Below are 57,671 nucleotides of genomic sequence, written 5' to 3' on the forward strand. Positions count from 1 at the left end.
GAACGGATTGTCTCTCCGTTTTCGTTGGTTTCTCGAGCAAAGACATCATAGCGGACTCCTTTGTGCTCTGCATCGTAGCTTAAAACCGCTTCTGGAATAGGCGTTTCCAGGTGGTCGATTTTGATGTCTAGCAGATGTTCAATGAATGGCTGGGCGATGTCCTTGTTGCTGAAGACAAGACCGAACATGATCGGGTCGGTAATGTCGAGCTCGTCGAAAGGTTTTATGTTCATTTGTATTCTCCTATAATAGATTCAGGAGCCTTAATATACTTGGTAAAACTTTTGAAAAGTAAAACTTCGACAATTTTGCAAACAACCGTTATCAAAAGTCGTCATTTTGCAAACTATTGAATTACATGTATTGGTATTGCTGTAAAAAGGGGGAGCTTACTCACAGAGTTTGGCAAAACTCATAGAAATCATCGTTTTCTACATAAGCTCTGATAAGACTATGAATAGAATCACTATGGATTTCTGTTCGAACCATAACATAATATCGTTTGAAACTATCAGGATTATTCCTAATGTTTTCGAAAATTTGAAGCCACACAGAGTTCATCAGATAAAGAGATTTATTTTGAAGTTCAAGAAATCGACATTTATTCTCATATTTCCACAGGGGTATTTCCTTAAACTGAGGCTGTTCTAAAAGTGACTTGAAAAAAATTACACACTTTTTAAGATAGTCCAAAAGATTCGGCTCAATTGTATTTCCTTTTTTATAAAAGATTAGATGCTCGATATCGCTTATGTCATAATTTTTTCGACTTTCTTCAATCTGCTTATTCAATTCATCATGAACATCATTCAGTTGTGCACAGGAATCTAATTCCTGTTTCTCCAGTTTTTCCTTTTTTTCTGCAATATAGTTGTCAACAATTCCACCGACATCGCATCTGTCACCAATGGCCGCTATGAACTGTTCCTTTAATTTATCCAAGGGAATATAGCGTGCAACACGACGGTCTCGAGCCGAGAAAAACATAAAACTAGCGAACTGTTTTTCCACACTCATAGTCTCGGCTGTATTTTCATCCACATCCAAGCAATTACGCAAATCTTTTTTAGGCAAATAAATGTCGGTATCGAGAATGTGATTTATGAATACTTTGTAAGGATCTTTATCATTGCTAAGTTTTTTATTTTCAGAGTCCATCTCTAAAAACGCAGAACATACACTAGCGATAGGTACATTATACGAAAGAATTTCCTGTATGCTGTCATCAAAGCCATAGGAACCTAACAATTGGTTGTTTATCCTTTTCTTGATAAAAAGATGTTGTTCTTCATCGGAAAAGTGTTCGTCGACAAATTTATAATAATGTTCATCCTTCACGCCCAAATATGTTGCAGCAAAAGCTTCTAACATTTGGTCTTTTTCAATAGGCAACTTGCGAACCCTTTTATACAAATCTTCGATTCGGCAGCGAAGAGGCATGCCAATCTTTTTCTTCAAAATTTTATTCGCCACATCCACTGCATACTTACACTGCCCATAAGTAATATCATCACTGCACAAAACCTCTCCATTCAAGCGATCATCTAAAAGGCAACCGATGGCAAGGAGTGCATTATGGTATGGTTTTCCTTGAGTTTTACCACCCCAAAAAGAACGCAAACCCCTCACATAAGGATTTTCAAAATTAATGCTTCCATTTTGTGCATAAATATACATCAATGGGTCACAATATTCATCCTTTTCTTTAGGCGGACTAATTTTGCGAGGTAAAAAGAAATCTTCCGCAGTCATCATAAAGTTACCATCTCCTTCAGTAAGCCAACCGACCCCACAATGATGCTTGCGTTCTTCGCTTTTTACGGCCGCAAAATATTTAAAGTCAAATTTTTCGAATTCACGTACTTCAATAAAATTAAAAGCATCTACAAGAACGAGTGTTTCCTCGTAGGCTTTTTCCCATTGAGCTGGATCAACTTTGTTGGATGCGTGAAGAGATATAAATATGCCCATATTGGCTCCTATGTTGTTATGTTTGTTTTGCTGTTAAAAATTACCTCCATCACATTCTCATGCACAAGGGGCCTATGTTTTTGAGTTAAAGCTTCGCCTAAGGCTTGTCGTTGTTGAGATTAGATGCAATTCGCTCTTCTAGAAGGGTCATTTTTGAGCAAAAAAAACACATTGTAAAATTTTCGTTGTGTAGAAAATTCTTTGTTCCTGTCCCAATCTAGTTTCTGCTGTATATGGCTCTTTCATCAACGTATTCATCGCAAAACAGCAACCATTTTTTTCTACATTCACATACATGGATATTAATGAATGGCGCATTCGCATTGATGAACTGAACGATGAACTGATGGCGATCCTCAACAAGAGGGCGACATACGCTGCCGAGATTGGTAAAATCAAAAAGCAGAAGGGTTTGCCCGTGTTTGACGAAGGTCGCGAAACGGCTGTTTTGAACGAAGTTGCCGAAAAGGCGAAAAAGGCGGGTGGGCCGCTTTCTCCGGAATCGTTCCAGAATATTTTCCGTGTCATCATGGAAGAAACTCGCAAGGTGGAAGAATAATGGTTGGCCGCATTACTATGGTGGGTTTTGGCCTCTTGGCAAGCTCGATTGCGGCGGCCATCAAGCAGGCTAAACTCCCGACGAAGATTCGTGCGGTGAGTTCGCCTGCAACGCTCAAGCGTGCTCGCGAGCTTGAACTTGCCGATGAATTTTACCAGTACGACCAAACGGAAGAATGGGCAAAAGACAGTGACTTGATTTTGCTCTGTGCGCCGATTATCCACATTCTTAAAATGATTGATGCGCTGGGGCGCGTTTCGTGGGCGGGTTCTGCTGGCCGTGAAATTTTGGTGAGCGATATCGGCTCGACGAAGGTTGAAATTTGCAAGGCGGGCATGCGTTTGCCGGCTCCGTTCCGTTTTGTCGGTAGCCACCCGATGGCGGGTTCCGAAAAGCGTACTTGCGAGTACAATGACCCTGCGATTTTTGAAAATGCGTACTGGTTTGTCTGCCCGCCCGAAGGTACGGAAGAATCGGTTTATGCGCCGCTTTTGGAATTGATTCATTTTGTGGGCGCAAATGCTGTGGTGTTCCCGCCGGAACATCACGACCGCACGATGGCGTGGGTGAGTCACATGCCGCAGATGCTGAGTTCGACGCTGGCTGGCAACTTGCCGGAGCGTTTGCTTGCTCACAATTACCAGCATTTTGCGGGGCGCGCTTTCCGTGACATGACGCGTATTGCTGCCTCGGGTTGGGGGATGTGGCACGATATTGCGGTGACCAATCGTGACGAGACGACGCGTGCACTTTGCGAAGTTCGTGATGGCCTCGACAAGACGATTGCTGCGATGAACGGCTTGAATGTTGTTAAAGATGGCAAGCCTGCATCGGGCAATTTTGAAAATGACGAACAGAGTGTGGTGGCGGATAATTCCCAGGCGCTTGCCGATATTTTCAAGGCGGGTAACGATGGCCGTGCGAGTTTGTTTGCTCCGGGTCGCAACAATACCGCTTCGTTCTACGAAATTACGGTACAGCTCAAGGATAAGCCGGGCGCTCTGTTGAGCGTGATGCAGCCGCTTGCCGAAGAAGGCATCAACATTCGCGATATTGAACTTATGAAGGTTCGCGAAAATGTGGCGGGCACGCTTTTGCTTGCGTTCAAGACCGAAGAAGAAGCTGCTCGTGCAGTAAAGACTTTACGTTATTTGGATTACGAAGTTAAAGAAAGACGTTAATTTGATAGAAAGGAATTTAAGGAAAAGACGATGGAATTCTTGATGAACCCCGACCGAGAACGGATGAATTTGACACTGGTGATGGCGCTCCTTGTGAATGGCCGCACCGTGTTAGAAGATTTCGCATGGGCGAGTGGCAGTGAACGTTATGCCGAGGCTCTTAAAGAATTTGGGTTGTCTTACGAATTGCAAGGGCACCAGTTGGTGCTTAACGGCAAGGGGTTCCAGTACCCAGTTCCGACGATGCTTCCGATAAAGTTCAATGAGGCCGAGAATGTGCTTTTGTGGACGCTGGCGAGCAAGGACGAAGAACAACTTTATACGTTTGCCGCCGAAGTGGACGATGCGGGAATTGCCCGCGTGAACACGGCCAAGGAAACTTTGCAAAAGTATTTCAAGATTAAGGTCCAGAAAGATGAACCTGCAAAGTTTGTCTTTAATTTTTTGCGCGACGAATTGAATGTAAAGAAGGATTCGCTCGGGAACGTTTCGTATGTGATGCGTAACAGGCTTTTGCTCCGTGCGCTTATCCGTAATGAATATTTGAATTTTGAAGAAAAGTCTACGGTGCATGACCAGTGGACCAAAATGCTCATTTACTTTGGTGCGGCTGTGAAGTACGAAGGCCGTGGCATGGAGCAGTTGAGCGAATTCGAACGCCGCTTGATGATTGCGCAGGGCAAGAAGATTGAACGTACGCAGTTCACGGAACTTTCGGAGACGAAGGTGATTACGGCGCGTGAATATTATGTGCCGGGCGATACCACGGAAGCGACTGCTTTTGCGGTGCTTGCGACTGTCGGGAATATGCCGAAAGACAACGTCATCAAACTTTTGAACGTGGACTTGAACAGTAGCCGTGCAGGGGCGCTCACATGCCTCAAGCGCATGGGCGCCAACGTGGAAACGGTGAGCCGTCGTGAAAAGTACGGTGACGTTTTTGGCGATGTGGAAATCAAGCCGTTCGCTTCGGGCAAGCGTTTGCAGGGCCGCCGCTTTAGTGAAGACGTGATTGCAACGGCGCTTGAAGAATACCCGCTGTTGGCGGTGGCGGCTTGCTACGCCGAAGGCGAGACGATTTTGCGAGTGCCTAAAGAAGTGCGTGTTGAAATGCGCCCCAAGAATGAAGTCTTGGCGGTGAACTTGCGCAAGACGGGTGCCGAAGTCGGCGTGTACGATGACGGTCTTGTGATTCGCGGGCTCGAGACGATTGTGAACGGTAGCGATTTTGATGCGGGTGAATCGGCGCAGATGGGGCTTGCCTTGAACGTGCTTTCGCTTGCGCTGCAGAACGATGAACCGGTCGAGAATATGGACAAGGTCGAGGCGGTGTTCCCAGGCGTTTATGAAAAAATGAAGAACGTGCTTGTGGCCGAAAACGCCGAGAAGAAGGAATAGAATGTTGTTGCCCGATTTGTCATTCCGACCAGAGCCTGTCCTGAGCAACAGTCGAAGGATGCCGGAATCGCCTTCTTGTCTAGCAAAGAAAACTAAGGATTCATAAATGAACAAGTCTTTTTGCAATATTGGAATTGTCGGATTCAAGGACAAAAGTGCCGATTTGGCATGTGCCTTGAAGCAAATTTCGGCATGGGCGCTCGAACATCCGCAAATCAAGTTTTGCGCGCTGGATTCCTTGAAGGAACTTGTAAAAAAGCCGATTCGCGTGGTGAAGGAATCCGCATTGCAGAAGACGGATTTGCTGATTGCTGTTGGCGGCGATGGCACTGTGCTTACTGCCGCGCATATTGCGCTTGGTCATAACATCCCGATTCTTGGCGTGAATGCCGGTCGCGTGGGATTCTTGGCGGAATCGCGCGTGGAAGGCTTGACCAAGACGCTTGACAGCTTGATTGCTGGCGATTTTTCGACTCGTGAACGCATGATGATCGAGGCTGCGGTTTATCATGGCAGAAAGTGCATTGCAAAGCAGACCGTGCTGAACGAAGTCCACGTGCGCGCGCACGCTCCGGAACGCATGGTAAACGTGAACGTGGCTTATAACGATACCTGCCTGACGGAATACTGGGCGGATTCAATTCTCGTTTCGACGCCGACGGGCTCGACTGCATACAACCTTGCTGCTGGTGGCCCGATTATCCATCCTTCGACGCCTGCGGTGGTGCTCACGCCTGTGGCGCCGAGCAGCCTCTCGGTGCGTCCGCTTGTGCTTTCGCTGACGGACAAAAAGTTGCGAATGGCTTCGGCGGTGAATTGCTCGCTTGATCTCGTTTTTGACGGGCGTATAGATTTTGAAATGAAACCGGATGAATATGTGATGTTGTCTGAAAGTAAGCTTGTGACAACGTTTATTCGTATGCGTCACACGGGATTTGTGGGCGCTCTTCGAGAAAAACTTGGCTGGACGGGTAAGCCGCGATCGGCTTAATGCTGCGGAGCATCTAGTTTTTTGATGCAACCCTGCTTTAAATCGCCCAACTCAAAATTGCAGAACTTGATGCGGACGAGACGCAAGACTTCGTAGCCGAGCTTCGCGAGCATGCGGCGAATTTCGCGATTCTTGCCTTCGTCTAAAGTAATTTCTAGCCAACAGTTCTTTTCGCCTGCGCTGTAGAGCTTGGCGCTGACGGCGTGCATGAATTCTTCGGGTTCACCAAAGACTCGTGGCGGAACGTTGAAACCTGCTTCCATTTGCGAAAGTTCTTCGGTGGTGGGGTGGCCGTTGACCTGAACGCGGTAGATTTTGGTATGCTGAATCCACTTTGTCATTCCGGCCGGAGCCTGTCCCGAGCGAAGTCGAGGGATGCCGGAATCTCGCGGGTTCAGCAATGCGTCTGCCCATTGAGTATCGTTTGTAAATAGCAGTAGCCCTTCGCTAGCGGCATCGAGCCTGCCAACGGGCGATATATGCGGCACAGCCTTGCCGGGGAACATCTTGGCGTATTGCTCGCGGAAAAGGTCCATCACGGTTGCACGCCCTTTCTCGTCGCTTGCCGTGGTCACGAAACCGCGAGGCTTGTTCATCATAAAGTAAACGAACTCGCTTGCTTTTACATGCTTTCCGTCAACGCAAATTTCATCATTTTCGCGGGCGGGAGTGTCCGGATCGCGGACGATTTTACCACGCAAAGAAACCCGGCCCTCGCGGACCAGGTTTTCTGCTTGACTTCTGCTGCAAAAACCGCGCTTAGAAATCACACGGGCAATGCCGTGAGCTTTGGCGCTAGGCGCGGGCTTCGCGCAGTCTCTTTCTCGGTTTACTTGCCGAGATATGCCTTGATGTTTTCGAGGCATTTCTTGTTCTGTGCTTCGGTACCGACGGTAATGCGGAGCACGTCACCCATAGCCGGCTGCGGACGGATGATGGTGCCCTTGGCCTGCAAGAACTTGAAGGCGTCCATCGGATCCTTGAATCCGCTGACGGCGATGAAGTTTGCGTGGCTGTCGACGTAGGCGAGGCCGAGTTCCTTGAAACCAGCCTTGAGCTGTTCGAGACCCTTCTTGTTGAGTTCGCGAACCTTGTTTACGTAATCCTGGTCGTCGATAGCGCCGATGGCAGCTGCCTGAGCGATGCTGTTCACGTTGAACGGTTCACGCACGCGGTTGATGAGGGCGACGATTTCCGGACGGGTGATGCAGTAGCCCACGCGGAGACCAGCGAGACCGTAGATCTTACTGAACGTACGGCAGCAGATGATGTTCTTGCCAGCGGCGATGCGGCTGTTGAAATCCGGGACGAGTTCCGGCGTGTCTTCGATAAATTCGGTGTAGGCTTCGTCCATCACGAGAACGCAAGTTTCCGGGAGGCTGTCGGCGAAGTCCAAAATTTCCTTGGCGGTGAGGTCAGAACCGGTCGGGTTGTTCGGGTTAGCGAGGAACACGATGCGGGTCTTTTCGTTCACGGCGTCGCGCATAGCCTTGAGGTTGTAGTTGTATCCCGGAGCAGGCATGTCAACTTCAACAATCTTGGCGTTCATGGCCATCGTGGCGAGCTTGTAAACAGCGAAGCTGTGGTTGCCCATGACGGCTTCCGTGCCGGGGCCGAGGAACACCTGGGCAATCATGTCCAAAAGTTCGTTACTGCCGTTACCCACAGCAATCTGGTCGCGGTTCACGCCGCGAAATTCAGCAATCTTTCCGATGAGGTCGTAAGAACCGCCATCTGGATAGAGGTTCACTTCTTCCAAAGCCTTGCGAGCTTCGGCCATGCCCTTCGGGCTCGGGCCAAACGGGTTTTCGTTGCTGGCGAGCTTGTCGATGTCTTTTGGGTCGAGACCGAATTCACGAGCGGTGTAGGCGATGGGTTTGCCGGTCACGTAGAGCGGCTGCTTTAAAATGTGCTGTTGAGCGAGCTGATTGATATCCATTTTTAGTTGTTGGTTTTTAGTCAATAGTTATTAGTTGATTGATGTTCTGAAAGGAATAATAGCATTTTTTTATATTCGGTTTGAAAATGAAGAACCTTTGTTGACCAAAGTTGAGTCAAGCCTTTGACAAATTGTCTAGAAAAATGCTTGGCGTAGTGGTTGCAATCTCGGCTCAAGATTATAGATTACACTAGGTGTAATTCTAAAAAGGGATTTTACATGTTTGTGGGATATTCTAAAACTCTTGCTGGGATGGCTTTTGCCCTCGGTATTTCTCTGTTCGGTACGCTCCATGCGGCTCCGGACCCCAATTTTCACATTTATATTGCCTATGGCCAGTCCAATATGGGCGGCACAGCAGATGCTCAAAGTGCAGATAAGGCGGAGCATCCGCGCTTCAAGATTTTTGCAACGCAAAAGTGCTCGGGCAAAGGTCGCAATACGTTGGGTGAGGTTTACCCGGCGGTGCCTTCGCTGTTTAACTGCGGCAATACGATTTCTATCGCGGACTGGTTTGGCCGTACGATGGCCGACAGCATGCCCGATGTGACTGTTGGCATTATTCCCGTTGCTGTGGGTGGTGCTAGCATTAAGTTGTTTGATAAAGACCAGTACGCTAGTTACCTTTCGACGGCGGAAGGGTGGCTCCAGAATTACGCTAAGGAATACGCTAGCGACGGTAACGTTTACAAGACGATTGTGGACATCGCCAAGAAAGCAAAAGAAGTCGGCGTTATTAAAGGTTTTATTTTCCACCAGGGTGAAACGGATGGAGGCTATTCGGATTGGCCGAAAATTGTGAAGAAAACTCGTGACGATATTTTGAAAGCGCTGGACATGAGTTCGGATACGGTGCCGTTTGTGGCGGGTGAACTTTTGCGCGATGGTTGCTGCTATTCTGACCGCGTTTCGAAACTCCCGAATACGATGGACAATACTTATTATGCGACTTCCGAGAATCTTGGCGGAAACGGGGTAGACCGCTACCATTTTAATCACGATGCCTATGTGACATTTGGTAAGCGCTATGCAGAACAAATGCTCAAAGCTGTTGTTCGTACTCCTGTGGAACCTGTGCCGCAACAGCCGTTCGGAAAGATTGTCGACGGAGAGGCCGTTGCTGGCGATGCTGCCGTGATACCTGGGAAAATTCAAGCCGAAAACTACGATATTACGGGAGTCGGGAACGGTAACAGTTCGTACAAGGATGACGATTCCGAAAACAAGGGCAATGCTTACCGCAACGATGGCGTAGATATCGAAGAAATCGCGGATGGCTACGCTGTGGGCTATACCATGGAAGGCGAATGGTTGGAATATTCCGTGAATGTCAAGAGAACTGAAACATACAAGATCAGGGCGCGGTACGCTTCGGGTTCTGAAACGTCGGGATTCCAGCTTTTGCTCGACGACAAGGAACTTGGTTCTGCTTTTGTTGCATCCAAGACGGGCGAGGATTGGAAAACCTACGAAACAGTCGATGTTGGGACCGTTGATTTGACCGAAGGTCCGCACGTTCTCAAGATTTTGATTACCGGAAATTATGTCAATATTGATTGGATTGAATTTGTAGGTGAATCTTTGCCTATTGCTCGTGGGCGCTTGCAAGCGAAGGCTGAACCGCGCAATTATATGGTCTTTGACCCGATGGGCGTTTGTGTTGGAACTGTTCGCGCGTTAAATGTAAACGATGCGATGCAACAAGCAAAAATGAAGGTCAAGGGAATGAAGAATTTGTATGTGAAAACGGTTGCTAGATGACAAGCATTTATACCGTCTAACCTAGCACGTCATTCTGAGCATCGCGAAGAATCCAGTGAATTTTTAGAATAGATAAAGGAGTGTGAGATGAAAAAGTGTTTTAACAAAGTCTTGGTAACGTTGTGTGCGTTTGCGGTTTGTGCATCTGCTGCGGTGGATCAGTGCAAGCCGATTGGCTGGGCAACTCGTTCGGGCCGTACTTCTACAGCGTTTGAAGTGACCGGTGGCGGAAATACCACTCCCATTATCGTAAAAACGTTCTCCGATTTGCAAAAGTACGCGAAGGATTCTTCTCCGCGTGTGATTTACATTGACGGTACGCTTGGCGATGGCTGGAGTGGAACGTCGGGCAGTCGCTTGAACATTACCGCTTCGAACAAGACGATTATCGGTCTTAAGCCGGGAACACTTTTGAAGGCTCCCATTCATATTACGAGCAAGGCATCGAACATCATTGTTCGTAATATCGTGATTCAAGGGCCGGGCAGTAATGCAGACCAGGCATGGGATAACCTCACGATTGAAGGCGAATCGAAGAATATCTGGATTGACCATTGCGAATTTTGGGATGGTCAAGATGGCAACGCTGACGTGGTGAAAGGTTCTGATAACGTAACGTTTACGTGGTGTATATTCGGTTATAAGAAAAAGAGTACGCACAACCTCTCGAACCTCATTGGAAGTTCAGATAATGAACCTGTAAGTGAAGGCAAGTTGAACGTGACTTATATGTTCAACTGGTGGAAGGCTGCAAACCAGCGCAAACCGCGTTGCCGTTACGGAAATGTGCATATGGTAAACAACCTTTTAACGGGAGATGCTAGCATTACGAACGGCACGGACGTGCTTGGTGTTTCGGCAGGTCACATGTGCAAAGTGCGCACCGAAAGGAATGTGTTCATCAACGAATCGAATCCGATTTATACGGGTAACGCCAATGGAACGGGCGTAAATGAAGTTATAGACAACATTTTCACGAATTGCTCCGGCAATACAAAGGGAACGGGAACATCTTTCACGCCGCCGTATGAATACACGAGCTTTATGCTCAAGGCAAGTGAAGTCGAGGCTGCGGTGAAAGCGAATGCGGGTGCAACGCTCAAAAGCCCGACAGAATGTGATGCGAATTATGTGGAACCGGAGCCGCCGACACCCGATAAGCAATATCAGGCCGAAAAAGGCGTGATTACAGGTGGCGTTTCGGAAAGTAGCAATGGCGGTTATCATGGTGACGGTTACGTGAATTTTGATAAGGGCGGAGATGTTGTTGTAAATGTGAAAGTCGATACCGCAGGTCAATACAAATTCGATGTCGATTTTGCAAATGGCTCGAGTGAAGCGCGTTCGTTGACGGTGAGCGCGGGTTTGGATACTGCAACAACATCTTTCAAGGCAACTGGTGGCTGGACTGTCTGGGAAACGGCTGAAGTCTTGATTAGCCTTGCTGCAGGCGAAAATGCCGTGAAATTTGCAACTGTTGTCGGTAATGACGGCCCGAACATCGATCAGTTCGATGTGACGCTTGTGAAGGCTGCGGAAAAAGATACGACGAAGGATAATCCTACATCGATTCACTTTGCAAATTTGCGTTCGACGGCTGCAAAGGTTGTGCCAAGCGCCTATCGCGTTAGCATTTTCGATACGAAGGGCTCGCTGGTGCGCCGCATGGACGTTGAATCTGCGAAAGTCGGCGATGTCGCATGGATGACCCGCGGACTGCCAGCTGGCTTGTATGTGATGCAGCTGAAGAGCGCAAATACGGAACGCCGCAAGTTTATTGCAGTGAAGTAGAAATGGGGGTGCCGCGCTGGAATGCATGACCGCTTATGCAAATACATTTGAATCAATGATTCTTTTCAAAGAATTTTTTGTTTCTTTGTATTTTGTGTTGTCAAAAATAAAAAGAACATCGAAATACGGGGTCGTTTCCGTCGAGCCATACGGTTCGCGGGTGGGCGATGGCACTCTTGCTTGCCGAAATTAACCCCGCTGCTCAAGATGCATTGCTGAAGTTCGGCTACGAGTGGGGGCAAAGCCGCGTGATAGCTGGCTTCCATTGGCAAAGCGATGTAGATGCTTCAAAGTTGATAATTTCAGGATGCTATGCACGCTTGCATGCAGATGATTCTTTCAATGCTGATATGCGCAAGGCCCGTGCGGAATTTAAGAGACTTGTTGCTAAGAAAAGATGAATGACAATTTTGTGGTTTAGAATTTCTTGATTATGTAAAATTTTATTGCACCCCTAGCCAGATATTTTAATATTAGGTACATTAATGCATGACGTGTTTCTCTGTCGAATGGAGAAATGCGTTTTTTTTATTCTGAAATTTTGGAATAAGGGAACGCCTCTAAAATCTAACAGCCGTAAAATGCGGCAAAATGGAGGCTGAAATGAAATCTAGAGAAATTAAGAAAAGAAAAACTGATAGCGAAAACTATATCGCTGATTTGCGGTCTATTGTTTCGATTGCTCGAAAAATGAGTTTTCGTGCAGCAAACTTGATGCAGGTGGCTTGTAACTGGCTACTAGGTTGGCGAATCGTGGAGCAAGAACAGCAAGGTAAAGCTAGGGCGGATTATGGGAAACGAATTATTGAAGAAGCTTCAGCTTCGTTAACCGAAAATTTTGGTAATGGTTTTTCTGAGACGCAACTTAGGAATTTTAGAAAATTTTATTGTTTGTTTAAATTTCTGCAAATTCAGCAGGCATTGCCTGCTGAATTTAAAAAAGAAATAGTAAAGATTCAGCAGGCTTTGCCTGCTAAATCCGTAAAATTAGGAAAAATGGAATCGCATGTTGCTGAATCTTCAATGATAGAACAGCCTTTGCTTCCTCAATTATCTTGGAGCCATTACGAAAGTCTGATGCGTGTGCCTGACCTTGATGCTCGTCAGTGGTATATGCAGGAAGCGGCTGCAGAACAATGGGATTATCGCACTTTAAAACGCAATATTGCCTCGCAATATTACTATCGCTTGATGCAAACACCGAAGGCTAAGAGAGTACTTGTTGTCAGGGAAATGAAGACTTTGACAGCCGATTATCAGAAAGATAGTTCTGAGTTTATTAAGAATCCATTGATTGTTGAGTTCTTGGGACTCAATCAGGATGCTGCATTGACTGAATCAACCCTGGAAAGTACAATTTTGAACCACTTACAGAAATTCCTAATGGAAATGGGGAAGGGATATGCCTTTGTTGGGCGCCAGCAGCATATCCATACAGACGAAGATGACTATTATATTGATTTGATATTCTATAACTACATTTTAAAGTGCTTTGTCTTGATTGACCTGAAAACCACAAAAATCTCGTACGAAGATGTTGGTCAAATGGATATGTATCTCAGGCTATATGACACCTATAAAAGGAATACGGGGGATAACCCGACTGTCGGTGTGATTCTTTGTTCAGAAACCAATGCTGATGTGGCAAGATTTTCAACGCTTGCAACAAATAAGCGTATGTACGCTGCCAAGTATTTGACATATTTGCCATCTAAGGAAGAACTTGCTCGTGAAATAGAAATGCAGAAGGTTCTCTATGAACACGAGCATTCAGAAAAAAAGGTAGAAACTGAAGGATAATCTCTTGATTTTACGCTTAGTTTAAATCTTCTTTAAAAACTCGACAAGTTCGCGGTTGAGCGAGTTGTTGAGCGTATCGGCTTCTTGGACGGTGTGCTGCTCGTTGCCTTCGAAGTCGTGAGCGCGTTCTCCGCAAATGTCCACGCCGAGAATTTTACGACCTGTTACAAGGGCTGTGATGCAATCTTTGAGGGCGTCAAGTGTAAGCGAGCCTTGGTCCCAGTTTGTTGCTGCATAGGAGGGCGAGAGTGCGTCCTTGTCGATGGAAATGTAGAGGCTGGACGAGAGACGAGAGATGAAAGACGAAAAATGATAGTCTTTTGGAATTGCTATGGCTGAATCACTACTTGTCATTCCCGCGGATGCGGGAATCTCCTTTAAAATGTCGCTTTCAGTGACAAATGTAACTTTGTCTAAAATACTCGCTTCTCCGGATTGCGATTGTTCTTCGCGGACCGTTTCGACGAGTTCGTCTTTGACTCCGATGATGATTGCGTTTTGAATAAACTTGTTATTGTCGATAACTTCTTTGACCCAGCCACCACAGCTTAAAATTCCGCCAAAGCGGGGCGGCTGCATGTCTGGATGGTGGTCGAATACGATGAGCGTGAATGGTTCCTGAACTCTGTCGGTCCAAATCTTGCTCATGTAGTGGTAATTGCCGTTATCAAAGAAGTGGATTGCGGGTACGTGTGCGGAATTGTCGTGGCTTTGGGCGTTGTCAATCAGGTTGTTGATTTCTTTGATGGCGTCATCGTCACAGTAGCAGTCGGTTCCTACGATTTTGGTGCAGTCGAGCCAGTGTACGTCCTTGCTTGTTTCTGCGGCGGCGCGCAGTTCTTGCATAAAGGGTTGCTCGGCATAAACGCCCGTGAAATCCTGAACTGTGATAATCATAGTTTAATAATAGTTAAAAATCTGCTACCTTGGGCAAAAAAGGCTATGCCTGCTCGGTGGCTGGCATGACAGGGCGTGGTTTGAAAAATAGCGTGTTTTGAATTTTTCTTGTTGTTGATTTTCTTTGAGTTTTTGATTATTTTAGGGAGGTAAAGGAGTTTTTATGCAAGAAGAATTGAAGAATATTACGGATGAAGACAAACGTTTTATGCAAATGGCGATTCAATTGTCTGTAGATAACGTTGACGAAGGTGGTGGCCCGTTTGGAGCCGTAATTGTCAAGGATGGTGAAGTTGTGGCTACGGGTACAAACCATGTGGTTCCGAATAACGACCCGACTGCTCATGCCGAAGTCACTGCAATTCGAAATGCTTGCGCAAAACTCGGAACGTTCAGCTTGGAAGGCTGTACGGTTTATACAAGTTGTGAACCTTGCCCGATGTGCCTGAGCGCTCTGTACTGGGCTCGTGTCAAGCGCATTTGCTACGCTAATACAAAAGCCGATGCCGCCGCAATTGAATTCGATGATTCCTTTATTTATGATCAACTCGATTTGCCGTACGAAAAACGAGCCATCAAGTGTGACCATTTTATGCGGAACGATGCGCTCGTCGCATTCAAAAAATGGGCGACAAGGACGGACAAAACCTGCTATTGATTTTGATGCCGCTTATTTAAACCGTTTGCAGAAATTGCAATTTTGACAGAAGGGATGGCGTAGTTCGTGCTGCGCAAATCCTTCGCGGATGTTGTGAGCTAGCGGACCTTCTAAAATTTCGGCAAGGCTTTGTTCACCAATGTGGCCGAGTGTAATTTGTCCGCTATGATCGAGGCAACAGGCGACAACGCGACCGTCGTGGAGAATTGCCACATGCGTATCGAGCGCGCGACATGTGCCAACAGGATGATGAGGCCCTTCGGCAGGCTTAGGGACCTTGCTTGATCTTTCGTCTGGCTTAGGCCATTCAAATCTTGTGTCTTCGTGCAGGTAGAGGCGACCGGTGATATTGAAACTTTTGTGGCGGCAGCAGAAATGCCCTGGTGTGACTTCGACACCGAATGTCTCGTGGATGCGCTTTAGCATGTAGCTGTTCCACGGCGTGACTTCGTCTGCGCCGACGTTCCACAAGCGTAAATTGATGTAGAGGTCGGGGCGCTCGACAATCGCGAGACTACAAAAATCTAGGACGTTTTGCAAATAACGCTCAGCACTTTCGCGGGGGAGCTCGGCGTAGGCGTGTGTTGAAAAGTTGACTTGGCGAACAGCGGGGCTTGTGAGAATTTGGCGGCCAGTGCGCTCAATGGTGGTTCCGTTTGTCGTGAGCGTGAGCTTTAATGGTGTTTGTTCTAGCTTTTTGAGGTAATGTGCAAAGCCGGGGTGGAGTGTGGGCTCCCCGAGAACGTGAAAGTAGACGTTGGTGGCTCCGATTTCTTGAGCGCTAGCGATGCAATCCTCGAACATCTTGGAGTTCATGAACGCGCGATTTGCGGAAATCGACGAATTGTTTGCCGCAAATCTGTTGTCTGCAGTATTCGCGTTACTTGCGGTGGTTCCGCATGGGCAAAAGCTGCAATTCAGATTGCAAACGTTCGTGATTTCGATGTAGACGCTGTTCACAATCATCCCCTCATCTCGATAATTGCTTGTTGATATTCGCTGAGTTTGCCTGCTTTTTTGATTTTCTTGAATATCTTCTTGGAAATGCTGGGCTCGAGATATTCCCAGAAACTTTGGACGTGCGAGAGAATTTGGCTATCGCCTTGATACGTTTTGCAAGCGTTGTCGAAAATCGCTTGATGCATTTGAAAAAGTTTGTTTGTGAAATCTGTTTCACTTATGGCACAATTTTTGCGAACATCTTGAACATCCTGAACATCGGCATTTTCGCGTTGTACTTTGTATTCAGCAGCTAGGCTAGGGCGGGCGAGCAACCCGCGGCCAATCATCACACCGGCGAGTTTCGGGTAGCGTCGTTCCATTTCGCAAATTTGCGAAACTGTTGTAATGTCGCCGTTGTAAACGAGCGGATGGCGGCTTTCCTCATAAAATTTTTCAAATGATTTAAAATCAATTGCGCCTTTGTATTGCTGCTTGCCGAGTCGCGGGTGGAGCGTAATTTGTGTAAGCGGAGCTTCGTTTAGAATTGGGAGGAGCGCAAATGCTTCGCTAGGGGATTCTTGCCCGAGACGCATCTTCACGGAAAATTTTATCGGCGCAGTTTTTTTTGCATTTGCCTGCGCTGTTTCGTTTGTGGTGCTGGATAATTTCGCAATTTCGTCCATGATTTGTTGGACGGCTTGCACATCGCTTAAAATACCTGCACCACGATGGCGGTTGACTTGCATCGGGAAGGGGCATCCCATGTTGAAGTCGATTTCCGTGTAGCCTTTAGCGATTAGTACGTCTGCGAGAATTTTAAATTCGCTTACGCTGTTCGCGATGATTTGCGGAATCTCGCGCGCATTTAGATCTCGCAAGTCCTTTTCGCGCGGTTTCCAGTTTTCGATTCGCAAGAATGGAGCGTAATAAGCATCAACACCGCCAAAGATTTCAGCGTGGGCTTTTCGATAAATGCCCGTCGTGTAACCTTGTAGCGGTGCGAATAGAACTTTCATCATGGCTTATATCAGATTTATTGCTGAAGGCTCGTTTTGAGTGCAAAAAGTACGTCATGCGGGCGGGGCCCCAGCTCAGAGTTGCGAAGGCCGCACGGGCCCCTCCCTGCACCCTCCCCATCCTTGGCCGACGCTTCCATTTTCTCGACGAATGTCATTATATCCCTAAATTATTTAATTGATTATGTCGCTTATAACCATAAAAACATGTTTCTGAATAATTTAAGTGTAATGTTTCTGGTCGATTGTTGTTGTTCAATTTTATTTTCCGAGGGCTTTCTTCAATGCTCTAATTGCATTACCGCGATGGCTGATGACTTTCTTTTCTTCAAGTTCCATCTGCGCGAACGTTCTGGTTTCACCATCCGGGACAAAAAGCGGATCGTAGCCAAAGCCCATGTCGCCAACGGGTGCATGGTTGATTTCGCCGCGGCATTCGCCTTCGAAAATAATCGGCTTGCTGATGACAAATTCACCATTTTCGTTCTTGGTCACGGTCTGGTACGAAAGTGCGCAGAAGTAACGAGCCTTGCGGTCTTCGATGCCTTCGAGCTTTTGCATCAACTTGACGTTGTTGGCTTCGTCATCACCATGCTTGCCGCAGTAGCGGGCGCTGTAAATGCCCGGTTCGCCGTTCAGTGCGAAAACTTCAAGACCAGAGTCGTCGGCGAGAACTGTTGCTTCGATGTTGCGCTTGGCGAGCCATTGAGCCGTTGTGTTCGACTTGATGATGGCGTTTTCGGCAAAGGTATTGCCGTCTTCGATAATGTCTTCGTCGAAACCGATATCTTTTAAAGTCTTGAATTCGTAATGGTCGGTTCCCAAAATGTGGGCGAAGTCTCTAATTTTTCCGGCACTACCGGTTGCGATAACAAATAAACGTTTCATATTAATCTAATAACTACTGACTATTGACTAATAACTAATTAGTAATGTTCCGGTTTCAAAACAATCAAAATGGCATCGACAATGACTCCAACGCCAAATAGTCCTGCGGTGCAAAGCCACAAGATTCCGGTCCAAATTTTACCTTCGTAAAAACGGTGCATGCCCAGGTATCCGAGCAGAATACAGAGGGCGAGAGCAATCCACTTATTGTGTTCACCTGTAGACGGCATAAAGACTCCTTGTTTTTTTATGATATATAATTTAGAAAATATGGGGATTACAAGACCGCAAAATTTTTTTCGAAGTCAATCCATTTGCGTTGCAAAAAGATCAATTAGCCAATAGCAGAAAATCAACAAATAACTAACGACTAGTAACTAGTAACAAGTAACTATTGACTAACATCCAATAACTAATAGCTAAACATTTATTATAATTCCTTACGTGAAAATGAAAAAAATATCTACATCCGTTCTTTGCTTTGCTGGGCTTTCGGCCGGCATGCTCCTTGCGGCCTCTTGTGCTGCACCGTCTGTCAATCCTTCTGTGCAGGCTGCTGAATCTGTAGCCCCGGCAGTACACATTCCGACTTATGCGGCTCCAGTAACCGTATTCGAAATGCGTGTGCTCGACAGGGATAAACAGGTACGCGTCGTCGAAAAGCCGACACTTGCGGCTCTTGATTTCGCGGCGTATTTTTCGAACCCTATCCGCATGGCGGGTATGGATGAAAAACCTGAAAATTACACGGGCAAGAACGCGAATGCAAAACTTGCTGATTATCCGTTCCCTATGCTCGATTCAATTTCGGAATACGAGCCTGAGGCTGTCGCGGGTGTAGCTCCGATTGCATGGGAACCGTTTGCAAAGATTCTCTATGCGCAAACGGGGGATGACTCGCTTGCAAAGTCCTTGAACGAAGTCGAAGCGGTTAAATGGGATGAGCCCGATGTGTTCCGTGCATTCCAGACGGTGAGCCGTTTGTGGGGCGTGCCCGGAACGGGTGATAATCAGGGTAAGATTGAATGGTGGGTCGAAGTGATGCCTGCTGTTTGGACTGGCCGCGCTCCGTTCTACGGAAAACTCAAGTTCGTTTCGGGTGGCGAATCGGCTGAGGTCTTGAATTATTACATGACTGCCGAAATGAATAGCGAGGAAGCGATGAACTGGGCTCGCACGCTTTCATCGTATTGGTACCCGACTTTGAATACCGATTTAGAACAACATACTCCAGGCGCTATTTGGGAAAATTCCCGTGCAAATCGTCCATTTGCCGTGATGCGCGGTAACCCGATGGGTAGCCCGATGTGGGTTGCTTTTGAAGTGCCTGCATTCCGCTTGACGGATGAACAGTTGCGTGCTGCCGCTGTTGCAGATTCTTTGGCTGCTGCAGGTGAAGTTGTACCTGTAAACCGTACGCTTGATACGAGTTCCTATGCCCGATTGGAAACGCTTGCATCGCTTGAAAATAGTTGCCCTGCAACGCCTGCAACCAAGAAGTTCCGCGAAGCGTTAAAGAAAAAACTCGCAAAACTCCCGAAGGAACAGAATGCCTGGTCTGACAACGGCATGCTTTGGTTCCGCCGTAATGCAAACTACCTCGTTGCGGATAAAATTAGCGGTCAGGATAGTCTCCACAATCCGCTGCCGCGAATGATTGAACTCAAGCAGTATCTGGATTCGATGAACGTTCAGCTCTTGGTCGTGCCGATTCCGGTGAAAGAAGAAATTTATGCGGATAAACTTATTAAGGGAACTCCTGCCGACTTGTGCGTAAACGTTAATGGTCGCGAATTTATTCGTGAATTGCTCGCTGCAGGGATTGATGTGCTTGACCTTTACCCGTTATTGATGGTTGCACGCATGGGCGATGAACCGCCTCATTACAGCTACCAGCGTTACGATACGCACTGGGCATTGCCGGGTATGCTTGCCGCGATGGAGCTGCTTGCAACTCGCGTGACGCAGTACAGCTGGTATGCTGATGCGAACCCGCAACCGGGTAGCCTTGTGATGAAGGATACGGTGGTGCTCCGCGAAGGCGATTTGGTCGCTCACTTGGCTGATAAGGAAAAGTCTAAATATCCGGCTGACACTCTTGCTGGAATGAAAATCTACAAGGGCGACAAGCCGTACAAGGGCGGCAAAAATGCACCGATTCTTTTGATGGGCGATTCGTTCACGGGCGTGTTTGAATCTGTGGACCAGAAGAGCGGTGGCCCGGGTTCCTTGCTTGCGTATGCAACAGGGCTCGATGTGCAAGTGCTTACGAGCTGGGGCGGCGGCCCTGGTGTCCGTGCCCGCTTAAAGAAAATGAAGAAGGACATGCTAAGCAAGCGACTCGTGATTTACATGATGACTGCTCGCGACTTCTGGCAAAGCCCGATGGAATGGGACGGACTGTAGCGTCTTCGGCGCATTTATGCTCGCGCGTTTCTTCTGGCTTTTGTTCCTTGCGGCGTTCGTGATTGCGCTTTCGCTTCTGCTTTGGAGCGGACGTTTCGATAAAATGAGCTATCGCGAAATGGCGTGCGTTTTCGAAGAGCGTGCGCCTTCTTGCTTGGATTCCGTCAGTGATTGGAGTAAGGGCCTTGCATTTTTTGATAGCAGTGTTGCCGCTTCCCGCGATACGTTGGGTTCCCTCAAAAAATTGCTATGGGAGTTCTGGAATATCGAATTTGCAGGGGCGGGCGAGGCTGCTATTGCAAAAGAGTCTGTGCTCCCGCTTCGCGTTCTCGAAAATCGAAAATCCGGTTGCATGGGGCTTTCGTGGCTTGCGCTCATGGTGGCGGAATCGCGCGGCTTGCGTCTCGACGCCATTCTCCTCCCGGGGCATGTTTTTTTACGCTATCGTTTTGCGGATAGTTCGGTGAATTTGGAACCGAATCGCCGAGGGTATTCGTACACAGATGCGGAATACCGCGAAAAATACAAAGATGGGCGATGGACCGGTCTTGAATTTAAACCGCTCGAAGCGCGACAGTTCGTAGGTCTTGCTGCTTTTGATATCGGCAATCTGTACCTCGAAACAGACATTCCGCGTGCGCTTACGTGGTACCGCATGGCAGAAGAATTTTTCCCCGAATATCCTGGAATTGATGCAAATCAAACTATAGCGAAAAATAGATTGCCAAATCCATTTTGATTACTTATTTTAATTGATGAAAGGCTGTTTTTAAGGGGAAAACGGCTAGAGAACGAGTGGTTTGGGTTAGCCTAAAAAGCTATTTTTAAGGAGAAAATGTCTAAGTATTTTGCACATCCTTTTTTCCTTGAAAAGGTACTTTTTTTAGTACCGTTTTTGCTCGTTCTTGCTGGTTGTGACACTTTTTATGGTGATCACGTTTGGCTCAATGCTCCTGTAGAAAATGATAATGTCCATGACGGATTGATTGTTATCAAAGCCTCGAAGGTCAGAAATTCGAGCGGCGGAACGCTTTCGTATTTGGGCACGTATGCTTCGGCTGCAAAGGCGAGTGAACGCCCGCAGTTGCGTGCTGCTTTGAATTATGATTTTTCCATGGGCATGCACGAGGTTACTTGTGCCGAGTTTAAGTCTATTATGGGGACTACTTTTGATGAACGTTGCAATGGCGAGAATTCAGATTTGTTGCCTGTGACAAAAGTGACCTATTACGATGCTGTGCTGTTTTCGAACGAACGTAGCAAGCGCGAAGGCTACGATACCGCTTACACTTACTCCTCGACTGCTTTTGATGCCAACGGAAATTGTATCTCAATGGAAGGGCTTGTTTTTCATCCCGAAGTGGATGCTTATCGTTTGCCGACCGAAGCGGAATGGTTGATGGCTGCCGATCGTGACTGGAACCCCTCCGGTGAATGGAATGCCCAGAATTCTGGGTTTGAACCGCAAAAAGTATGCTCGTACCCACGCCTTCGTGGAGATTTCTGCGATATGGGCGGAAACGTAAAGGAATGGGTTTCTGATTGGCTTGGCTATTTCAAGGATACGACGATTACGAATTACGTGGGTGGCCCTGATGGCGGCGTTCTTGGCGAACGTGTTATTAAGGGCGGGAGCTACCGCAATGAACCGTCGGCAATAAAACTCTACAATCGCGGTGATGTTTATATCGTGACGTCGGCTGCAAAGTCGGAGTACTTGGGTTTCCGTATTGCGTTTGGAAAAATTGCGAATGCGGTGTGGATGGGGCGCGACGGCAAGGCACGTGATAGCCGAATCATCCCGATGGCAAGTGCAACACTTATCAAGGATAATCTGGGAACGTATCGCTCAAAGCTCGTGTTTCGTAATGATGTGACTGGAAACTTGGCTTTTGTTGATTACGTTAACGGCACGCTTTCGGTTACTGAAATTTCTGATACGATTGATTCTTACCATCCCGATATTTCTCCGGATGGAAGGCTTGTCGTGTTCTGCACGGGAATGGAAGGCGTTTCGGGAAAATCGGAGGCTTATATCCGTGCGCTTTCGACAGTTTATGCAAAGCCTTTGAAAGTCAATGTGAAAGGGAATGTTTCTATCCCGCGTTGGCGAGTGCTTGAAAATGGCGATACGGTGATTGTCTATGTGTCCGATGCCGGAAACAATAAGGATGAATCATCGTTCAAGTCGAAGAGTACTTGGCAGGTGAAGTATGCCAATGGTCGTTTCGGAACTCCGCAAAAACTTTTTGATGGCGCGTACCATGGCGGGATTTCTGGCGATAATAAACTTGCTGTGACGGGCGCGCGGTTGCTGCGTGCGCGTATTGCTGGTGCAAATGGAACGCTTGCGAATGGCCGCGATACGGTGTGGTATAACGGGGAACAGGCTTGCAATGTGTCGCTTGCCAATGATGGAACCAAGCGCGTCTCGTTCCTCGATTTTGGCGGTAAGACCGGTGCCGATTTTGTGGGGGAAAGTTATGGAACTCATGAGCGTTTGTTGATTGCCGATAGCACTGGTAAACTGATTAAGGCGATTGCCGCTCCGGTTGGCTATAGCTTTGACCATGCGGAATGGGTTTTGAATTATACAAGTCCGGAGCCTAATGGCGGCTTTATCGTCGCAACGCTTACGAATGCCAATGGTGCCCATGCAAAAGTGGTCCTTATAAATGTGGGCGATGGAATCGTGACTGATTTGGTGGAGGGCGATGAACTTTGGCACCCGAGTGTCTGGAGCCAAAAGGTTTATGTTCCCGAAAAGAGTAAACTTGATCCTGATAGTGCAGGCGTTTATTTGCGCCCTTCGGACAAGTGGGAATCTGTTATCATGCGCTACAAGATGAATCTTCTTTGGAAGTATCGCGATTCTGCGAACGTGGTTATCTTGGGCTCGTCTCGACCGATGTTTGGCGTAACGCCTTCGCTGTTTGACAAGCGATTCTTTGCCGTGAATTTTGGACAAACGCCCAATTCCATTTACATGTCCCGAGATTTCCTGGACCGCTATATTTTGAAGCACATGAAGAATCTCAAGTATATTGTTGTTTCGCTTGATATTGATTTTTGGCATAAAGTAGATGGCCCCGATGGTGATAACTTCTTCTATACGGATTTCTTGAATTATCCAGGCTATATCTATGATGCAAATCATGATTACTGGAGCGATGGCTATCCGGAAGGCTTGTTGGAATATACCGAAAGCGCTGTGGGCTCGTCGGATGAAAGCCATTACATGAAAGATCGTGGCCGCTATGCGAATGCGATTTGCCATTCGTGGCGTGATGAACCTGAAATTGAACAGGATAGCAGCTATCTCGATGAACATAGGAATTTGATTGACGATAGCAAGGCTGCTCTTGTATCCATTATCAAGGCTGCTGCAAAGAAAAATATCCGTGTTGTGGGCCTTATATTCCCGCAGAGCCCGGGCTATGCGAAAACGGGCGCGTTTGGCCGCTATGGTTTACGCCGCAGTTCTGCAAAAAAGTTGATTAGCGAACTCGAATCGCTGAATAAAGAATACCCGAATTTTGTTGTGATGGATGAAAATAAAATGGGTGAACATGATTACACGAACTTAATGGCTGTAGATGAAGACCATTTGTGCTATGGCGGTAGTGTCATGTTGACTTCTCGGCTGAATAACCTGTTGTTGTCCTGGGAGAATAAAAAATGAGGTACTTTAGTTTTTTCATGTTCATTTTTGCACTGTTAAGCGCATGTAGCGATAACAGTGGTTCTCCTGTGAACGATGAACCTGAAAAAAATATTGTGCCAATCAAAGGTTTTGTCTTTGTCGATGCTCATGGGCAATCCACATTCTTGGGAACAGATGTGAGTGGAGCCCGTCAGAGCGATATGCCTCAGATGGAATCATTTTTTACGTATGACTTTTACATTGGTGAACACGAAGTCACTTGCGGTGAATATAATGCCTTGCGTAAGGATGCTGCTGCCAAGTGCGAAGGCTTGTATGGCGATAAAAGCCCGATAACGAATGTAACATTCTACGATGCGGTTCTTTATGCCAATGCCAAAAGCAAACAGGATTTACTCGATACCGTTTATACGTACACCAGTGCCTCTTTTGACGCCTCGGGTAGTTGTGACAACTTAACGGGCCTAGTATTCCATGAAAATGTAAAGGGATACCGCTTGCCGACCGAAGCCGAATGGGTTTATGTGGCAAGTCAAGGCTGGAATCCTGAAAAGGGTTGGAATAGCATCAATTCTGAATACAAGTTCCACGACGTGGGTACATCTCCTGCAAATGAAATTGGCGTTTATGACATGGCGGGGAATGTCCTGGAATGGGTCAATGACTGGCTCACGTATTTTAAGAAGGAACCTGTAACGAATTTTGTCGGTGGAGCCGATGAAGGTAGCCTTGGTGAACGTGTCGTGAAAGGTGGAAGTTATAGGAACGAACCGTCTGTGACGAACTTGTATAGCCGTGGCGATGTTTATACGGTCATATCTTCGACAAAGGGCGATTATCTCGGCTTTAGACTTGCATTGGGAGCAATTCCCAATCCGACTTGGCTCGATGAAAACGGCTCTGTTAAGGAATCCGTTGTAAAATCGCAAGTGGCTATTTTTGAAATGAAGCGAATTACGGGAACATTTGAATCGAAACTTGTGTTCCGTAATGACCTTGCAAGTAACTTGTCCTTTATTGATTTTGGAAGTGGTGTTATTTCTGTTGTCGAAATTGACGATACGCAGAAAGCTTACCACCCGGATGTTTCACCGGATGGAAAACGCGTTGCTTACAGCACGGGCGTCGAAGGCATGAATGGACCGTCGAGTGTATATGTGCGAAACCTTGATGCTAAAGGTTCTGACTTGGTCAAGTTGGAAGTTGAAAATGCGGCCATTCCGCGTTGGACTCTTTTAGAAAATGGCGATACGGCAATCGTTTATGTGTCGAGTGCTGCAAATAATAAGGATGATGCCACTTTTGCAACAATGAGCACTTGGAAGGTCCCGTTCAATAATGGAAAATTCGGAAAGCCCCAAAAGCTGTTTGATGGAGCCTATCACGGTGGCGTGAGTTTGACAAAGCAAATTGCGGTTTCTGGTGCTAGGCTTTTGCGTGCGCGTGTTGCCCCGAGAGGAAAGACTGTGTTCAATGGAATTGATACGGTTTGGTATGGCGGCGAACAGGCTTGCAATGTGTCTCTTGCAAACGATGGTAGCGATAGAACCGTGTTTCTCGATTTTGGCGGCAAGACGGGTGCTGAATTTGTCGGTCAGTCTTATCGCACACATGAACGTCTCCTCGTTGCCGATGTAAAGGGCAACCTTATTCAGAGTGTTGCTGCCCCGAAAGGCTATACGTTTGATCATACGGAATGGGTCTTGGGCGGTACAAACTATGTTGTCGCGACACTTGCAAATGCGAGTGGCGCTCATGAAAAGATTGTGTTGATTAACTTGTCTGACAATTCTGTAAAAACGCTTGTCGAGGGCGAAGAACTTTGGCATCCGTGCTTGTGGCATTCCAAAAACAATTACAGCAGCGAAGAACTTGATACAGATAGTGCTGGCGTTTATTATTTGTCGAGCGCTTATTACAGTGCCTTGGAACTTCGTGTGAAAATGCAGCGTTTCTGGGAAGAACGTGATAGCATTACCGCTGTTGCTCTTGGTTCTTCGCGTACAATGTTTGCCTTGCATGACAAAAGCATCAAGTCGCATCACATGTTGAATATGGCTTATTCTGCAGGGCAGATGACAGGAATGTCTTACCTGTTTATCCATTATGTATTGAACCATCTCAAGAATTTAAAAGTTCTCGTTCTTGAAATGTCTCCAGACTTCTTGTGGTATGATGGTTTTTCGACTTGGATCAATGTTATTTACAATAAAGTGCCTGGATTCAAGTACGATGAAAATCATGAATTCTGGGTCAACGGTTTGCCGGAACATTTTGTCGATGCCGTGAAGGTGACTCCGCGTCCTGAAACGGCACTCCAACATCCCTATACGCTAGAAGACTTCTTGCTGCCGGATAATAGTTGGGGATTCCCTGTATTCCTGAAGGATTCTACGGATTCGCCAAAGAATTCACCGGTCTTTGAAGAAAATTACCTGTACTTTAAGTATGTCATCAAGGTTGCACGTACATTGGGAATAAAGGTTGTTGTGACTGTATATCCGCAACATCCGGGCTACGCCGAAACTGGGTCGTTTGGCGTTTATGGCCCCAAACGCAGCTATGCCATGGACATTATTGATTCTGTAAAGGCAATGGATGTCATTTTGTTTGATGAAAATAAATTTGGCGCGCACGATTACACGGATGAAATGGCGTATAACGTCGATCATTTGAGTACGTTGGGCGCAAAACAATTTACAAGAAGGCTAGATTCATTATTGTCTGAATTAAAATTAGATAAGTAAATATTTTAGCAAGGGGAGCAAGTATGAGATGTTTTCTTATTCTTTTAATTGCGTTTTTATGCGCATGTACTGAATCCAATCATGCATCTTGGCAAGATGGGCCGGATGTAAATATTGCGGTAGATTCCCTATCTGGAATGTTGCGCATTTCAAGTAAGGGTGCTGTTCGCTTGGGAACGAATGATGCTTCCGCAAAATCGAATGAACGCCCGCAAATGAGGGTCGAATTGGACTACGATTTTTCGATAGGCCGTTATGAAGTCCGTTGTGATGAATTTAATGCTTTGATGAAGCCCGCAATTGGCCTTACCTTGAAATGCCTTTATGGGAAAAATCCTGCGACGGATTTGACTTACTACGATGCGGTGCTTTTTGCAAATGAACGCAGCAAGTCCGAAGGATTCGATACGGCCTACACTTATGCCAATGCGCAATTCGATGCAGAAAATCATTGCACCAATTTGGAAGGCTTTGTTTTCCACCCCGAAAAGAAAGCTTACCGTTTGCCGACCGAAGCTGAATGGGTGCTAGTTGCTGGCGCAAACTGGAATACGGCGGAAGGCTGGGTTGCTGAAAATTCGGATTACCAACTCCATGAAGTCTGTTCCCGAACGAATAATACGGCAAGAGTTTGTGATATGATTGGAAATGCAATGGAGTGGGTGAATGATTGGAATGGAAATTTCCGTGATACCGTTTTGACGAATTATGTTGGCGCTCCTGATGGCGGTACCTTGGGACTTCGAGTTGTCAAAGGCGGATGCTTCCGTAATTCCCTGAAAACCATTAATTCGTACAATCGCGGCGATGTTTATACCGTGACTTCGGCGACACGAGCTGATTACGTCGGTTTCCGTCTTGCTTTTGGTGAAATTCCGAATCCTGTATGGATGGGCTCTAATGGTAATGCGGCCTCGAGTAGAATTACCGCGCTTGCAAATGCTTCGCTTTTGCGTTCCTTGATTGGTACATCCAAGGCAAAACTTGCATTCCGCAATGATGTTACTGGAAATTTGGCCTATATCGATTTTTCTAGCGCGGTCCCTTCTGTCATCGAAATTGAAGATACGCTTGAAATGTACCATCCCGAAATTTCGCCGGATGGAAAACGTGTGGCGTTCTGTACAAAAATTGAAGGTATTGCAGGAACATCAGAAGTTTATGTCCGCGATTTGAATGCGAAAGGTTCGAACCTTGTGAAATTAAATGTGCCGAGTGCGGCAATTCCTCGCTGGCGCGTTCTTCCCAATGGCGATACTGTTATTGTTTATGTAACGGATGTCGGTAATAATAAGGATGATGCTGTGTTTATGACAAATTCGACATGGCAGGTGAAATTTGCAAATGGTCAGTTCGGCATGCCGGAAAAGCTAATGGATGGCGCTTTCCATGGCGGAATCAGCGAAGATAATACGCTTGCTGTAACAGGTGCTCGACTTTTGCGCGCGCATATTGCACTGAATGGGCAATCACCTGCGATTGGAACGAATGTAGTCTGGTATGGCGGTGAACAGGCTTGCAATGCTTCGCTTGCGAAAGATAGCAGTAAGCGGACATTGTTCCTTGATTTTGGCGGTGTCACGGGGCAAACTTTTGCGGGTACAAGTTACATAACGCATGAACGTTTGTTGGTTGCCGATTCTACCGGAAACCTGGTTCACTCTGTGGGGGCTCCGAGCGGCTTTACATTTGATCATAGCGAATGGGCTTATGGAATTGGTAATATGGCTGTTGCAACGCTTACGAATGTGAATGGTGCCCATCCGAAAATCGTTATGGTTAATTTGCTGGATGATAGTGTCATTGACCTTGTGGAAGGTGATGAATTGTGGCATCCGAGCTTGTGGGTGAAAAAAGGAATGAATGTGGGGGACGATATCGTTATCGACCTTGATAGCGCCGGTGTCTACTTTAAGGATGGACAGGACTGGGCGCACGTATCGCTTGGCTATAAAATGTCGATGCTTTGGAAGTATAAAGACGATATTGAAATCTTGTGTGTAGGGAGTTCTAGAACCGAAAACAGCCTTATGGTAACGGCTCTTACTTCGGGTTTTGCACTGAATACGGGCCATTCGGGTAACGATATGAACGCATCCCTGTATGTTGCCGAAAATTATGGGCTGAATCATTTGTCGAAATTGAAATTTATTGTGGTTTCTATTGATTTAGATCTTTGGCACAATTCGTCGGAATATACAGAAATTTTGATGGCGAATACGCCGGGCTTTGTGTATGATGCAAACCACGGTTTCTGGGTGTCGGGTATTCCGGATTGGTTCTTGGATGCTGTGGAAGAATCGTCCCAGTATTCAGAAATTGCAAGAACGATTTATGAACCGACTCGAGGTTTTTTCAGTGATAACGGCGTTGCCTGGGGCCCTGCTACGGTCGAATTCGATTCTAGCTGGGGTGGCGCTACGGGCGATGCAAAGATTAAGTGGAATTTGGAACGCATCAAAAACTTTATAATCAAGACGGCCCCTTTGGGTGTTAAGGTTGTCGGCGTTGTGTTCCCGCAGAATCCTGGGTATCGTGAAACCGGTGCTTGGGGCCGTTATGGTCCGCGCCGTTCTAAAGCGATGGCTGTTTTGGATTCTCTGAACAGGTACCAAAGCGAATATCCGCATTTCCGCTTGTTGGATGAAAATAAAAACGGATATCATGACTATGGCGATGAATGTGCTTTGAATACGGACCATCTTAGTATTCAGGGCGCAAGTAAGGTAACATTACGCTTGGATTCGCTTTTACAGACGATGAAATAATTTGCTTTTGCCTATATAAATTTGTATTTTTTAGGAATGAAAAAAGCAGTCTTTGTCGGTACATCTTTTTTAGTTGGTTCTTTCTTACTTTCTTGTTCGGACGATTCTCCTACGCAGACCGAAATGGGCTCATCGCTCGTTTGCAGCTCGCAGGAAAATTGTTCGGATGTTACGTTGCAAGAAGATTTTGCATTAATCCGTTCTTCGGGCAAAGTTGCCGAATTGGGGACAAATTCCAAGTCCGCAAAGGCGAATGAACGCCCGCAAATGGATGTCAAGTTCACTTATGATTTCCAGTTAGGCAAGCATGAAGTTACTTGTGGCGAATTTAATGCGCTGATGGACAAAAAAGGCGGTGTCAAGTTGGATTGCGAAAAGGAATCTTTGCCTGCGGTCAACGTGACCTATTACGATGCCGTTCTTTTTGCAAATGCCAAAAGCAAAGCCGCTGGAATGGATACTGCTTATACGTATTCCTCTGCAGAATTTGACAAAAATGGCCATTGCAACCTCTTGAATGGCTTTGTGTTTAAGCCGGATGTTGAAGCGTTCCGTTTGCCGACCGAAGCAGAATGGGGTTTTGCTGCCGGTTTGTCGTTCAATGTTTATAAGAGCTGGAATGTCGAAAATTCAGGTTCTAAGGCGCACGAAGTTTGCACGAAAAAAGATGAAAACGGCTTGTGCGATATGCTCGGTAATGTGACCGAATGGGTGAACGACTGGCTTGGAAATTTCCGCGATACGTCAATTACCAATTACGTGGGCGGTGCCGATGGCGGTAATCTTGGCGAACGCGTTATTAAGGGTGGAAATTACAGAACCGCGATTTCTGATATAAACTTGTATGCTCGTGGCGACGTCTATACCGTGACGGGAACGAGCGCCTCGGATTATTTGGGATTCCGCTTGGCTTATGGAAAAATCGAAAATCCGGTTTGGCTCGATGCATCGGGTTCTGCGGTTGCTTCTAATCTTTCCCTTGTCGCTAGCTCCCAGAATATCACGCCGCTTTTTGGAACTTCAAAGTCCAAACTTGCGTTTAGGAACTACAATACCAAGAATTTGGTGTTTGTTGATTTTAGAAGAGTCTCGCCGACAATTGTAGAAATCAAGGATACAATTGATGTTTATCACCCGGACATTTCTCCGGACGGAAAACGCGTTGCTTTCTGCACGAGAGAGGAAGGCCTGAGCGGTGCCTCTAGCGTTTATGTCCGTGACTTAAATGCCGAAGGTTCCAATCTTGTTAAGCTTGATGTAAAATCGGCTGCGATTCCGCGCTGGCGCGTTCTCGAAAATGGCGATACGGTGATTGTCTATGTAACTGATGCCGGTAACAACAAAGACGAATCGGTATTTAAATCGGCTTCGACATGGCAGGTGAAGTTTGCCAATGGAAAATTTGGCGAACCGCAAAAATTGTTTGATGGCGCTTACCATGGCGGTATTAGTGATGACGAATCGTTGACGGTGACAGGTGCTCGCGTGCTCCGCGCTCGTGTGGCTGCTAAGGGCTCGATTGCAAAATCGGATGCAAAAGATACTTTGTGGTATAATGGCGAACAAGCTTGCAATGCTTCTTTGAATAAAAAGAGCAAGCGTACGTTGTTCCTTGATTTTGGCGGAGAAACGGGTCGCACGTTTGTTGGTGAAAAGTACCGTACTCACGAACGCTTGCTTATTGCCGATAATAATGGTAAGCTAGTTTCTTCTGTTGCTGCACCGTCGGGTTATACGTTTGACCATAGTGAATGGGTGCTGAATGACGAAAATGTTGCCGTCGTAACGCTTACCAATGCTGATGGCGCCCACAAAAAAATAGCCTTGGTGAATACCAAGGATAGCACGGTGACGGTACTTGTCGAGGGTGAAGAAATTTGGCATCCGTGTTTCTGGGTTTCTACGGGTAATTCTTCGGAATCGTCGAATTGGGATGCCGATAGCGTCGGTGTCTACGTTTCGGCTGGGAACCAGACAAACTATTTGCTTTCTCACAAAATGCCGATGTTCTGGAAACTCAAGGATTCTGTAGAATTTATCGGTCTTGGTAATTCGCACATGTGGGCTGGCTTTGATCCGTCACAAATGAGCGTTTCGGCGATGAATATGGGCGTCGTTCCGTGCGACATGCATTGTATCCATTACCTTTTTGAAAATTATGTCGTGAATCATGCTTCCAAGGTAAAGTATGTTGCTGTGGGTCTTGATATTGATTTGTGGTATAATATTGATAAACGCATGGATATTAATTTGTGTAGGGGCGATGCTCTTGGCTTTGTATATGACGAAAAACATGAATTTTATCCGGACGGAGTCGATAATGCGTTTGTGGATCTCGTCATGGAAAATGCCGTAGATGAGGCGCAGTCGGTTATTAAGGAACGCGGCTGGTATGCGGCTTCGGATAATAGAGGCTGGGCCGATGAAAACGGACATGTCGTTATTGACCCGGATTCTACGTGGAGTAACTGCTTGTTCAATAAGAATTTGTCCAATTGCCTTGTGGATGAAGACCAAAATACGTGCCTTTCGAAATATACGATGAGTGTTTGCATGAATGATGTTGTAGACACGAACTATAACATGTGCTTGGCCAAACATAGTTTGGATCAATGCTTGGGAATTTTCACGGGTGATATCGATAAGCTGAAGGACCTTGTACGCATTGCCAAGGAACGCAATATCGTTGTAATCGGTGTCGTATTCCCGGTGAGCCCGGAATATAAGAAGACGGGTGCTTATTCACGTCATGGTATGCTTCGTAGCCATGCTAAGAAAATCCTTGATGAAATCAATGAATTTGCAGAGGCCAAGTCGAATTTCTTTGTCTTTGACGAGAATAAGTTTGGCGACCACGATTACCCTTCTTCGATGGCAAACGACTATGACCATTTGAACAAAGATGGTGCAATACAGTTCTCGAAACGTTTGAATGAATTTGTCAAGTCGATTGATTCGGGGAAATCTTCGAAGTAGGCGCTAGATGATGTTGCTTTTGGTATTGGTGTCTATAGCGGTTGCGCTTTTTGCAGTGTTTCCGCTGACAGATACCGATATCTGGTGGCATTTGGCTTGTGCACGGGAATGGGTGACTACATGGACTCCGGTTCGTGAGCCTGTCGTGAATGTGCACGAGTATTTTCAGCAAATAGTTGCTTTTGTGTACAACCTCGGTGGTGCGAGGTTGCTCGTTGCGTTTAAGGCGATTCTGTGGGGCCTCGTTTTTGCACTCTTCCTGTGGCCTTCGGTACGAACTCGTCAAGACAACGTCATTGCGAACCCCATAGGGGTGAAGCAATCTATTATTTGCTTTGCAATTTTTGCGGTAATCCTCTTTATTTTCCGTTATCAATTTGAAATCCGACCGGTACTTTTCAGCCTGATTTTCCTCGGCATTTATTGGAACATTTTGCCGTGGCTTTTTATTACAGCTGGGAAAAGTCACTACCTTCGCCATAAAAAAACAAACGTCGCTAAAGCAAAGATGGCTGCGGTTGCGATTGCAATTCTTTCCATTCAATGGTTCTGGTGCAGATTTCAGGGATTGTATATTCTTGGGTTGCTTTTTGCATTTACGGTGTTCGCGTTCGAGTTTGAAGTGTGGAATATGGTTGTTTGGAGCTGGAAAAAATTGGATTATAAAAGGTATTGGGGGCAACTCGCTTTTGTCGCGATTATGCTTGTAATGCCCTTCTTGCATCGAGATGGTCCGCACTTGTTCATTTATCCGGTGGGATTATTTGATCGTTTGGTAGGGCTTTCTCCTTCTGCTGCCGTTTTTGCAAGTGAAATTGCTGAAAATCGCTCGCCCATAACGCTTTTGATGGCGGGGGAGAATGTATTGCAATCGGCACTGATGATTGTTCTTGTTCTCGCGGGAATCGCTTTGGCGTGTGTCCAGTGGTATTCTCGAAAATCACCCTATTCTTCGGGGCGGTTGGTTTGGCAAAGGACGGAACGGACCGAGGCTATACTGGATTGCCGTTTGCTGCCTTTTTGCCTTGTTGTAACGGCGGTTCTTGCGCTTATTGCCGAACGCAATTTTGTGCTCTTTTTGCCTGTTTTTTTTGCGGTCGCCTTGAAAACGCGATTCTTCGCTCGTTTGTGTTCTGCCGAAGGTAAGCGGTCGGCTATCTATGCGCTACTTCCTATGCTCCTCATTGCGTTCCTCTTTGGGCTTTGGGTGAAATCGCTATTGGCTTATGATTCCATGGTGGCGTACCAGCGCGTTCCAGTCGCTGCTGCAGAATGGATGAAATCGCATCCGCATTCGGGGAGACTTTTCAATGATGACCGCGCCGGGGGCTATTTGGCTTTTGTGAATCCATCCGATTCTACGTATATCGATGGTCGTTTTATCCTCAAAACGGCGGAATTTTTCGAAAATTACCTGCGGTATGCGGAATCTCCGCGTGTATTCCTCCATGAAGCAGAATTGCAGAACATGGACCGCGTTGTGCTACCGCTCCGCTATTATGCCCGCTGGGATAAATTGATTGCCACGCTTGATTCTGCCGAAAATTGGCACGTGGCGTATCATGACCCGTTTTTTGTCGTGATGGACCGCACAAATCGTTAAAACGTATGTGTTAAATAATTTAAATTTGGTTGCTAATAATTTATTTTTAGATAGATTTAACGGCCCTTTGGGCATAGGAGTTGTGTATGAATTGTTTGGCAAAATTGGGTCTTGCAGGCCTCTTTGCTTTTGGTCTTGCTCAGGCTAAGGTGAACTTCCCGTTTCCGCAGATGTCCGATTATGGTGGAAACGCGACGCTTTTGAGCGACAAGGCTAAGGCTTCCGAAGAATTGAAGTCCCAGTTTGCTTATTGGCTCAAGACCATGTACAACGAAGAAGGCGATGTGGCCGGTGTGCGTTCTAACCCGGGTTCCAACGAATACTTCTCGGAAGGTGTCGGTTACGGCATGCTTTTGATGGTCTACTTTAGCGACAACACGACGAGCTATCAGTCGCAATTCGATAAAATTTGGAACTTCTACAAAAAGATGATGAACGAAAACGGCCTGATGGTGTGGAAGGTCGGTAATCTCAACCAGGCTTACGATAAAGGTGCCGCTCTCGATGGCGATATCGATGCTGCAGCCGCTCTCGTGATGGCTTACTACCAGTTTGGCGATGAAAAGTACAAGGAAGATGCCAAGAAACTCATTCAGTCCATGAAAAAGTTCGAATTCGAATCGAACGGTTTGCATTTGCCGGGCGACAAGTGGGGCGATGCCGGTTACAACCGCAAGAATCCGGGCTATTTTGACCCGGCCTACATGCCGCTTTTTGCCTTGGTCGATACTGAAAATGCCGATTTCTGGAACAAGACTGCTTACGATGCCAACATGAAGTTGTATGAAGCTAGCTCTGCAGAAGTTACGACCGGCCTTATCGATGACTGGACTGACAAAAATGGCAAGAGCGAAGATGACCAATACAGCTACGATGCTTCCCGCGCTCCGTGGCGTAACGCCAAGGCCGTTTGCTGGCATGGTGACAAACGAGCTCTCGCTCTCGACAAGAAAATGGCTGAATTTGTTTCTACAGTGTCTGCTTCGCGCATGAGTGGACCGGTTAATCGTTCGTCTGGCGGTCTCGGCAGTGATCACAACAGCACGTTTGTGACTTCTCTTATGACGGCCTTGATTTCGGATGCTAAATACCAGTCTAAGCTTGACGAATACTGGAAAGAAGCCGTCGCTCTTGGCGATGAAAATTACTTCAACCAGTCTCTCAAACTTTTGAACGGTTTGCTCGTTTCGGGCAACATGCCGAATCTTGCCGCTGCAACTCCTGCGGGCCCGGTTTCTTCGAGCTCTGTTCCGGCTAGCTCCAGCTCTGTGGAATCTAGCTCTAGCAATGGTACGATTGCCTTGCCTACAGCGGTGACTAACGCTCCGAAAATGACGCTTTCGGGCAGAACGCTCCAGCTTGAAACTGACGGAAAAGTTCATGTTGACCTGATTTCTGTGACAGGTAGCGTTTTGAAGTCGTTCGATAAGGATGCAAGGGGCACTGTCGCCATCTCCTTGAATGGCGTTCCGAGCGGTCTCTATGTTGTGCGTGTCAAGAACGCTAATTCCGCAGTCCTTAAGAAGATTAAGTTAGACTAAGTCATTTAATCTAAATTGTGAATAGGAAAAAGTCCGGGAACAGTCAGTTCTCGGACTTTTTTTGCTTGATGAAAATTTTACAGAATTTTTTAGTACAAACGGACTTTAAATGCGTGTTAATGTAATAGGGCGTGTTCAAATCACTTCGTCCCACGTAAACAGAGGATAAAATGGACTCTCAAAATAAACAATGTGCAGACCCGGTTCTTGAATAACTTGGACTCGGGCATTTTTACCATGGAGATAAACCGCTAGTTTGGATTGTTCAGCCTCATTCGGCTCATACGTCATTGCACGATGTGCATGACCAAACGGCTCAGCTATGTCAGCCCACAAGTGGTCTGACGCATCGTTCGCCTTGTACGTCATTGCGCAAAGCGCATGACTGGTTCGCCTCGGCAATAGGAGCGCGAGCGTTCCTGCTGCACTCGGCTCCCACGTCATTGCAAGCAACGCGAAGCAATCTAGGCGAAGAAGAACTTCACGAAGATATTGCCTCGTATAATGCCGAAGAAAGCGATCTTTCGCAATATTTTGTGAAGGAAGGTGAATTTGGACCTTACGCAAGTCTCTTGTACGACAAGACTTTCAAGAAGGCTTTTTCTCCTGATACTAGGCGCGGAAAACGCAATTTGTTGAATCTGCTGAATGATATGCTCGAAGGGCAGATTCCGCAAAAGATTAAGGATGTGGCCTCGCAACAGCCGGAACTCAATGATTCCGGTAGTAAGGCGTCAAAATCTTCAATTCTTGATTTGCATTGTCGTGACGAGCGGGATAATTTTATTGAAATTGAGGTGCAGATTCAGCGTGAAACGAATTTCTTGAAGCGCTTGGTGTTCTATTCAAGCCAGATGATTGTGCAACAGGGTGAACCCGGTCCCGACTGGGATTACGATGTCAAGCCGGTTTATGTGATTTCGTTTGCCCGTTTTCGGGTATTTGATGACAATCGTCCGCTCCACCGTGCCGGAATTCTCGATTATGAAACCGCGAAGCAGCTGGTTGACTGTGCAAATTTCACGATTGTGGAACTTCCGAAGGTCGCTAGGATGATTCGCAAGAGTGATTCGGAGGTTGCCAAGTGGTTGTTCATTTTCCGCTATTTGGACCGTCTCAAGGAGCTTCCTCCCGCGCTAAAAACGGAAAAGTTCGAGGGCTTGCTTCCGTTTGCCGAACTAGCTAGATTTAATAAAAAGGAACTCAAAAGGTACAGGTATATTATGCACTTGAAATGGGATCGATATGCTCAAGAATTGGCTTTTGCTGAAGATCATCCTGATTTTGTCAAGAAAATCGAGGAAAAAGTGGTAAACGCAATAAAGCAAAATATGCAAAAGAAAAATCTTTCTCCAGATGTTATAAGGGAATGTCTTGATTATTCGGTGTCAAAGGGGTAGGTTTTGACGGAAGAAGAACTGGATTACCTTGCTTGGATTAAGATGAAAGGTATTAAAGAAAAGGCTCGCGAAATAGCGACGAAAATGCTGTTGAAAAACAAGCCTTTAGCAGAAATCATCGAGTTTACGGAGCTTCCTGAATCTGAGGTTCTTGAGATTAAGGCTACCTTAGATCAGAAATGATGAAAATCGCGGAGGCGAAGATTTAAATAACCGGTCCTATGGGCCGTTTTTTTATATGAAAAAATCCTTTGACTAAAATTGAAATGCTGTCTGCCTACTGAAAAATAAGTACCGGAAAATCGGGCCAAAACGCCGTGTAAGAGTTGCTTGACAAAAAAAACGTATTTTTGTATCTTTGGCCGCAATGAATCGAGGTGTTGTCCCCCGTTGCTTGCCTAATAACGGCAAAGCAGGGTATTTTGAGGGTTGGAGTCGAGTGGAAGGAATCTCTCTGGCGCAAGTCTTGCAGAGAGTAGAGCTCGTATGCGCTGTAGCGCCTCCGTTTAAACAAACACCTTTACAAAAATTTTCAAATACATCATATTACCAGGAAGGATTAACATGAAGTCAAAAATTCATGTGTTTTCGCATATATTCACAAAGTTCACTGAGCTAGCCAAAGTGAACTTGCTGTTGTTTGTTCTATTTGCCATGTTTGCGGTACCGTCGGCATGGGCTTCTAGTTCTTTGTCAGGAACTATTAAAACTGCAGATGGGGGTTCTTTGAGAGCTAGGGATTTTTCGTCTCCATCTATGTTTTGCAGACCAGGAGTCTTATATGCTAATGAAGGTGATGAAGTCTCTTTGTTGGTTTGGGAAGGGGATTTGCAGGGTGTAGATATAAAGTATCTCCCAGAATCTCTTTATGGTACTGATAGTGCTTCCGTGAAATACAATGCGTTTGTGGGTAACGGATTGGATAGCGTTGTGTTTACCATGCCTGCGAAAGATGTTGTTGTAACCCCTAAATTTTATACGACTTCTGTAGGTCGTTTCTACAATATGCCTCATTCGGGAACGATGACGGTGAATATTCCGAGCGCCGTGACTTCTTTCAAGGTGTATGATGATGGTGGTGCATCGGGAAATTATTCTCGAAATTCGACATTCGGTCATCCTGATCCATCATATTTGGATTTGATAGCTCCTGAAGGTTATGCATACCATGTGACGGGATCCTATGATTTAAATGGTAGTCTGGATGGACTTTATATTTTAAATGGATTAGAACACAATGTTCAAAATAAGATTTGGTATAGTACGGATGCTTCTGGGACAATAGATGTTGTGTGCCCCAATCCGAAAATGACGATACAGCTGAATGCGTTTTCAGGAGGCTCATCAGGTCTTAACTTGACGGTAACGCTTGTTCCTCTGACTTATTCCATTACCGTTGAAAATCCTTCTAATGGAAACGGTAGCATTATAAGCAATGTTTCTTCTGCTGCGACGGGGGCTACTATTACTTTGACTGCGAAACCTAACGATGGCTATGTGTTAGAGAGCGTCATCGTCATCAATACGGCGACAGGAACTGCCGTTGCAACTTCTGGTGGCTGGGAAACAAACAATGAGGTGACCTTTACGATGCCTCTCGGCAATGTGAAAGTGACATCGACATTTGTGGCGAATACTTATAGCATTATCAAACCGTATGTGACAGGAGGCAAAATTTTGGGCGTCTCCCAAGCTACAGTCGGTTCAACTGTTACTTTGACTGCAAATCCTTTAAGTGGATACTTTTTCAGTAGTGTGAGTGTTACTGATGTGAATAAAAATCCTGTGAGTATAACAGGTGGAAATGAATTTTTTGGCAGAAACTTTAGCTTTGTGATGCCTATAGGTGATGTTAAGGTGACTCCGAGTTGGACAACAGACTGGAGCGCCGCAGGCGGGCTTTACATCAACATGCCCACGAATGGTACAATTAACGCGTCAATTCCAAAAGGAGTAAAGTCTTTCAAAATCTATGATGATGGCGGAAGTGATGGGGACTATAGCAATAATAGCGACGGTACGCTTGTGTTGACTGCTCCATCTGGATATCTCCTAGAGTTGACCGGGTCTGTGAAAACGTATTCTTATGAATATAATTCTGAATATAGATGTGATGGTGACTATTTGAATGTTTACGATGGGGAAAATAATACGGTCGCAAGTCTGCTGAACCAGAAGAATGGCTGTTCGTCATATAGTGGTTCTTATTGGTCTCCTGTGGACAAGGTTATGAGCAGTGGCAATACAATGACTCTCAACTTTAAGTCGGGATCCAGTGGAACAGATGGCGGACTTGATCTGATGGTTACCTTGCGTAAACTAGAGTTAGAATTAGAAGACGATGGTAAAGGTGGCAAATATGTGAATATGCTTGTCAAGCATACAGCTTCGCTTGAAATCCCGAAAGATGTGACCTCTTTCAAAATCTATGATGATGGCGGAAAAGATGGAAACTATAGCAATAACAGCGACGGTTTGCTTGTGTTGACAGCTCCATCTGGATATCTCCTAGAGTTGACCGGGTCTGTGAAAACGTATTCTTATGAATATAATTCTGAATATAGATGTGATGGTGACTACTTGAGTGTTTACGATGGGGAAAATAATACGGCCGCACGTCTGCTGAACCAGGAGAAAGGCTGTTCGTCATATAGTGGTTCTTATTGGTCTCCTGTGGACAAGGTTATGAGCAGTGGCAATACAATGACTCTCAACTTTAAGTCGGGATCCAGTGGAACAGATGGCGGACTTGATCTGACAGTTACCTTGCGTAAACTAGAGTTAGAATTAGAAGACGATGGTAATGGTGGCAAATATGTGAATATGCTTGTCAAGCATACAGCTTCGCTTGAAATCCCGAAAGGTGTGACCTCTTTCAAAATCTATGATGATGGCGGAAAAGATGGAAACTATAGCAATAATAGCGACGGTTTGCTTGTGTTGACGGCTCCACCTGGATATGTACTAAAATTGACCGGGTCTGTGAAAACGTATTCTTATGAATATAATTCTGAATATAGATGTGATAGTGACTATTTGAATGTTTACGATGGGAAAAATAATACGGCCGCACGTCTGGTGAATCAGAAGAAAGGTTGTGGAGGGTATGTTGGTTCTTATTGGTCTCCTGTGGACGAAGTTAAGAGCAGTAGCAATACAATGACTCTCAACTTTAAGTCGGGATCCAGCGGAACAGATGGCGGGCTTGATCTGACTGTTACGCTAGAAAAGGTGAAGTATGCGATTACGATGAAATCGGCTTCGAGTGGAACAGGAACTCTTAGTGTCAATGGTGACAAGACTGCTGATACGCTTGGTTCCGAGATTTATTTGACCGGTTCAGATTTGTTCAGTAATGTGAGTGTCGTTGACAAGGACAATAAGCCCGTCAAGGTAACCACTTATACATTTGACCGTGCTCGGTTTACGATGCCAGCAAGCAATGTGACTATTACCCCGTCTTTTGCTACAGAAATGACTGCTGAAGGTGGTCTCCATCTCGATATGCAGAGAAATAAGAAATGGGACATGGATATTCCGTGGAAAGTCAAGTCGTTCTATTTGTACGATAATGGTGGCGATAATGGTGGCGAGAATGGTGAGTATGAAAATTTAAGTAATGATACTTTGACTCTTAATGCTCCTGCGGGATTTTATCTGGTCGTGACGGGTTCTGTTACACTAGAAAGGGGCTATGATTCTCTTTACATTTTTGATGGTGCTAATACATCTGTTACTAAGTTGTTTGGTTCGACAAGTACATCAACGGGTAAAAAAACGGATATTGGAACCATTACAAGTTCTGGTCGTAGCCTTACATTCCGATTCAAGTCGGATGTTTCAGGAACATATCCTGGTCTCGATTTGAAAGTTTCTGTAGTGCCGATTGAATACGAAATTGCTGTTGTTGATCCTGATAATGGTCGCGTTGAGTGCGATAAATCCAAGGCGGCGATGGATTCTTTGGTAACCTTGCAATGGGAAGGCCAAACGGGCTATATACTCAGAGATGTTGATGTTGAAGATGCTTCCAAAAACAAGATTGCTGTCAATGGCGGTTGGTATTCACAGTATGTGACGTTCTCCATGCCAAATAGCAGAGTGACTGTAACTCCGAGCTTCACGAATAACTGGACTGCCGAAGGCGATGGTGGTCTTTACATCAATATGCCAAAGGTTGGAACGGTCAATGCTGAGATTCCTGCAAAGGTGAAATCGTTCAAGGTGTATGACGATGGTGGTGCATCGGCCAACTATGCAAGCGGTTGTAATGGTACGCTTGTGCTTAACGTTCCTGAAGGCTATTTATTGGAATTGAGTGGAAGTGTTACTACCGAAAATCCGAATTCTTCGGGAACAATCTTTGATTACCTGAATGTCTATGATGGTGTCGATAATACCGCAGCTAAGTTGGTTGACAAGAGGACTGGGTCTGCGACTGTATCTGCTGTTCGTAGCACGACTCGGAATTTGACCTTGTTCTTCCATTCTGATGGAAGTGGAGTGGCAAAAGGCCTTGATTTGACTGTGAAGCTAATCAAGTCGTTTGCTAATGTGACAGTCGCGGATATTGCATCCCAGATTTACACCGGCTCCGCGATTTGCCCGGAAGTTGTTGTGAAGGATGGCGAAACTTCGCTTGTGAAGAATACGGATTATACGGTTGTATGTTCTGATAACATAAATGCCGGCACGGCGACTGTGACGATTACTGGTGCTGGTGCTTATGCAGGTGAAGTAGTGAAGACGTTTAATATTGTTCCGAAGTTTACACCTTGGATTGGTGCTGTAGCGGATGCTACTAAGCCTGCAAAGGTTGAAACCGGTCTGGATAATGAAACGCATACTTCAGGTTACTGGTATGTTTTGGACGATAGTGCTGATGAAGGACTTTCGAATGTCGTTTGGGGAAAGACTCCTTTAACAACGAATATTGTTCCCGCTTGCGGAGGTATCTGTGGTACTGCTAACCTGGAAATGGGTGGTATGATGTATAATCCGTGGGTTGAGCTCAGCTTTGACATTGTTGGACAGACTTCTGCAGATAATTCGACTCCGGTATCTGCAGATGTGTCCGCTTGGGAAGGTGTCTGCTTGACGTACAGGTCTGAAGATGCTCCTGAATTGGTGCTCGGTCTCGGTGCTTACGATGCGGATATCGGCTATGCCAATCCGGAGGTCTCGTTGACTGCTACGGATGGCAAAAGAGTATGCGTTCGCTGGTCCGAATTCAAACAACCTGGGTGGGCTAGCAAGGAAAAAATTTCTGGCGATGAGGCTGCAAAACGTCTTGCATATCTAGGCTTCCGAATCCAGGGAAAAAGCGGCAGTAAGTATAAGTTCAATATCTGTGCGGTTGGACCGTACGGTAGCGAAAATGAACTGCCGGAAAGCTGCCCAGAAGCGCTCAAGCCGCTTAATCTTTTGACAGTCGAGGATATTGCGTCCCAAATGAACACCGGCTCTGCGATTTGCCCGGAAGTTGTTGTGAAGGATGGCGAAACTTCGCTTGAAAAGAATACGGATTATACGGTTGAATGTTCTGATAACGTAAACGCCGGAACGGCGACTGCGACGATTACCGGTATGGGCGATTATACTGGTGATGTAGTAAAGACGTTCGAAATTATCCCGCAGTTTACTCCTTGGATTGGTTCTGTTGCTGATGCTACTAAGCCCGCAAAGGTTGAAACCGGTCTGGCAAATGAAACGAATACAGCCGGTTACTGGTATGTTTTGAACGACAATGACGAAGGCGGTCTTTCTAAGGTTATTTTGGGAAAGAATACTCTAACAACGAACGTTGCTCCCGCTTGCGGAGGTATTTGCGGTAAGGCTGAGTTTGATAAGGGAACTTTGGGTTATATGCCGTGGGTAATGCTCAGTTTTGATATTGTTGGACAGACTTCTGCAAGTAATTCGAACCCGGTATCTGCGGATGTGTCCGCTTGGGAAGGTGTCTGCCTGACGTACAGATCTGAGCGTGCTTCGGAATTGTTACTCGGTCTCGGAGACTACGATGCGGCTATCAGCTATGACTATCCGTTGGTTTCGCTGCCTGCTACGGAAAGCCAAAGAATATGTGTTCGCTGGTCTGAGTTTGAACAACTTGGGTGGGGACGCTTGGCCAAGATTTCTGGTGATGAGGCTGCAAAACGTCTTGCATATCTAGGCTTCCGAATTCAGGGGGGTAGTGGCAGTAAGTATAAGTTCAATATCTGTGCGGTGGGCCCGTACGGTAGCGAAAACGAACTGCCGGAAAGCTGTCCGGAACCGCTCAAACCGCTTAAGCTGTTGACTATCGCCAATATCTCGTCCAAGACTTATACGGGTTCTGCAATTTGTCCGGAAGTTGTCGTGAAGGATGGCGAAGCTTCGCTTGATAAGGATACGGATTATACGGTTGAATGTTCTAATAACGTGAAAGCCGGCACGGCGACTGCGACGATTACCGGTATCAACGATTATACTGGTGTGGTTGAAAAGAAGTTCTCAATCGCAAAGAAGGAAATCTCGATTGCGTGGAGCGAACAGACTTCTTTTGAATACAACGGAAAAGCTCAAACTCCGACTGCTACGGCTATTGGCTTGGTTGAAGGCGACAAATGCGATGTTTCTGTGTTGGCTGGAAAGTATATCTATGACGAATGGGTTGATGCCATTAATGTTGGTGAATATACAGCCAAGGCTTATGCATTGAGCAACGACAATTACAAACTGCCTGCAACGGGTATTGAAATGAAGTTCTCAATCGTGCCGAAGGAAACGGACTTTGCCGCAGTTCAGGTGCTCAAAGATCAAAAAGGCACGCGAGCAATTATCAATGCTGATTACTCCGGCAAGGAACCGCTCAGCATCCCTGACCCGATTGTAGTTGATTCTGTTGAAGTCAATCGCGAACTTACACCGCTCACGCCTGCGACGACCGTTCTGCCGTTCACGTTGCCCGAAGGAACGACGTTCAACGCGAGGTTCTATTACGTGAAGGAAGTGGTGCAGAAGGGGTGCTCTTGGAATGCTACGATGAAGTATATCGGTACGGGAAAACTCCCGGAGGCGAATACGCCGTATGCAATTATCTTGAACAAGGGTGAATCGAATCTGAAATTCGACATGCATGGCAAGCAGGCCACCGTACAGACGGGCGAGATTGCCGATAAGACTGATGCAACTGGCAAATGGCTTTTCAAGGGCCTCTATTCGTACAAGGTCTGGGACGATGACGATAAGGAACTTGGTCTTGCCTATGCCTTTGCCGGTAGCAACGATGATGGTGTTGCCAAGGGCGAATTTGGCAGAATCGTTGCCGGGGCTTATGCAGTCCCGATGCGTTCTTACCTCAGAAAAACTGGTGCTGAAGTGCGTTTGAACTGCCCTGCTGCAGCACGTGCATGGGGCGCAGGCTTGAACAACGCAGCCTCTGCAAATGCCAATGCTGATGTCATCAATGTCAATTTTGTCGAAGATGACGAAAACGGCGAAGAAAAGACTACGGCGGTTGGCCACCTGAATTCTGTCACGGGTGAATTCAAGATTGACCGCTGGTACGACCTTAAGGGCCGCCCTGTGAACAACGTCAATCGTGTCACAAAGGGTGCGTATTACGGAAAGAATGTTTTGAAGAAATAAAAAATGAGAGAATTATGAATAACGAACAAAAGAAAGAATATACTTCTCCGAAGATGGAAATCCTTGACTGCATGTTTGAAAGTCCTCTGCTGCAAGATAGTTGCGTTGGAGACGGATGTGTGAATGTGAATTTCGATAATTCAGAGCCTCTGTCAGAGTAATCCGAACCATAGAGGAATGTTATATGACGAAAAAGGAATACACATCTCCCGAAATGGTGGTGATACAATTGAAATACAACGCTGCGCTTATGCAGGGTAGCAATGTTGACCCTGGTGATAAGGGTGGTACAGTTGGAAAAATCATCGGTTTGGCTCCATTTGAAGAATCGTGCAATGGCTAAATAGATAAGGCTAATATCTGTAGAACACCTCGGATGTAAAAATCTGGGGTGTTTTTGTTTGATTTTTTATACGCTTTGTCTGTTTTGAATGAACTTTTTTGAATAATCTTTGTTTGTAAATATTTGTTTGGGTTTATGTGAACTTGTTTTTACATCTAAACGAAATTGTAGACTTTTCAAGCTGTAAAAATAAAATTACAGCAGTGCTGAAAATGCCGAAATTTTGCAAATTTGGCGGTTTTGTATCTATATGATATAATTGTTGTATGATTTTTGTTATTATGTATAAATGATTTACTACATTTATTCAACCTTAAAATAAACTAAAAAAGGCAAATAAATGAAAAACATTAAGAGTACATCATTGCTCTTGGGCGTAGCCTCTGCTATGGCTTTTGCTCAAGACGGCGCCCCTTGTATTCCGTTCGTGAATGGCACTGGTCATTATGGCGATAATTGCTATAATGCCGGCCTTGACGACATGGTGAAAGGCAAGTGCTATACTATGAATCCGGATCGCAAGCTTGAAAATCCGCAGTGGATTAACAACTTTGCATCCCAGACATGGTGGTGGGTCGAAACGGACTGCATTGAAGCTCCGGCATCTTCTAGCTCTGTCGAAGAATCCAGCTCCAGTGTTGCACCGGCATCTAGCTCCAGCGAAGTCGTTTCTTCTAGCTCTGAAGAACCGGCATCCAGCTCCAGCGAAGTTGCTTCTTCCAGTTCCGAAGAACCGGCATCCAGCTCTAGCGAAGTTGTTTCTTCTAGCTCTGCTGAACCGGTTTCCAGCTCCAGCGAAATTGTCGTTGTTTCCAAGTGCGTTGAATTCGTAAACGGCTCTGGCAACTACAATGGCAAGTGCTTCAACGCCGGTCTTAACGACATGGCTGAAGGCAAGTGCTACAAGATCAACCCGGAACGCGGTCAGGTTAACGACCTCTGGATCAATAACAGAGCCGTTGACGCCTGGTGGTGGGTTGAAACTCCTTGCGCAGACGAACCGGCATCCTCCAGTTCCGTCGCAGAATCTTCTAGCTCTGTTGAAGAATCCAGCTCTAGCGTGGAATCTTCTAGCTCTGAAGAAGTCTCTAGCTCCAGTGTAGAATCTTCCAGCTCTGAAGAACTTTCTAGCTCTAGCGAAGAATCCTCCAGCTCCGTTGAAGAATCTTCTAGCTCTGTCGAAGAATCCAGCTCTAGCGTGGAATCTTCCAGCTCTGAAGAAGTCTCCAGCTCTAGCGTTCAGGTAGAAATCGTTGAACTCTGCATCGATTATAATGGCAAAACCATCAATAAAAACAATGTTGCAGATAACTGCTATAAGTCTGGCTTGAAGAATATGGCTAAGAACACGTGCTATACCATCAACCCGGAAGTAAAATCTACACATGGTAGAGGATATGAGGGTTATAGCACTGATGTGACGAAGAAAAAGAGTAGTTATAATAAATATTGGTGGATTACAACTCCGTGCACCGCTGAAATCATCGTCTCCAGCTCCAGCGAAGAAGTTTCTTCTAGCTCTGAAGAAGTCTCCAGCTCCAGCGAAGAAGTTTCTTCTAGCTCTGAAGAAGTCTCCAGCTCCAGCGAAGAAGTTTCTTCTAGCTCTGAAGAAATCTCCAGCTCCAGCGAAGAAGTTTCTTCCAGCTCCGAAGAAATCTCCAGCTCCAGCGAAGAAGTTTCTTCCAGCTCCGAAGAAATCTCCAGCTCCAGCGAAGAAGTTTCTTCTAGCTCCGAAGAAGTCTCCAGCTCCAGCGAAGAATCTTCCAGCTCTGTTGAAGAATCCAGCTCCAGCGAAATTGTCGTTGTTTCCAAGTGCGTTGAATTCGTAAACGGCTCTGGCAACTACAATGGCAAGTGCTTCAACGCTGGTCTTAACGACATGGCAGAAGGCAAGTGCTACATGCTCAACCCGGAACGCGGTCAGGTTAACGACCTCTGGATCAATAACAGAGCCGTTGACTCCTGGTGGTGGGTTGAAACCGCTTGCTCCGACGAACCGGAATCCTCCAGCTCCGTCGTAGAATCTTCTAGCTCTGTTGAAGAATCCAGCTCTAGCGTGGAATCCTCCAGCTCTGAAGAAGTTTCTAGCTCTAGCGAAGAATCTTCTAGCTCTGTTGAAGAATCCAGCTCTAGTGTGGAATCCTCCAGCTCTGAAGAAGTTTCTAGCTCTAGCGAAGAACTCTCCAGCTCCAGCGAAGAATCCTCCAGCTCTGTTGAACCGATTTCTAGCTCTAGCGAAGTTGTCGTTTCCAAGTGCATCGAATTCGTGAACGGCTCTGGCAACTACGACATCAACTGCTACAACGACGGTCTTCTCGAAATGGCAGAAGGCAAGTGCTACGCTCTGAATCCGGATCGTATTGCTGATGGTCAGTACAAGCAGCAGTGGATCAACAACATTGCTACTCAGGATTGGTGGTGGACGGAAGTTCCTTGCGATGACGAACCGATTATTCTCATCGACGACAAGATCAAGCCGATTGAAAAGGTTCTCGGTCGCGACAATGGCACGACTGCAATCGCAGCAGCTGTTGAAGCTAAGTCCAACATTGCATTCATGAACAACACCTTGAGCATTGCAACGACCTCTAACGGTGCTAAGACAGTTAAGGTGTTCAGTGTCCGTGGCGACATGCTCCTCTCTGAAACATTCTCCGGCGCTTCTATGAGCTTGGATATGTCTAAGTTTGCGGGCAAGGGTGCTGTAATCGTTCGTCTCGCTGAAGGCCGTAAGGTTCTCGCAACGAAGCGCATTGCAGTTCGCTAATTCGCTAACGCATAAATTCAGTTTGTGAATAAAGGGCTCCCTCTTACGAGGGGGCTTTTTTGTATGTCTATTTTATACTACATAGAAGTGAGTAGAATAAATGAATATTTTTCGTGAAATGTGCTTCCTAGAAAGAGGAAACCTTTTTTTTGGGGGGGGTAAACGCTTTTGATTGATTAATTGGTGACAAACAGGCAAAAACGTTTAAATGGCCTTGAAATAATTAAAAAACGTAATTATATTTGTCTGCAACAAATAGAATAAAGTATCGCTGTAATAATTTCAAATAAAACGGAGGGAGAAAATGAAAATTATTCAGATTATGTTACTATTGTTGTTCTTGGCTGCGCAAAGTTTTGCAATTCCTGCAAGCAACGCCACTTTTCCGATGAAACAGCCTGATGGATCAATTCTTGTGGTTCGTCAAGTTGGCGATGAGCGGTTTAATTTCTATGAAACTGCTGATGGCTACATCTTGCAAAAGGATGCTCTAGGTTTTTATGCCTATGCAGATGAGAATGGTAAATCTTCGGGAGTGTACGCTCGAAATATGGGCGAACGCAACGAAACCGATATTCGATACCTTGCAGGTCTTAATCAAAATCTGATTTACCAGAAGTTGCGTGAAAATGCTCAAATTGCAGAAAATTTTGGATATGAAAAACCGAAATTTGCCAAATCTACGATACAGCGGTTACCCAACTACAATAAGAGCGGTGAAGTCCATGTGCTAGTCATTCTGGCGCAATATCAAGATGTGAAGTTTTCAAGCGCTGACCCCAAGGCTCAATTTACTGAGTATCTGAATAAGGAAGGGTATAATAAGTATCATAATACCGGAAGTGTTAGAGATTACTTTATAAAGAACTCGAATGGAAAATTCCGCCCGATTTTTGATGTTTATGGTCCAGTGACGCTTTCTAAAACACGCGCATCTTATGGACAAATTGATCCGACTCCTATACGGGAAGCTATGAATTTGCTCGATCGGGGTGGAATTGATATGTCGTTGTATGGTGTGTATACATCTGTGATTTTTGCAGGTCCGAGTTCGGCTGGTTCGGGCATATCGGATGCTGTTTGGCCTCACATGGGAAGTGGATCTAGTATCGGCAACTATTCTTGCTCAAACGAAATTTCTAGTCAGGCGTATGCTTACGATAACACAACGACTGCTTTGGAGGGAATCGGCGTTTTTATCCACGAGTTTAGTCATCTTCTTGGCCTGAATGATATGTATGATGTGAATAAGACGAGTAATCGAGAAAGTGTTGGCTATTGGAGCGTTATGGCGAATGGCGATAATCTTTGCCCTAGTAATGTGGACCACGTGACGAATTGTGCGCCTGTGCTTTATACCGCATTCGAAAAAATGTCGATGGGCTGGCTGACTCCTGAGGAAATCAAAGAGAGCGGTTCGTTGCGCTTGGATAAGATAGATGACAATCAAGCATATAGCGTTACTAATCCGAATAATCCAGATGAAATGTATTTGCTTGAATATCGTTCAATGAAAGGTTGGGATGCTCAATTGCCGAATTCGGGGATGTTGATTTGGCATATCGATTATGATGCGAGAGTTTGGAATAATAATGGAATTAATGCTGATGGCAACCATTTGCGTGCTGATATTATTGAAGCTGTTCCCAGAACAAGCGGATATGGCTCAGATAGTGATCCGTTCCCGGGATGGGATAATGTAACGGAATTCAATAAGTTTGTCTTTTATGATGGGTATAATGCGAATATTGCTCTTTCTGGCATCAAAGAGTCCGAAAATCACGAATATGTTACGTTTAATGTCGACAAGAATGAACCATTTATCGAGTCTTCTTCCAGCTCTGACAATCCAAATCTTGTTGAAAGATGTATTGAGTTTAAGGGGAATGTTGGCGACGTTGAAAAATACTGTTATAAGTCCGGTTTGGATAACATGAAAGAGGGAAAGTGCTATGTTTTGAACCCGAATCATCCTCGTAGTGTTTTATTTGGCTATTTTGTTACGGATGCTTCTGATGGAAGCTGGTGGTTTGAAACTCCTTGCTATGAAGAGGTTTCTAGCTCCAGTGCGAAATCCTCCAGCTCTGTTGCTTCTAGCTCCAGTGTTGTATCTTCCAGCTCTATCGCTTCTAGCTCCAGTGTTGCATCCTCTAGCTCTGTCAAATCTAGCTCCAGTGTTGCTTCCTCTAGCTCCGTTGCTTCTAGTTCCAGCGAAATTGTCGTTTCCAAGTGCATCAAGTTTGTGAACGGCAAGGGTGACTACGACAAGAACTGCTATAACGATGGCTTGAGGAACATGGCAGCCGGCAAGTGCTATACCATGAATCCGGCTCGCGTTCGTGAAGGCGTTCCGCAGTGGATCAACGATGATGTCAACCAAACTTGGTGGTGGGTCGAAACGTCTTGCGGTGAAGTGGTCGTTTCCAGCTCCAGCATTGCATCCTCTAGCTCTGTCAAATCTAGCTCCAGTGTTGCTTCCTCAAGCTCTGTCAAATCTAGCTCCAGTGTTGCTTCCTCAAGCTCTGTTCAATCCAGCTCCAGCGCGAAATCCTCCAGTTCTGTTCAATCCAGTTCCAGCGCGAAATCCTCCAGCTCTGTTCAATCAAGCTCTAGCGAAATTGTCGTTTCCAAGTGCATCAAGTTCGTGAACGGCAAGGGTGATTACGACAAGAACTGCTACAATTCTGGCTTGAGGAACATGGCAGCCGGCAAGTGCTATACCATGAATCCGGGGCGCGTTCGTGAAGGCGTTCCGCAGTGGATTAACGATGATGCCAACCAAACTTGGTGGTGGGTCGAAACGTCTTGCGGTGAAGTGGTTGTTTCCAGCTCTAGCGCAAAATCCTCTAGCTCTGTTCAATCCAGTTCCAGCGCGAAATCCTCCAGCTCTGTTCGATCCAGTTCCAGCGCGAAATCCTCCAGTTCTGTTCAATCCAGTTCCAGCGCGAAATCCTCCAGCTCTGTTCAATCAAGCTCTAGCGAAATTGTCGTTTCCAAGTGCATCAAGTTCGTGAACGGCAAGGGTGATTACGACAAGAACTGCTACAATTCTGGTTTGAGGAACATGGCAGCCGGCAAGTGCTATACCATGAATCCGGATCGCGTTCGTGAAGGCGTTCCGCAGTGGATTAACGAAGAAGCCAACCAAACTTGGTGGTGGTCTGTTGTTCCGTGCGATGCCACTGTTGTTAATAAGGCTCTTGGCCGCGACAATGGCACGACTGCTATCGCAGCTGCTGTCGAAACTAAGGCTAACATTGCATTCTTCAACAACACCTTGAGCATTGCAACAACCTCTAACGGTGCTAAGTCTGTTAAGGTGTTCAGTGTTCGTGGCGACATGCTCCTCTCTGAAACGTTCTCCGGCGCTTCTATGAGCCTCGATATGTCTAGGTTTGCGGGCAAGGGTGCTGTAATCGTTCGTCTCGCTGAAGGCCGTAAGGTTCTTGCAACGAAGCGCATTGCAGTTCGCTAATTCGCTAACGCATAAATTCAGTTTGTGAATAAAGGGCTCCCTCTTACGAGGGGGCTTTTTTGGTTATTGAAATTTCTATTTTATACATCATTGGAAGAGAGTGAATTAAATGAATATTTTTTGCAGAATTAAGTATATCCCGATCATTGCAATGATCCTTGGCTTGGGCAATTTTTTGAGCTCTTGCAGTGACGATTCTCCGTCGAATGTTCCGCAAGTGGAAAACGCAAAAGAGGATACCCGGACTATAGTTGGCTATGTTGATCGAACGCGTGGTTATTCGATGACTGAGGTTGTTTTGCGTGAAGTTGATAGCACGCTTTCGCAAACAGGTGTGGCGTACCATGGTTTTGTGGATGATTATTCTGGGCATTTTTCCCTTGAGAATGTCAAACTTACACAGCCCTATGTTTACCTTGAAGTGAATGGCAATTTCTATTCCAATTGCTATGACAATAATGAAACAGAACCTATGACTAGTTGGAAGGTTCTAGAAGCTTATGCGGATGTTCGTAAAGGCGATTCGATAAGCGTGAACCTTTTGACGCATATGCAGGCGAAACGTTTAAAGCGCTACATAGACCGTGGGCTTTCTTTTGATTCGTCGATGGCTTTCCTGCAAAAAGAAATTTCGGATTTGTTCCTGCTCGATTCTTTGCACGAAGACTTTAGCAAGATGAATCTTTCGACGTTGCGGGACTACAATTACTACTTGTTGGGCGTGAATGTCCTTAACGAGACTTATGTGTGGAAATCTGGTGGACTTGACGAATTGTTGAAAGAAGATGTTTTGACGGATTCGCTGTTCTCGACTTATTGGAGCTATGCGTATTATTTTAATCATAATTCAAGTTGCGATAAGTTCGATGATTTCGTGCCTGGATTCGGCTATAAAACCGATGCATACAAAGTTAAGGAATACTTGAATAACATCTGGCAGAAGAAGTATAATCTCGGAAACTGCTCTGCGGAAAACTATCATGAAATAAAGGCTACCGAATCTAACAAGACGCAGTTCCTGTATTGCGATACATTAGGGTGGACCCTTCCTAGAAATGGATGCTATGATTTGGACATGATTGTTCTGAACTCTTCTGTGGGCGATACGCTTCCGGGCCACTTGACTAAAGGAACATATTGTACGGATGATTATTACAAGTGGGGGCGCATGTACGACGGCTCTGTTGGATGGACTAAGGCTAGTGCTGCCGAAAGTGGTGTCGGCTTTGCTTGTACGAAAGAAACGTTGAATCGCTATGGAAAGAGTGGACGCAAGTGCTACCGTTGCGAATATTCTTATGGATATTATTTGCCTGCTGTTGACATGAGTGAATGCGATGAAAACCTTCCAAAGCAGGAACCATTGAAGTAGGGGAGATGAATATGAAACTGAATGTTTTAGGAATCGTGCTTTGTTTGCTTGCTTTGATGGGCTGTAGTGAAGTATCTAAAGGTGTTAATATCGAAAGCGAAGATAACGCTCCTGAATATGAATTAAACAAATTAGTTGGAGTTGCGTCTTTTATTTCAAGTGAAGATTATAATTCTATTGATAGGGGTGGCACCAAGTACGAAGTGACTTTGTATGAACTGGATTCTAGTGCTTCTTGGACCGGTCGCGAATTTACAACATATGTGACGTATCCGAATGTCTTCAAATTTGAAAATCTCAAATTACGATCGTCTAATGTTGTAATGTGTGTTAGGAATAAAATGTCGAGAAGCGGATATTGGAGCTTTGCAGACTTGAGCAGGGTGGATTCTGTCTATGTGAATTTTATGACAAATATGGAGTACAACAGGATTCTCTATTTGATGAAAAAGGGAATACCTTCTGATTCTGCTGAAAGAACCGCTCAGCATGAAATTATGGAGTATATGTTGTCCACTTCACTTGATATTAAACTGTCTAATCAAATTGAAGGGAACGAAAAAGATGCGGAACTTCAAGCCGTATGGCAAATGCTTTCGCGTATCCCTTATACAAGGCTTTCTAGCCAGTTGAGCTCTGATACGGCTGTGTTCTGGATGCTTGAAACGGATTCAGCAAAAATCGATACGTTTAAAACGAAATATGCTGATATGATAGAAGGAAATTTATGGGTAAAGTCTATTCCTAAAACAGATTACCTTGTTACTAAGCTGAGTGGCTATGTGTTCGGACAGACAAATGGTCTTGGAGAATGTTCCGACAAAAACGATGGGGAAGTAAAGAAGGTTACAAATCCTTTGAGCCGCTATTTTGAAAGACCTTACATGTGCTCTAAAGATACGGGCTGGATTTGTCCAAACGGTACTTTTCAGGAATTGTATGGCATTGAAAAAGGTCATGATGGTGAAGTGATAAAAGCGAATTTTACGTCATTCCTCTATGCCTATGATTCTATTCAGGGCAAATGGGTCAGTGCTCACATTGAACAAGGTATTGCATGTGTTTCTTCAAAGTTTGGTATGGTTCTCGCTTCGGAGTCCATGGGCAAGCCTTCGTATCTCGTATGCAAGGCGGAAGATAATGCTCCTGATTATCTGCATTGGGCTGCTACGGGTACGGAGGAAGATTATATTGCATATTGGTCTCGTAATCTAAAATGTGAGATAGGTATTGTTCAAAAACTACCCAATGACTCAACTGTTGAAGTGGTGTGTGTCGATGGTAAATTCCGCAAGGCGACAGATATTGATAAAACGGGTTCTGTACTGGAACTGGAAAAAATTGCAAATCCGTGTGGTGAAAAGGAAGAAGTTCGCCGTGGTAAAACCGATTCTACGCTCTATTTCTATTGCAATAATGGAGAAATGGGCTATTCGAACGAAATGGAATATACTTTGGGCTATGGCTGTAATGCTAATCATGTGGGGTACCACCAGTATCAAAATTCCATTTATTATTGCAACAAATTCACGTGGAAATATTCGACAGATTCGCTTGTAAAGGGTGTTTTGGTGGATAGCCGCGACAATTCGGAATACAAGACGATTGGAATCGGTAATCAAGTATGGATGGCCGAAAACTTGAACTATGAAGTGGAACCGAGCTGGTGCTATGGCGACTCTCTTGAATATTGCGAAAAGTATGGGCGACTTTATCAATGGGATGGTATTCTTGGGGCTAGCGCCAAGGTGGAAAATGTATGCCCGGAAGGATTCCATGTCCCGTCTAATAAAGAATGGGATGAACTCAATGCTTTTGTCAATTTATGGTTCCACGGCAATTCTTATTCGGCGAGAAAAGTTCTTTTAAGTAGTGATCCCAAGGAATTTGATAACATAGTCCATGTCGGTGATGATCTTGTTGGCTTTACGGGAATCTATGCGGGACACCGAACTGCAAATGGATTCTTTACAGGTCGATTGACTTCGGCATATTTCTGTAGCGCAGACATGAATGAAGAAGGCTCTGCATACATTTATATGCTTCGCCATGATGAATTTGATTTGACCAAGTACGCTCAGAAAACGACTTCGAATTGCAACGTCCGCTGCGTTAAGGACTAGAGATCTAGCGACATTTGATCTTCTGCGGGCGTTGTTGAAACGCTCGCTTTTTCGTTTGCAAAATTGCCCGCGGAACTGCCCGCATTTTCGTTTGTGGCGTCGTCGGATTCATCGGCGTTAGCTATCTGAGCCATAAGCCATGCTTCGTCGTGCACGGGAATTCCGAGCTCGTTTGCCTTGGTGAGCTTGGAACCTGCCGCTTCGCCTGCCAAAACCCAGCTCGTCTTTTTGCTCACGGAACCGGAGACCTTGCCGCCATTCTCTTCGATGAGCTTGCGCGCTTCGTCGCGGTCCATGTTCGGGAGCGTTCCTGTGATGACTGCAGTTTGACCTTGGAATAAAGTCTTGACAACGCCCTTGAATTCCGTCGGGAGTCCGAGTGCTACGAGTTCGTCAATTTCGTTCGTGTAAAGCGGCGTGTGGAAAAATTCGTAAACGGATTTTCCGATGCGTTCACCCACGTCGGTTACGTTTTGCAATTCTTCGACCGTAGCTGTACGGATTTTTTCGAGCGTGCGGAAATGCTTCGCTATGTTACGGGCGCTTGTGCGGCCGACAAAGCGGATGCCGAGGCCGTGCAACAGATTTTCGAGGCTCTTTTGCTTGGATGCCTGGATGGCGTCAAAGACGTTTTTCGCACTCTTCTTTGCCATGCGTTCCTGCGATTCCAGGTCTTCGAGCGTAAGTCGGTAAAGGTCTGGAATGCGCTTGATTTTGCCGGTGGCAAGGAGACTTGCGATAAGCGCTGGCCCGAGATTTTCGATGTTCATCGCTTCGCGGCTTACGAAATGCTCAAACAGACATTGCACTTGTGCTTGGCAGTGCATGTTTTCGCAACGGAGAATCACTTCTCCGTCGATGTGTGTGAGTTGCTCTCCGCACACGGGGCATTTTTCGGGTGCCACGACGGGGGAGGCTCCGGCGGGACGCAACTCGCGCTTGACATCGGTGATTTTCGGGATGATTTCGCCACCCTTCTCTACGCCGACTGTGTCGCCGTAGTGCAAGTCAAGCCTTGCCACTTCGTCGAAGTTGTGGAGGGTGGCGCGCTTCACGGTTGTACCTGCGAGGCGCACGGGTGCGAGATTGGCTACAGGCGTCACGGCACCGGTGCGACCGACCTGGAATTCTACAGACAAAAGCGGCGTGTAAGCGCGTTCCGCCTTGAACTTGTAAGCGATGGCCCAGCGCGGGCTCTTGCTTGTGCTGCCGAGTTCTCGCTGCTGTTGCAAATCGTTCAGCTTCACGACCATGCCGTCAATATCGAACGGGAGACTGTCGCGGCTCGCACCAATCTTCTCCGAAATCGCCATGATTTCATCGACCGTATCGGCGGTCCAATAATCGTTCGTATGGAATCCGAGACGCTTGAGCTGCTTCAAGTTCTCTTCGTGAGTCTTGTTGTTGCTCTGCGGAATGTGGTACGCAAAAAAGCGCATCGGGCGCGTCTTGCATTCGGCAACGCTCTTGAGCTTGAGCGAGCCCGAAACCGTATTGCGACAGTTTTGGAACGTCTTCTTGTTTTCCAAGATGAACTGCTCGTTCAAACGTTCAAATGCTTCGCGTTCCATGTAGACTTCACCGCGGACTTCGAACGTACCCTGCGGAATCTCGCTCGGGTCAATCTTCAATTTCTTCGCGTCAAAATATTCAGGAATATCCGCAATTGTGAGCGCATTCAACGTCACGTCATCGCCCTGAGCACCATCGCCACGAGTCGCCGCCTGCTTCAGACGACCATTCTCGTAAACCACCGAAAGGCTAACCCCATCGATCTTCCTCTCGCAAATCCATTTTTTAGTAGATTGTGTAGGAGATTGCTTCGCTTCGCTCGCAATGACGTTGTTTGTTGTGTCATCCTGAGCGCGGGAGTGCGAAGGATCCAGTGAACTCTCGATATCGGCAATTCCTTCTTCTGCGGCCTTAACGAACTCGCGCATTTCTTCTTCGCTATAGACGTTTGCAATGCTGAGCATCGGCACGGCATGGGCGACTTTTGCAAAATCGTTCGTGAGGTCGCTACCGACCCGTTGCGTGAGCGATTCCTTACCGCGCAATTCTGGATACTTCGCTTCAAGCGCTTCCATCTCCTTGAGCCCAAAGTCAAAATCCTGGTCGCTCATGGGGGAGACCCCGTCCTTGTAATAAAGACGGCTAGCTTCTTCCAGTTGTTTCTTTAATTCAAAATAGCGGGTACGGTCAATATCTTTCTGCTCACTCATAGGCGTAATTATTGTTTTGGAATGTTTGGCTTAGCGTCGATTTGTGGCTCGATACTTGTAGAATCCGAAGAAATTGCAGAGTCTATAACGGTAGAATCAATTTTGAGTTCTTTTAATTTAATAGGAACGTAAGATAAAACTTCTTTTTTTATCGCATCTAGAAGGTGGCCTTTCATGATGCGAAATATAAAGGTCATGCGATTTGTGTTAGATATGTGACGTTTGAAGTTTGTAACGATTACGCGGTTGCAGACGTTGGCTTTTATATTGAATTGTTTATCTGAAAGATTCTTCTTTTCAAGAGAATTGCATTCCTGCATAAACAATACTAGGTAATAGTCAAATTCGTTGAATAGCAAACTATTGTCAAAAATGAAATGCCTGCCGTTGAAGTGAGGATCGTAACTCATTTTCAAATTCGCTGGTCTTTCGTTTGTCCAGGTATATTTAATGTATTTTTCTAAGTCTGATTTAAGTTGGTTGTTTACTTTTTCCTTATCTATACCCATATTGAATGGATAAAGAAATGCTTTGGTTGTAAGGCTGATTTTATCTATGATCCGATCTTTGTAAGTGAAGTCTTTGTTGTTCAAAAAATAATAGACCTTGCTTACTGTTGATGGAAAAAGAATAAAACCGACTACAATGTAGGTGATAATGAATAATGTAAAAAGTGCAGTCAGAAGATAAGTAACTTTCTCTAATTTGGATACGAGTTCTTTTTCTTTTTGATTCATATTATTACCGAAAAAATAAGAAGGTTATATGTTAATATAACATCTTCACGCCGATGGCAATGAGGATAATCCCTGCGATAAGTTCGGGAATCTTCGTCTTAAATCG

General features: G+C 45.9%; 36 protein-coding genes and 1 pseudogene (2 of these 37 running past the window's edge). 25 read left to right on the forward strand and 12 right to left on the reverse strand.

All coding sequences use genetic code 11. The features are described 5' to 3' along the window. Positions 1 to 233, reverse strand: the 5' end (the start) of a protein-coding gene (locus BUA34_RS02105) for an Rpn family recombination-promoting nuclease/putative transposase (protein WP_072827072.1). Its footprint begins 571 nt before the window's first position; 233 of the gene's 804 nt are visible here — the first part of the coding sequence; it begins with the start codon at positions 231 to 233; the stop codon falls past the left edge of the window. 160 nt (positions 234 to 393) lie between these two features. Further along, positions 394 to 1,971, reverse strand: a complete 1,578-nt coding sequence (locus BUA34_RS02110) for a hypothetical protein (RefSeq protein ID WP_072827073.1) — start codon at positions 1,969 to 1,971, stop codon at positions 394 to 396. A 295-nt stretch (positions 1,972 to 2,266) separates the two neighbouring features. On the opposite strand from BUA34_RS02110, the gene BUA34_RS02115 reads away from it, so the two are divergent. The 4 genes from BUA34_RS02115 to BUA34_RS02130 all read left to right on the forward strand — a co-directional run bounded on the left by BUA34_RS02115 (position 2,267) and on the right by BUA34_RS02130 (position 6,100). Next, positions 2,267 to 2,530, forward strand: coding sequence for a chorismate mutase (locus tag BUA34_RS02115; RefSeq protein WP_072827074.1), 264 nt, complete (start codon positions 2,267 to 2,269; stop codon positions 2,528 to 2,530). After that, positions 2,530 to 3,711, forward strand: coding sequence for a prephenate dehydrogenase/arogenate dehydrogenase family protein (locus tag BUA34_RS02120; RefSeq protein ID WP_072827075.1), 1,182 nt, complete (start codon positions 2,530 to 2,532; stop codon positions 3,709 to 3,711). Before BUA34_RS02115 ends, BUA34_RS02120 begins: the two co-directional genes overlap by 1 nt. Before the next feature lie 30 nt (positions 3,712 to 3,741). After that, entirely contained in the window at positions 3,742 to 5,109 is a 1,368-nt protein-coding gene (locus BUA34_RS02125; protein ID WP_072827076.1) for a 3-phosphoshikimate 1-carboxyvinyltransferase, read from the forward strand. A 106-nt stretch (positions 5,110 to 5,215) separates the two neighbouring features. After that, on the forward strand, positions 5,216 to 6,100 hold the full coding sequence (locus tag BUA34_RS02130) for an NAD(+)/NADH kinase (protein ID WP_072827077.1): 885 nt from the start codon (positions 5,216 to 5,218) through the stop codon (positions 6,098 to 6,100). On the opposite strand, the gene BUA34_RS02135 is transcribed toward BUA34_RS02130, so the two are convergent. Further along, complete coding sequence (locus BUA34_RS02135) at positions 6,097 to 6,966, reverse strand: pseudouridine synthase (RefSeq protein WP_072827078.1); 870 nt, start codon at positions 6,964 to 6,966, stop codon at positions 6,097 to 6,099. The two genes, BUA34_RS02130 and BUA34_RS02135, sit on opposite strands and share 4 nt — an antisense overlap. Beyond that, positions 6,930 to 8,039: a histidinol-phosphate transaminase gene (gene hisC, locus BUA34_RS02140; protein WP_072827079.1), complete on the reverse strand. Its 1,110-nt coding sequence runs from the start codon at positions 8,037 to 8,039 to the stop codon at positions 6,930 to 6,932. Before hisC ends, BUA34_RS02135 begins: the two co-directional genes overlap by 37 nt. Before the next feature lie 225 nt (positions 8,040 to 8,264). Between hisC and BUA34_RS02145 the strand changes: the two genes are divergently transcribed. The 4 genes and pseudogenes from BUA34_RS02145 (at position 8,265) to BUA34_RS02160 (ending at position 13,391) form a co-directional block, all read left to right on the forward strand. Next, a complete protein-coding gene (locus BUA34_RS02145; RefSeq protein WP_254794283.1) occupies positions 8,265 to 9,800 on the forward strand; it encodes a sialate O-acetylesterase in 1,536 nt (511 codons plus the stop codon). Between the two features lie 87 nt (positions 9,801 to 9,887). After that, positions 9,888 to 11,591: a pectate lyase family protein gene (locus BUA34_RS02150; protein ID WP_072827081.1), complete on the forward strand. Its 1,704-nt coding sequence runs from the start codon at positions 9,888 to 9,890 to the stop codon at positions 11,589 to 11,591. Between the two features lie 137 nt (positions 11,592 to 11,728). Further along, a pseudogene (locus BUA34_RS16155) lies at positions 11,729 to 11,992 on the forward strand (phosphatase PAP2 family protein); the annotation flags it as partial. A gap of 202 nt (positions 11,993 to 12,194) precedes the next feature. Beyond that, positions 12,195 to 13,391: a PDDEXK nuclease domain-containing protein gene (locus tag BUA34_RS02160; RefSeq protein WP_072827083.1), complete on the forward strand. Its 1,197-nt coding sequence runs from the start codon at positions 12,195 to 12,197 to the stop codon at positions 13,389 to 13,391. 21 nt (positions 13,392 to 13,412) lie between these two features. Here the strand turns inward: BUA34_RS02160 and BUA34_RS02165 are convergent, their stop codons facing one another. Beyond that, the gene (locus BUA34_RS02165; protein WP_072827084.1) at positions 13,413 to 14,288 is read right to left on the reverse strand and encodes an arginase family protein; all 876 of its coding nucleotides are present in this window, start codon (positions 14,286 to 14,288) and stop codon (positions 13,413 to 13,415) included. A gap of 163 nt (positions 14,289 to 14,451) precedes the next feature. On the opposite strand from BUA34_RS02165, the gene BUA34_RS02170 reads away from it, so the two are divergent. Continuing rightward, the gene (locus BUA34_RS02170; RefSeq protein WP_072827085.1) at positions 14,452 to 14,946 is read left to right on the forward strand and encodes a nucleoside deaminase; all 495 of its coding nucleotides are present in this window, start codon (positions 14,452 to 14,454) and stop codon (positions 14,944 to 14,946) included. Between the two features lie 12 nt (positions 14,947 to 14,958). Here the strand turns inward: BUA34_RS02170 and BUA34_RS02175 are convergent, their stop codons facing one another. From BUA34_RS02175 to BUA34_RS02190, 4 genes are all read right to left on the reverse strand, one after another. Then, on the reverse strand, positions 14,959 to 15,906 hold the full coding sequence (locus BUA34_RS02175) for a radical SAM/SPASM domain-containing protein (protein ID WP_072827192.1): 948 nt from the start codon (positions 15,904 to 15,906) through the stop codon (positions 14,959 to 14,961). Positions 15,907 to 15,908: 2 nt separating this feature from the next. Then, the gene (locus BUA34_RS02180) at positions 15,909 to 16,907 is read right to left on the reverse strand and encodes a tRNA-dihydrouridine synthase family protein (RefSeq protein ID WP_254794284.1); all 999 of its coding nucleotides are present in this window, start codon (positions 16,905 to 16,907) and stop codon (positions 15,909 to 15,911) included. Positions 16,908 to 17,165: 258 nt separating this feature from the next. Then, positions 17,166 to 17,792, reverse strand: coding sequence for an RdgB/HAM1 family non-canonical purine NTP pyrophosphatase (gene rdgB, locus BUA34_RS02185; protein WP_072827087.1), 627 nt, complete (start codon positions 17,790 to 17,792; stop codon positions 17,166 to 17,168). A gap of 38 nt (positions 17,793 to 17,830) precedes the next feature. Continuing rightward, the gene (locus tag BUA34_RS02190) at positions 17,831 to 18,022 is read right to left on the reverse strand and encodes a TM2 domain-containing protein (RefSeq protein ID WP_072827088.1); all 192 of its coding nucleotides are present in this window, start codon (positions 18,020 to 18,022) and stop codon (positions 17,831 to 17,833) included. 220 nt (positions 18,023 to 18,242) lie between these two features. Here BUA34_RS02190 and BUA34_RS02195 point away from each other — a divergent pair, with 220 nt between their 5' ends. The 16 genes from BUA34_RS02195 to BUA34_RS02270 all read left to right on the forward strand — a co-directional run bounded on the left by BUA34_RS02195 (position 18,243) and on the right by BUA34_RS02270 (position 54,606). Continuing rightward, positions 18,243 to 20,198: an alginate O-acetyltransferase AlgX-related protein gene (locus BUA34_RS02195; RefSeq protein WP_072827089.1), complete on the forward strand. Its 1,956-nt coding sequence runs from the start codon at positions 18,243 to 18,245 to the stop codon at positions 20,196 to 20,198. A gap of 16 nt (positions 20,199 to 20,214) precedes the next feature. Beyond that, positions 20,215 to 20,937, forward strand: a complete 723-nt coding sequence (locus tag BUA34_RS02200; protein WP_072827090.1) for a transglutaminase family protein — start codon at positions 20,215 to 20,217, stop codon at positions 20,935 to 20,937. A gap of 96 nt (positions 20,938 to 21,033) precedes the next feature. After that, the gene (locus BUA34_RS02205) at positions 21,034 to 23,880 is read left to right on the forward strand and encodes a TIGR02171 family lipoprotein (RefSeq protein WP_072827091.1); all 2,847 of its coding nucleotides are present in this window, start codon (positions 21,034 to 21,036) and stop codon (positions 23,878 to 23,880) included. Continuing rightward, positions 23,877 to 26,609: a TIGR02171 family lipoprotein gene (locus BUA34_RS02210; protein WP_072827092.1), complete on the forward strand. Its 2,733-nt coding sequence runs from the start codon at positions 23,877 to 23,879 to the stop codon at positions 26,607 to 26,609. The genes BUA34_RS02205 and BUA34_RS02210 overlap by 4 nt, the downstream gene beginning before the upstream one ends. Positions 26,610 to 26,632: 23 nt before the next feature. Continuing rightward, a complete protein-coding gene (locus tag BUA34_RS02215; protein WP_072827093.1) occupies positions 26,633 to 29,377 on the forward strand; it encodes a TIGR02171 family lipoprotein in 2,745 nt (914 codons plus the stop codon). A gap of 36 nt (positions 29,378 to 29,413) precedes the next feature. Further along, positions 29,414 to 32,353, forward strand: coding sequence for a TIGR02171 family lipoprotein (locus BUA34_RS02220; RefSeq protein WP_072827094.1), 2,940 nt, complete (start codon positions 29,414 to 29,416; stop codon positions 32,351 to 32,353). A 7-nt stretch (positions 32,354 to 32,360) separates the two neighbouring features. Continuing rightward, positions 32,361 to 33,956 carry a hypothetical protein gene (locus BUA34_RS02225; RefSeq protein ID WP_072827095.1) on the forward strand — a complete coding sequence of 532 codons (1,596 nt, stop codon included), beginning with the start codon at positions 32,361 to 32,363 and terminating at the stop codon, positions 33,954 to 33,956. A gap of 86 nt (positions 33,957 to 34,042) precedes the next feature. After that, a complete protein-coding gene (locus BUA34_RS02230; RefSeq protein WP_072827096.1) occupies positions 34,043 to 35,497 on the forward strand; it encodes a glycosyl hydrolase family 8 in 1,455 nt (484 codons plus the stop codon). Between the two features lie 443 nt (positions 35,498 to 35,940). Beyond that, positions 35,941 to 36,897, forward strand: a complete 957-nt coding sequence (locus BUA34_RS02240) for an Rpn family recombination-promoting nuclease/putative transposase (RefSeq protein WP_175545408.1) — start codon at positions 35,941 to 35,943, stop codon at positions 36,895 to 36,897. 3 nt (positions 36,898 to 36,900) lie between these two features. Further along, the gene (locus BUA34_RS02245) at positions 36,901 to 37,080 is read left to right on the forward strand and encodes a hypothetical protein (RefSeq protein WP_072827098.1); all 180 of its coding nucleotides are present in this window, start codon (positions 36,901 to 36,903) and stop codon (positions 37,078 to 37,080) included. 381 nt (positions 37,081 to 37,461) lie between these two features. Then, a complete protein-coding gene (locus BUA34_RS02250; protein ID WP_139255853.1) occupies positions 37,462 to 44,526 on the forward strand; it encodes a CUB domain-containing protein in 7,065 nt (2,354 codons plus the stop codon). Positions 44,527 to 44,710: 184 nt separating this feature from the next. Beyond that, positions 44,711 to 44,869, forward strand: a complete 159-nt coding sequence (locus BUA34_RS15835; RefSeq protein WP_175545409.1) for a hypothetical protein — start codon at positions 44,711 to 44,713, stop codon at positions 44,867 to 44,869. Between the two features lie 340 nt (positions 44,870 to 45,209). After that, positions 45,210 to 47,636, forward strand: coding sequence for a hypothetical protein (locus tag BUA34_RS02255; RefSeq protein WP_072827100.1), 2,427 nt, complete (start codon positions 45,210 to 45,212; stop codon positions 47,634 to 47,636). 304 nt (positions 47,637 to 47,940) lie between these two features. After that, entirely contained in the window at positions 47,941 to 51,111 is a 3,171-nt protein-coding gene (locus BUA34_RS02260; protein ID WP_072827101.1) for a M6 family metalloprotease domain-containing protein, read from the forward strand. Positions 51,112 to 51,220: 109 nt separating this feature from the next. Then, positions 51,221 to 52,483 (forward strand): hypothetical protein, encoded by a 1,263-nt coding sequence (locus BUA34_RS02265; protein WP_072827102.1) that lies wholly within the window; start codon positions 51,221 to 51,223, stop codon positions 52,481 to 52,483. Positions 52,484 to 52,494: 11 nt separating this feature from the next. Beyond that, complete coding sequence (locus tag BUA34_RS02270) at positions 52,495 to 54,606, forward strand: fibrobacter succinogenes major paralogous domain-containing protein (protein ID WP_072827103.1); 2,112 nt, start codon at positions 52,495 to 52,497, stop codon at positions 54,604 to 54,606. Here BUA34_RS02270 and ligA read toward each other — a convergent pair. The 3 genes in view from ligA to BUA34_RS02285 are tightly spaced (at most 31 nt apart) and all read right to left on the reverse strand, a layout consistent with a single transcriptional unit that may run on beyond the window. Next, entirely contained in the window at positions 54,603 to 56,828 is a 2,226-nt protein-coding gene (gene ligA, locus BUA34_RS02275) for an NAD-dependent DNA ligase LigA (protein WP_072827104.1), read from the reverse strand. The genes BUA34_RS02270 and ligA overlap by 4 nt on opposite strands. An 8-nt stretch (positions 56,829 to 56,836) precedes the next feature. Then, positions 56,837 to 57,565, reverse strand: coding sequence for a hypothetical protein (locus BUA34_RS02280; protein ID WP_072827105.1), 729 nt, complete (start codon positions 57,563 to 57,565; stop codon positions 56,837 to 56,839). Positions 57,566 to 57,596: 31 nt separating this feature from the next. Beyond that, positions 57,597 to 57,671 carry the 3' portion of a manganese efflux pump MntP gene (locus BUA34_RS02285; RefSeq protein ID WP_072827106.1) on the reverse strand. The gene runs 474 nt beyond the window's last position, so the window shows 75 of its 549 coding nt (coding positions 475-549); its start codon lies beyond the right edge, outside the window; it ends in the stop codon at positions 57,597 to 57,599.

Source organism: Fibrobacter sp. UWB12 (assembly GCF_900142485.1).
Classification (GTDB): domain Bacteria; phylum Fibrobacterota; class Fibrobacteria; order Fibrobacterales; family Fibrobacteraceae; genus Fibrobacter.

Bases quoted from the DNA above. Each gene is read 5' to 3' on its own strand.
- BUA34_RS02110 (WP_072827073.1), bottom strand. From the start codon at position 1,971: ATGGGCATATTTATATCTCTTCACGCATCCAACAAAGTTGATCCAGCT.
- BUA34_RS02115 (WP_072827074.1), top strand. From the start codon at position 2,267: ATGGATATTAATGAATGGCGCATTCGCATTGATGAACTGAACGATGAA.
- BUA34_RS02120 (WP_072827075.1), top strand. From the start codon at position 2,530: ATGGTTGGCCGCATTACTATGGTGGGTTTTGGCCTCTTGGCAAGCTCG.
- BUA34_RS02125 (WP_072827076.1), top strand. From the start codon at position 3,742: ATGGAATTCTTGATGAACCCCGACCGAGAACGGATGAATTTGACACTG.
- BUA34_RS02130 (WP_072827077.1), top strand. From the start codon at position 5,216: ATGAACAAGTCTTTTTGCAATATTGGAATTGTCGGATTCAAGGACAAA.
- BUA34_RS02135 (WP_072827078.1), bottom strand. From the start codon at position 6,966: ATGCCTCGAAAACATCAAGGCATATCTCGGCAAGTAAACCGAGAAAGA.
- hisC (WP_072827079.1), bottom strand. From the start codon at position 8,039: ATGGATATCAATCAGCTCGCTCAACAGCACATTTTAAAGCAGCCGCTC.
- BUA34_RS02150 (WP_072827081.1), top strand. From the start codon at position 9,888: ATGAAAAAGTGTTTTAACAAAGTCTTGGTAACGTTGTGTGCGTTTGCG.
- BUA34_RS02160 (WP_072827083.1), top strand. From the start codon at position 12,195: ATGAAATCTAGAGAAATTAAGAAAAGAAAAACTGATAGCGAAAACTAT.
- BUA34_RS02165 (WP_072827084.1), bottom strand. From the start codon at position 14,288: ATGATTATCACAGTTCAGGATTTCACGGGCGTTTATGCCGAGCAACCC.
- BUA34_RS02170 (WP_072827085.1), top strand. From the start codon at position 14,452: ATGCAAGAAGAATTGAAGAATATTACGGATGAAGACAAACGTTTTATG.
- BUA34_RS02180 (WP_254794284.1), bottom strand. From the start codon at position 16,907: ATGATGAAAGTTCTATTCGCACCGCTACAAGGTTACACGACGGGCATT.
- rdgB (WP_072827087.1), bottom strand. From the start codon at position 17,792: ATGAAACGTTTATTTGTTATCGCAACCGGTAGTGCCGGAAAAATTAGA.
- BUA34_RS02190 (WP_072827088.1), bottom strand. From the start codon at position 18,022: ATGCCGTCTACAGGTGAACACAATAAGTGGATTGCTCTCGCCCTCTGT.
- BUA34_RS02195 (WP_072827089.1), top strand. From the start codon at position 18,243: ATGAAAAAAATATCTACATCCGTTCTTTGCTTTGCTGGGCTTTCGGCC.
- BUA34_RS02200 (WP_072827090.1), top strand. From the start codon at position 20,215: ATGCTCGCGCGTTTCTTCTGGCTTTTGTTCCTTGCGGCGTTCGTGATT.
- BUA34_RS02205 (WP_072827091.1), top strand. From the start codon at position 21,034: ATGTCTAAGTATTTTGCACATCCTTTTTTCCTTGAAAAGGTACTTTTT.
- BUA34_RS02210 (WP_072827092.1), top strand. From the start codon at position 23,877: ATGAGGTACTTTAGTTTTTTCATGTTCATTTTTGCACTGTTAAGCGCA.
- BUA34_RS02215 (WP_072827093.1), top strand. From the start codon at position 26,633: ATGAGATGTTTTCTTATTCTTTTAATTGCGTTTTTATGCGCATGTACT.
- BUA34_RS02220 (WP_072827094.1), top strand. From the start codon at position 29,414: ATGAAAAAAGCAGTCTTTGTCGGTACATCTTTTTTAGTTGGTTCTTTC.
- BUA34_RS02225 (WP_072827095.1), top strand. From the start codon at position 32,361: ATGATGTTGCTTTTGGTATTGGTGTCTATAGCGGTTGCGCTTTTTGCA.
- BUA34_RS02230 (WP_072827096.1), top strand. From the start codon at position 34,043: ATGAATTGTTTGGCAAAATTGGGTCTTGCAGGCCTCTTTGCTTTTGGT.
- BUA34_RS02250 (WP_139255853.1), top strand. From the start codon at position 37,462: ATGAAGTCAAAAATTCATGTGTTTTCGCATATATTCACAAAGTTCACT.
- BUA34_RS15835 (WP_175545409.1), top strand. From the start codon at position 44,711: ATGACGAAAAAGGAATACACATCTCCCGAAATGGTGGTGATACAATTG.
- BUA34_RS02255 (WP_072827100.1), top strand. From the start codon at position 45,210: ATGAAAAACATTAAGAGTACATCATTGCTCTTGGGCGTAGCCTCTGCT.
- BUA34_RS02260 (WP_072827101.1), top strand. From the start codon at position 47,941: ATGAAAATTATTCAGATTATGTTACTATTGTTGTTCTTGGCTGCGCAA.
- BUA34_RS02265 (WP_072827102.1), top strand. From the start codon at position 51,221: ATGAATATTTTTTGCAGAATTAAGTATATCCCGATCATTGCAATGATC.
- BUA34_RS02270 (WP_072827103.1), top strand. From the start codon at position 52,495: ATGAAACTGAATGTTTTAGGAATCGTGCTTTGTTTGCTTGCTTTGATG.
- ligA (WP_072827104.1), bottom strand. From the start codon at position 56,828: ATGAGTGAGCAGAAAGATATTGACCGTACCCGCTATTTTGAATTAAAG.
- BUA34_RS02280 (WP_072827105.1), bottom strand. From the start codon at position 57,565: ATGAATCAAAAAGAAAAAGAACTCGTATCCAAATTAGAGAAAGTTACT.